Origin of the sequence: Stenotrophomonas maltophilia (assembly GCF_047782825.1) — a bacterium.
Classification (GTDB): Bacteria; Pseudomonadota; Gammaproteobacteria; order Xanthomonadales; family Xanthomonadaceae; genus Stenotrophomonas.
On sequence record NZ_CP180589.1, the window covers coordinates 956209 to 1013879 of the forward strand.

Below are 57671 nucleotides of genomic sequence, written 5' to 3' on the forward strand. Positions count from 1 at the left end.
CAGCTTGCGCTGCAGACCCAGGGCGGCACGATCACCCTGGACCCGAAGGCCGTGGGTGGCCAGATCGGCGGCCTTCTGGAATTCCGCGATACCGTGCTGACCCCGGCCCAGGCCGAACTGGGCAAGCTGGCCGTGGGCCTGGCCGAAACCTTCAACAGCACCCATCGCCAGGGCGTGGACCTGTATGGCCAGATGGGCGGTGATTTCTTCAACCTGGGCGACCCGCGGGTGACCGGCAATGCCAGCAACACCGGCAGCGCCACCCTCACCGCCACCTATGGCGATATCTCCAAGCTGGATGCGCAGAACATCGTGCTGAAGTACGACGGCACTAACTGGCTGGCCAGCCGTTCGGACACCGGCACCAGCGTGCCTCTGACCGGCACCGGCACCGCCGCCGACCCGCTGGTGATCAACGGCGTGCAGCTGGTGGTGGGCGGTACCCCGGCCACCAACGACCGCTTCCTGCTGCAGCCCACCGCCGGCGTGGCCGGCAGCCTGGAAGTGGCGATCACCGATCCGTCGCGCATCGCCGCCGCGGCTGCGGTGAAGGGCGCGGCCGCGCTGGCCAACACCGGTACCGGCAAGCTGAGCGGAGTGACCGTGACCAACGCCAACAACGCCAACCTGCGCAACCCGGCCGCGATCGTCTTCACCTCGGCCACCACCTACACCATCGATGGCGGTGCACCGCAGACCTACACGCCGGGCCAGACCATCAGTGCCAACGGCTGGAGCTTCGTGCTGGACGGTGCGCCCAAGACCGGCGACACCTTCAACATCACCCCCACCCCGGCCGGCTCGTCGGACAACAGCAACGCCACCAAGCTGTCCAAGGTGGAAGATGCCAAGTCCTTCAACGGTGGCACCGTCACCCTCAACGGCGCACTGGGCGGCTTGACCACCCAGGTCGGCGCGGCGGCCCGTTCGGCCGAATATTCGCTGGGCGCGCAGCAGGTCATCACCGACCAGGCGCAGACCGCCCGCGATGAAGTGTCCGGAGTGAACCTGGATGAGGAAGCGGCCGACATGCTGCGCCTGCAGCAGGCCTACCAGGCCGCGTCGCAGCTGATTTCCACTGCCGACAACATGTTCCAGACCATCCTGGGGGCCGTGCGCCGATGAGCAGCCGTATCTCCACCGGAATGATGTTCAGCCAGTCCGTGGCGCTGATGATGGCCAAGCAGGCCAAGCTGAGCCACCTGGAACAGCAGATCGCCACCGGCAGCAAGATCGTCACCGCCAAGGACGACCCGGTCAACGCCGGCGCCGCGGTGGGCCTGGACCGCAGCCTGGCCGCGCTGGAGCGCATGAAGCTCAATGCCGGCAACGTGCAGAACCGCCTGGGCGTGCAGGAAAACACCCTGGCGCAGGTGGGCGACATGATGGGCCGCATCAACGAGCTGACCATCTACGCCAACAACCCGGCGCTGGCACCAGCCGACAAGCAGTCGATGGTGACCGAAATCAAGGCGATCCGCGACAACCTGCTGTCGCTGGCCAATTCCAGCGACGGCACCGGCCGTTACCTGTTCGGCGGCACCAACGATGGTGACCCGCCGTTCGCACAGGTGGGTGGCAACGTGGTCTACACCGGCGACCAGACCCAGCGCCAGGTGGAAGTGGGCCCGGATACCTATGTGCGCGATGCCCTGCCCGGCAGCGAGATCTTCCTGCGCATCCCCACCGGCGATGGCTTCGTCGATGGTGGCCCGGCGGCCGGCAACACCGGCACCGGCGTGCTGACCAACATCACCCGCGACGGCACCGACAACTGGAACGGGCAGTCCTTCAGTGTGCGCTTCACCGCCGCCGACCAGTACGAAGTGCTGGACGCCGGTGGCACCGTGGTCAGCACCGGCACCATGAAGAGTGGCGATGACCTGGTGGTCAACGGCGTGCGCATGCACATCGATGGCAAGCCGGCGGCCGGTGACAGCTTCTCGGTCACCCCATCCAGCAGCCGCGATATCTTCGGCACGCTGGATTCGCTGATCGGTGCACTGGAAACCGATACGGGCACGCCGGCCAAGCTGGCCGTACAGCAGAATGCCCTGCAGAGCAGCCTGCGCGACGTGGCCCGCGCCGCTGAGCGGATGATCGATGCCCGTGCATCGGGTGGCGCGCAGTTGAAGGCGCTGGACAACGCCGCGGACATGCGTGAATCCAACGGGGTGACCCTGAAGACCACCCTGTCGCAGATGCGCGACCTGGACTATGCCGACGCGCTGAGCCAGTACCAGCTGGAGAACACCGCACTGCAGGCCGCACAGACGCTGTTTGCGCAGATGCAGCAGATGTCGCTGTTCAACAAGATCGGCTGACCCGGGCGGGGCCCCGCCCCCCTCAATCTGGCGTACCCGAAGGCCGCGATGCCCTGCATCGCGGCCTTTTTCGTGCGCCTCCGGCAGCTCTGCGCGGCCGAAGCAGATCGCCGTTCAGCTTCGCCAATAAGCGCCGATATCACTTATGGCGCTGGTCGGGCTCACCCCGGCCGCCCGTTCCGGGGTCCCACCCCGCCCTGCGGCGGACGCGGAAAACCCCTGAAAAACAGCCTCAAGCGAAGAATTACGGTCGTAACGAAATTCCCGCCTAAAGGTTGTTGACAAAGCGCCGTTATTCATTTGGCAACGGCGAAGCACACAGCCAAACAAAAAAATCAGGCGGCGCTTCGTTTCATTCACCAACGGGTTCCATATAAGAGGAGACGACCCCATGGCACAGGTAATCAACACCAATACGATGTCGCTCAACGCTCAGCGCAACCTGAGCACCAGCGGCAACTCGCTGGCCACCACCATCCAGCGCCTGTCGTCCGGTCTGCGCATCAACAGCGCGAAGGACGACGCCGCCGGCCTGGCGATCTCGGAGCGCTTCAGCACCCAGATCCGCGGCCTGGACGTGGCCATCCGCAACGCCAACGACGGCATCTCGCTGGCCCAGGTCGCCGAAGGCTCGCTGAGCGAAGTCGGCAACAACCTGCAGCGCATCCGCGAACTGGCCGTGCAGGCTTCCAACGCGACCAACTCCTCCAGCGACCGCAAGGCCCTGCAGGCCGAAGTGACCCAGCTGGTCTCGGAAGTGGACCGTGTCGCCAAGCAGTCCGACTTCAACGGCACCAAACTGCTGGACGGCAGCTTCACCAGCCAGCTGTTCCAGGTGGGCGCCAACGCCGGCCAGGCCATCGCCATCAGCAGCGTGGTCAACGCCAAGGCTGATGCGCTGGGCGCGGCCAACTTCGCCAACGCCTTCGTCGGCACCGCACTGGGCACCGACAAGGCCGCCGCAGACACCACCTTCTCGCAGCTGCAGGTCATCGTCACCCCGCCGGGCGGCAGCGCCACCACCGTCAACATCGGTGATATCTCGGTCAAGTCGGGTGAATCGATCAGCGCCGCCACCGCCGCCGCCATCAACAACAAGATCGGCGAAACCGGCGTGCTGGCCAAGGTCAACGCCGGGGTGATCAGCCTCAGCTCGGTCAAGGATGGCCAGACCTTCACCCTGGGCACCGCCGGCCCGGTCTCCACCGTCACCGGTGCGGTCCCGACCGACCTGGCCAACGTCGGCCTGACCCAGTCCAGCACCAACGGCGGCAACCTGACCGGCGTCACCAGCAGCTTCGTCAAGGATCTGGACGTCAGCAGCGCCGAAGGCGCGCAGAAGGCCCTGTCCATCGTCGACAAGGCATTGGAATCGGTCAACAGCGTCCGCGCCGACCTCGGCGCCATCCAGAACCGCTTCAGCTCGGTGGTCGCCAACCTGCAGACCTCCTCGGAAAACCTGTCCGCATCGCGCAGCCGCATCCGCGATACCGACTTCGCCAAGGAAACCGCCGAACTGACCCGCACCCAGATCCTGCAGCAGGCCGGTACGGCCATGCTGGCCCAGGCCAACCAGGTACCGCAGAACGTGCTCAGCCTGTTGCAGCGCTGACATGAGCCGCCTCCGAAGCACGTCGGAGGCGTCTAACCCAACTCACGTGCAACCGCTCAAGGACCTCTCCTCATGGCACAAGTCATCAACACCAACACGATGTCGTTGAATGCTCAGCGTAACCTGAGCACCAGCGGCTCCTCGCTGGCTACCACCATCCAGCGCCTGTCCTCCGGTTCGCGCATCAACAGCGCCAAGGACGACGCCGCCGGCCTGGCGATTTCGGAGCGCTTCGGCACCCAGATCCGTGGTACCGACGTGGCCATCCGCAATGCAAACGACGGCATCTCGCTGGCCCAGGTTGCCGAAGGTTCGCTGACCGAAATCGGCAACAACCTGCAGCGCGTCCGCGAACTGTCGGTGCAGGCTGCCAACGCCACCAACTCCGACAGCGACCGCAAGGCGCTGCAGGCCGAAGTGACCCAGCTGGTTTCGGAAATCGACCGCGTCGCCAAGCAGTCCGAGTTCAACGGCACCAAGCTGCTGGACGGTTCGTTCTCCAGCCAGCTGTTCCAGGTGGGCGCCAATGCCGGCCAGGCCATCGCCATCGACAAGACCGTTGACGCCAAGGCTGGCTCGCTGGGCACCACCAAGTTCGCTGCTGACGTCACCGGTGCGGTGATCACCGCGGCAGCCGCCGACGGCTCGGTTACTGGCCTGACCATCAACAGCATTGCCATTGACAAGGTCGAGTACAAGACCGGCGCCACCGGCGTGGAAATCGCAAAGTCGTTGACCACCGCAATCAACGCCAAGATCGGCGAAACCGGCGTCTACGCCTCGGTCGGCGGTGCCAACAAGGATCAGGTCGTGCTCAGCTCGGTGAAGGCCGAGAAGGATCTGGTCGTCGGCGGAACTGTGGCCGGCAGCGGCCTGACCGCAGCCACCACCACCGCCGCTGCGACGGCAACCAGCAGCGTCGTGCAGAGCTTGGACGTCACCTCGGTCAAGGGTGCTCAGCAGGCCCTGGAAATCGTCGACAAGGCCCTGGGCTCCATCAACAGCACCCGCGCCGACCTTGGTGCGATCCAGAACCGCTTCACCTCGGTCGTTGCGAACCTGCAGACCTCGACGGAGAACCTGTCGGCATCGCGTAGCCGCATCAAGGATACCGATTTCGCCAAGGAAACCGCCGAACTGACCCGTACCCAGATCCTGCAGCAGGCCGGTACGGCCATGCTGGCCCAGGCCAACCAGGTACCGCAGGGCGTGCTCAGCCTGCTGCGCTGATCCGCACCTTGATCGATCTCCGGGCGCTGGCTGAGCCGGCGCCCGGATTCTGAACCTGAATCACGCTCCACCTCCGCCAAAGGAACAGCACCATGGCACAAGTCATCAACACCAACACCATGTCCCTGAATGCTCAGCGCAACCTGAGCACCAGCGGCTCCTCGCTGGCTACCACCATCCAGCGTCTGTCCTCCGGTTCGCGCATCAACAGCGCCAAGGACGACGCCGCCGGCCTGGCGATCTCGGAGCGCTTCGGCACCCAGATCCGCGGTACCGACGTCGCCATCCGCAATGCCAACGACGGCATCTCGCTGGCCCAGGTTGCCGAAGGTTCGCTGACCGAAATCGGCAACAACCTGCAGCGCGTCCGCGAACTGTCGGTGCAGGCTGCCAACGCCACCAACTCCGACAGCGACCGCAAGGCGCTGCAGGCCGAAGTGACCCAGCTGGTTTCGGAAATCGACCGCGTCGCCAAGCAGTCGGAGTTCAACGGCACCAAGCTGCTGGACGGCACCTTCTCCAGCCAGCTGTTCCAGGTAGGCGCCAACGCCGGCCAAGCCATCGCCATCGATAAGGTGGTCGACGCCAAGACCGCCTCGCTGGGCAACTCCACCTTCGCCGTCGCGTACAAGGGCACGGCGCTGGATGATGCCGCCACCGCCGGAGTGAACGAAGATCTGGCGACCGCCGACACCAAGTTCACCGGCCTGCAGGTCTCGGTTACCCCGAAGGGTGGCACGGCAACCGCAATCAACATCGGTGACATCACAGTCAAGGCCGGCGAGTCCATTTCCAAGGCGACTGCAGCTGCCATCAACTCCAAGCTGGGCGAAACCGGCGTGATGGCAAGCGTGGACAAGGGCGTCATCAGCCTCTCGTCGGTGAAGGATGGACAGACCTTCGCACTGGCCGCTGGCGGCCCGGTCACCGCCGGCGCCACCGCCGTCGATGCCGATTTCGGCAACATCGGCCTGGAAGAATCCAGCACCAACGGCGGCACCATGACCGGCGTTACTGCCAGCGTCCTGTCTTCTGTCAACATTTCCACCGTAGAAGGCGCGCAGAAGGCTCTGGAGATCGTCGACAATTCGCTGAACTCGATCAACAGCACCCGCGCTGACCTCGGCGCCATCCAGAACCGCTTCACCTCGGTTGTCGCCAACCTGCAGACCTCGACGGAAAACCTGTCGGCATCGCGTAGCCGCATCAAGGATACCGATTTCGCCAAGGAAACCGCCGAACTGACCCGTACCCAGATCCTGCAGCAGGCCGGTACGGCCATGCTGGCCCAGGCCAACCAGGTACCGCAGGGCGTGCTCAGCCTGCTGCGCTGATCCACGGCAAGAAGGCGCCGCTACCGTCGGAACGAACCGACGGTAGCGGCACCGGAAGACCACGGCGCTCACAGGTGCGGGCCATGCCCGGCCCGGGAAATTCCCGAACCGGCTTGGCATCGCCCGCCCCTGCGGACCTCTCTTTCAGCGCTGTATTTTGACTGCACGTACCGGGCGGCTTCGTCTCCCCCCGATTGTCAGTAGCCTGATCCCTCCCCTGCCTTGGGGGAGGGTTTTTTGCAGACCCCTGGCAGCCTGCGGTGAACCCACCCGCACCCTGCCCCAACCCTCCTGCAACCTGCGTGCCAGAACCGGCCCCTGGCCCGTGGCACGGCACATGCATCAACGAAGTCCTCAAGACCCAGCGGCGCAGGCCGCTATTTTCGTTGACGACGGTCCGCCGCATGACGGCCTGGCCCGTAAACAGGAGAAACGACGTGGCAAGTTTTGGATACGGTGGCATCGGCTCGGGCCTGAACATCTCCGACATGGTGAGCCAGCTGGTCGCAGCCGACCGCAAGCCGGCCGACAATGCGCTGAACCTTCAGCAGTCCAAGGCGAAGATGCAGCTCTCGTCGGTGGGCACGGTCACCTCGGCGTTTGACAAGCTGAAGACCGCCCTGACCGCACTGAAGGCCTCCACCGCCTTCGATACCCGCACCGTGACCGCCACCAAGGGCGGCACCAACAATACCGACGACATCCTGACGGCCTCGGTGGCGCTGTACGACGTGGGCACCACCAAGGCGGCGGCATCCAATGGCACCCACGCCATCGAAGTGAAGAGCCTGGCGACCGCGCACAAGCTGATTGCCGACACCTCAGTGCCCAAGACCCAGACCTTTGCCGCCGGAACCTTGACGCTGACCGTCGGCGTGGGCGACAAGGCCAAGACGATGAACGTGGCGGTCGAGGAAGGTGACACCCTCACCACGGTCCGCAACAAGATCGATGCCGCCGGCCGCAAGGAAGGCGTGCAGGCCACGCTGATCAGCTCGGGCGACAACCAGTACCTGTCCATCGCCCAGGAAAAGACCGGCGCGGCCAATGCCATCAAGCTGGAATATGCAGGCAGCGATCCGGGCCTGACCTCGCTGGTGGGCAGCCTGAAGCAGAACACTGCCGCGGCCGACGCGACGCTGACCATCGACGGAGTGGAAGTGGTCAGCGCCAGCAACACGGTGGCTGACGCCGTGCCCGGCCTGACCCTGAACCTGAAGATGGTGGGCAAGAGCACCGTCACCATCAGCACCGATACCACGGCTGCGACCAAGGTGATGCAGGAGTTCGTCACCGCCTACAACGCAGCGCTGGCGGCGATCAACACCGAAACCGCCTACGACGCCAAGACCAAGGAAGCCTCGTCGCTGACCGGCGATGCGCAGATGCGCGGCGCCATGAGCCAGCTGCGTGCGCAGATGGGCAGCATCCTGAAGGACCTGTCGGCCGAAGGCCTGGACCCGAAGACGCTGGGCCTGCAGACGCGCGGCTTCCCCAATGCCGACGGCAGCCTGGTGCTGGACACCACCAAGTTCGCCGCCGCGCTGGCCAACCAGCCGGAAAAGATCCGCCAGGCCATCACCGGTGATACCGGCGGTGCCGGCAAGCTGTATTCGATGGTTGATGGCTACGTCAGCACCACCGTGGGCAAGGAAGGCGCCTTCGTGTCGCGCACCAACAGCCTGAACAAGACGCTGACCGACATCGACAAGCGCCGCAAGGACCTGGACACGCGCATGGAAGGCGTGGCCGAACGCTACAAGAAGCAGTTCCTGGCGCTGGACAGCCTGATGGGCAAGCTGCAGCAGAGCAGCAGCGCCCTGTCGCAGCAGCTTGCACAGCTGAGCGGCTGATCGCACGCGTACAAGGCTCAAGTTTGGCCGCGTACGCACCGATAACAGACGCAACAGCAATCACCGCAGTGCCGCCGGCACGGATCCTGACGATCCGTCGGCGGCACACAGCGCAAGGGAGAATCACGAATGTACGGTTCCAGCCGTCAATACGCCGAGCAGTACCGCCAGGTGGGTGTAAGCAGTGCGGTCGCCGATGCCGATCCGCACAAGCTGGTGGCGATGCTGCTGGCCGGCGCGCTGGAGCGCGTACGTCGTGCCCAGGCCAGCCTTGAGCGCGGCGACCAGGCCGGCAAGGGCAAGGCGATCGGCGAGGTCTGCGCCATCGTCGGCCACCTCAACGGCTCGCTCGACCACGAAGCCGGCGGCGAGATCGCCGGCAACCTGTCGGCTCTGTACGACTACGTGCTGCAGCGCCTGACCGAAGCCAACCTGCACAACGACCGCGTGGCCCTGGATGAATCGCTGCAGCTGCTGAGCGAGATCGACGGCGCCTGGAACGCGATTCCGCACGAACAGCGCCGCCCGGCCGCGGTGGCCCCGTGAGCCTGCATGAACTGCACGCCCAGCTGGATGCCTTCGAGAAAGCACTCGGCGAAGAGGCCTTCGAACAGGCCGACAGTCTGCTCGACGGCCACGACAGCACCCTGCACGCCCTGCTGAGCCAGCCGCTGACCAGCACCGACCACGCACCGCTGTCCGCGCTGCTGGAACGCCAGCAGAGCCTGCTGGGCCTGCTGCGCCAGCGCCGCGACGCGGTGGCCGTGCAGCTGCAGGACGGCCAGCGCTCTCTTCGCGCCGCGCATGCCTACCTGCAGGCAGAATCGCTGGCATGAACCTGCTGCCGACCACGTCGCTGCATCACCCGGCCGAAAGCGAGCTGTTCGACGAAACGCTCAGCTGCGAACTGGCCCTGCCCGCCGAATTCCAGGCAGGCAGCGCCGCCGGGCGAACCAGCAGTGCCGAAGGCCTGCTGCGCAGCCTGGCGCTGGTGGAAGACAGCCGCGTGGACGAGCACGACGAACGCAGTGAGGCCACCCTGCAGATCCAGCGCCTGGAAGCCAAGCTGGACCTGACCATGGTGCTGCTGGGCCGGCTGGTGCGCCAGCAGGGCCAGGAACTGACCCTGCGCCCGGTGCGCTGGTCGCGCCGCGGCATCCGCCTGCAGCTGGGCCCACGCAGCGGCGCCAGCCCCGGCCAGGCCGGTGTGGTGCGCCTGCAGCCCAGTGACTGGCTGCCCGACAACATCGACCTGCCGGTGGATGTGATTGCCGAGGCCGCCGATGGCGGTGGTGGCCACTACCTGTGGCTGCGCTTCAACCGGCTTGGCGATGGCCTGGAAATGGCCATGGAACGGCACTTGTTCCGTTTGCATCGTCGCCAGGTTGCCGAAGCGCGCCGGGCACGCTGAAACCTGCCACCCCGACGCAGGACGGACGGCCCTTGGCGCGCCCGTTCAGCTAAGTTAAGGTGGACTCCCCTCACGGACCTGTCACGTGCCTGTGCGAGTTCTCATCGTCGACGATCACACCCTGGTTCGCGCCGGCCTGGCGCGTCTGCTGCAGGGGTTTGCCGACGTGCAGCTGGTGGCCGAAGCAAGCAACGCCGAACAGGCGCTGCAGATGGCCCTGCAGCACGCACCGGACGTGGTGCTGATGGACCTCTCTCTGCCCGGCCGCACAGGCCTGGAAGCGCTGAGCGACATCCGCCTGCGTGCCCCCGGCACCCGCGTGGTGATGATGACCATGCACGATGACGCCGCGCACGTGCGCGACGCCTTGGACCGCGGCGCGGTCGGTTTCGTGGTCAAGGACGCCGCCCCGCAGGAGCTGGAACTGGCCCTGCGCGCCGCGCATGCCGGCCAGGTGTTCCTGAGCCCGCAGATCTCGGCCAAGATGCTGGCGCCGATGCTGGGCCGGGAAAAGCCCACCGGCATTGCCGCACTGTCGCCGCGCCAGCGCGAGATCCTGCGCCGCATCGGCAAGGGTGAAAGCAACAAGGAAATCGCCGCCGACCTCGGCATCAGCGTGAAGACGGTGGAGACCCACCGCGCCCGCATGATGGAGTCGCTGGGCTGCCGCCGCGCCAACGATCTGCTGCTGCTGGCCGCGCGCCACCAGCACGAGCTGGAATGACCGGGCCGACGGAATCCCGTCACCCCGACACGCCCTGACGGAATTCCGTACACCCTCCCCCCGTCACCCGGCGCCTCTGCCAACGAAGAATCAAGGACTTGGCGCCACGGTTCGTCAAACTATCGCGATGGCGTAGGGGATTCCCCTACATCCTGTCGGGAAAGGCACCAAGGCCCTCAGGAACCCCCCGATTCCGCCCGCCCCGGATCAAAAGCAAGATGTGTTCCACAAGGCGTCGGGGAGCGGCGCCGGGGAACCACGATGAAGGCTGCACTCTCGACCCAGCTGGGCCAAACACTTCACCTCACGCCGCAGTTGCTGCAGTCGATCCGGCTGCTGCAGCTCGATGGTCTGCACCTGGAACAGGAAATCCAGCGCCTGCTGGAGTCCAATCCGCTGCTGGAAATCGAAGACGCCGAGGCACCCGCCGCCGAGGCCAGCGACGCCGCCAGCACCCAGCTGGACACTGCGGCGTTCGACGAACTGCCCGAGTCGTCCATGTGGGACGTCGCCGGCAGCAGCTGGCAGGACGGCGACGACGACCGCATGGCGCGCATCGCCGCCGGCGAATCGACCGACCCGCAGCTGCGCGTACTGCAGCGCCTGTCGCTGGATCTGGACGAGCGCGGCCTGGCCGTGGCGGCGTTCTGGCTGGAACACTGCGACGAGGCCGGCTACCTGCAGGCGCCGCTGGACCAACTGCAGCTGCTGGCCAGTGCCCAGTTCGACATCGATGCCACCGGCGTGGAAGCCATCCGCCAGCAGCTGCTGCACGGCGAGCCGGCCGGCATGGCCGCGCAGGACCTGCGCGAAGGCCTTCTGGCCCAGCTGTACAGCCTGCACGGCGTGGTTCCGGCCCGGCACCTGGCCGCACGCATCCTGGAAGGTGCGCTGGACGCATTGGCCGCACATGACTACCCCGCCCTGGCCCGCCAGCACGACGCCGAGATCGACGACGTGCGCGAAGCCGTGCGCCTGATCCTGTCGCTGCAGCCGCGCCCGGGCGACAGCCTGCTGCCCGAGCGCAACGCAGTGGTTGTGCCCGACGTGGTGGCCTGGCACGCCGACGAACAGTGGAAGGTGGCGCTGAACCCGGCCACCAGCCGCCGCGTGTCGATCAACAGCCAGTACGAACAGGCGCTGTCGGAGACCAACGAAGCGGCGCCGGCCCTGCGCGAAATGCTGCAGGAAGCGCGCTGGTTCAGCCGCGGCCTGTCCATGCGCTATGACACCCTGCTGCGTACCGCGCGGGTGATCGTCGAACGCCAGGCGGCCTTCCTGGTGCGCGGCGAGGAAGCCATGGCCCCGCTGACCCTGAAGGAAGTGGCCGAGGAAATCGGCATGCACGAGTCCACGGTCTCGCGCATCACCACCGGCAAGTTCCTGCAGACCCCGCGCGGCACCTTCGAACTGAAGCACTTCTTCGCCGTGCGCCTGGAAGGCGCCAGTGTGTCGGGCCAGGCCGTGAAGGCCATGGTCCGGCGCCTGATCGATGCCGAACCGGCCGGCCGCCCGCTGGCCGACGAGGCCATCGCCGGCCTGCTGTCGCGCCAGGGAGTGAACATTGCCCGTCGAACCGTCGCAAAATACCGCGAACAACTGGATATCGCCCCGGCCCGCGAACGGCGCCGGCTCAGCGCCAGGCAACCCCAGCTGGCCCGGGTGGGCTGAAAAGGATGTTGGACATGAACAAGCTCACAGTCCTGCTGGTCGATGACCACGAGGGCTTCATCAACGCAGCGATGCGCCACTTCCGCAAGATCGACTGGCTGCAGATCGTCGGCAGCGCCGGCAACGGGCTGGAAGCGATCGAGCGTTCCGAATCGCTGCGCCCGCAGGTGGTGCTGATGGACCTGGCCATGCCCGAAATGGGCGGCCTGCAGGCCACGCGCCTGATCAAGTCGCAGGATGATGCACCGTACATCGTGATTGCCAGCCACTTCGACGACGTCGAGCACCGCGAGCACGCGCTGCGCGCCGGCGCCGACAATTTCGTCAGCAAGTTGTCGTACATCCAGGAAGTCATGCCGATCCTGGAAGGCCTCAGGGAGGATCGATCATGAGTGAATCGCGCATCCTGGTGCTGGACAACGACGCCGTGCGTGCCGAGCGCACCGTTGCCCTGCTGGAATTCATGGACTTCAACCCGCGCTGGGTGTCCGACGCAGCCGACTTCGACCTGGGCCGCCAGCGCCAGAACGACTGGATGGCGGTGATTGTCGGCAACCTGGAAGACAACGCCGCCAGCACCGCGCTGTACGCCTGGCTGGGCGGCAGCAGCCTGCCGCCGCCGGTGCTGCTGGCCGACGGCGAAGCCGCTGCCTTCGCGCAGCAGCATGGCCTGCACGAAGCCAACATCTGGCCGCTGGAAACCCCGCTGCGCCATGCGCAGATGGAAGCCCTGCTGCGCCGCGCCAGCCTCAAGCGCCTGGACGCCGAACACCAGGCCGGTGCCGTGCAGGACCAGGGCCCGACCGGCAATGGCCCGGCGGTGACCGAGCTGCGCACCATGATCGAACAGGTGGCCGCCTTCGACACCACCGTGCTGGTGCTGGGCGAATCGGGCACCGGCAAGGAAGTGGTCTCGCGCGCCATCCACCAGCGCTCGCCGCGCCGCGATGGCCCGTTCGTGGCGATCAACTGCGGCGCCATTCCGGCCGACCTGCTGGAAAGCGAACTGTTCGGCCACGAGAAGGGTGCGTTCACCGGCGCACTCACTGCCCGCAAGGGCCGTTTCGAAATGGCCGAGGGTGGCACGCTGCTGCTGGATGAAATCGGCGACATGAGCCTGCCGATGCAGGTCAAGCTGCTGCGCGTGCTGCAGGAACGCAGCTTCGAACGCGTGGGCGGCAACCAGACCATCCGCTGCAACGTGCGGGTGATCGCCGCGACCCACCGCGACCTGGAAACGCGCATTGCCGAAGGCAAGTTCCGCGAGGATCTGTTCTACCGCCTGAACGTGTTCCCGATCGACGTGCCGGCCCTGCGCGAACGCCGTGAGGACCTGCCGGCACTGGTGGAAACCATCGCCACCCAGCTGGCCCGCACCGGCCGCGGCGAAGTGCGCTTCACCGCCGAATCGCTGCAGGCCCTGGCCGGTTACGAATGGCCGGGCAACGTGCGCGAACTGACCAACCTGGTCGAGCGCCTGGCCGTGCTGCACCCGGGTGGTTCGGTGCGCGTGCAGGATCTGCCGGCCCGTTACCGTGGCGACGCCGCGCTGGCCCCGGTGGCGCCCCCCGCCCCGGCGCCCGTGGTCGCCAGCGAAGACCGTTTGGACCTGCGCAGCTTCTCCTTCCACACCCCCGGCAGCGGCGGCCAGCCGGCGCTGGAGCACGGCATTGCCGTGAGCCGCGCCAACGCCCCGGCGGCCCTGCCCGACGACGGCCTGGACCTGCGCAACCACATGGCCAACATCGAACTGGGCCTGATCAACGAAGCCCTGGAACGCACCCAGGGCGTGGTCGCCCACGCCGCCCAGCTGCTCGGCCTGCGCCGCACCACCCTGGTGGAAAAGCTGCGCAAGTACGGCATCGAACGCGAGCAGGCCGAACTGGCGAGCTGACACGCGTTGCCAGCATGAAGGGGGCACGAACGCCTGGGCTTGCCCGGGCGTTGGTGTTTGTGGGGCCGCTGCATGACGTCAGTAGATCCACGCCATGCGTGGATGAGGGATCCAGCCGCACGACTGAGTTTACAACTTCTCCTAAAGGCACCGGCGAACGATATCGGTAGCCTTGCCCAGATGGAGAACTCAATCAGACCGTCGACGCGTGATCTCAGGCCAATCAGCCAGGAAGAGATCGATAACTCTGATCTGCTGCTCGAAGCGCAGCGGCTATCTGACCATCTTGAGCCTTATCCTTACAACAACACGATGTTCCATTCGCGCTTGCAGCGATGTGAGGCTGACGATCGCACCCTGGCGATCTTTGGACATATGTTGGGCGGGCTCTTCTTCGTGGATCTCAAAGATGGATCAGTGGGACTACTTCCAATCGATTGCGGAATATCGCCCCAGTACTGCAATTCAGATCTGAGGAACTTCGCAGCCTTCCATAGCGCGCTCATGGCAGCAATCCGACCTGCACTGAACTCCAATGGCGGCATGGCGGAGTCGACCCTCATGGAACTTGAGACCGTGTTCCGCAACTGCGATGCCACCTCAATGGTGGACGAGAGCAACTTCTGGCCCACATGCCTTTACGAGCTATCAGAGGGGTTCTTTCCTCTTTCATCAGAGAAGGTGGAACTACACCGTTCGCTCGGGATCGATCTCAACTATCCCCGGTAGCATCCGGCTCAGCCAGGCGCTGGCCCGAATTGGGGTAGGATCCCGCTCCGCGCGAGGGATCCGAGCCCTTCTGCATTTGCAAGTTCTCCTAAAGACAGCGCGGCTGCATTGAGGAGCATGGGAGGGACCACTCCAGGAGACTCCACCATGCCTCGCCCCCTTCTGCTCACCGCCCTGCTCTGCCCCGCCCTGGCCACAGCCGCCGACTGCACCCTGCCCGCCACGCTGGACCAGCGCCAGTTCACCAACCTCAGCGATCCGCTGTACGCGCCCGACAACCCCAACGCCGGGCGCATGGTGCAGGTCAGCTTCGCCGGCAACCAGTACGTCTTGGACATCCTGGGAACCGACCTGCGCATCGGCGGTAGCTATCGCTACCAGCGCCTGGCCCCGCACGTGGCGGAAATCCGGATGAGCGAAAACCATCCGGCCGGACCCGCCCAATACGCCCTGCTGCTGACCTGCCAGACCGACCGCCAGGGCCGCTTCATCTACACCCAGCATGACGGCCCCATCGCACCACGCCAGCGCCAGAATTCCGGCCGTTGGACCCTGCAGCCGTAGGCCAGAAAACCGACGCCGGTTAAATGGCGCGAACAGCGTGCCGACCAACGGTCGGCACCCACCACAGCAGCGGCCAACGGTCGGCACCCACCATCAGCAGCAGCAGGTTCCGACAGATCGCGGAAATCTGTCGAAGGCGGGGTGGGTCCGGTTGCGGGGGTGTCCGCGGCATGGATGCCGCGGCCAAGCCCCCATGGATGGGTTTACGGCGTCCCCCGCAACCGGACCCACCCCGCCCCCCCCCCACGGAATGCAGGTTTTTGACGTTGACGTTGACGTTGACGTCGATTCGGCAGTTGCAGGGCGCAGCCCTGCCCAACACCCCCAACCCTCACGTCACTGAACCGATCAGCGATTTCGGCACGGCACTTGCACTAGCTCCAGCAGACACCCCCATCCCTGTTTCTGGAACCGTTGCAGATGTCCCACTCCGTCACTTCGATCCTCTCCCAGATCCGCTCCTACCAGACCCAGGTAGGACAGCCCGCGGCGAACCCGCTGGCCGAAGCGCCGCGTAGCAATGCCCTGCCGGGCACGGTGCTGGATGCGCCGCAGGTCCAGCCTGCCAGCTTCACCGAAACCCTGCGTGGCGCCATCGCCGGCGTCAACGACGCGCAGCAGAAATCCGGCGCCCTGGCCAAGGCCTTCGAAATGGGCGAACCCGGTGCCGACCTGGCCAAGGTGATGGTCGCCTCGCAGCAGTCCCAGATCGCCTTCCGCGCCACCGTGGAAGTCCGCAACCGTCTCGTCCAGGCCTACCAGGACGTGATGAACATGCCGCTGTAAGGAACTTTGACGCATGGCACTGACGCTCTCCAAGGAAACCCTGAACGCCGAAAAGGCCGGGCAGTGGTTCGACCGCCTGCAGAGTCTGCAGATCACCCGCCGGCTGGGCCTGATGGCGATGATCGCGGTGGCGGTGGCGGCAGGCCTGTCCGTGTTCTTCTGGTCGCAGAAGCCGGGCATGGTCCCGCTGTATACCGGCCTGGACCAGAAGGCCACCGCCGAAGCCACTGATCTGCTGCGCGCGGCGCAGATTCCGTTCGAGCTGGATCCGGCCACCGGTGGCATCACCGTGCCGGAGAAAAACCTGCACGATGCCCGCCTGAAGCTGGCCGGTTCCGGACTGACCGACAGCGGCAAGCTCGGCTTTGAACTGATGGAGCGCGACCCCGGGTTCGGCGTCAGCCAGTTCGTGGAAAGCGCGCGCTACCAGCACGCACTGGAAACCGAACTGTCGCGCACCATCAACACGCTGCGCCCGGTGCGCGATTCGCGCGTGCATCTGGCCATTCCCAAGCCCAGTGCCTTCACCCGCCAGCGTGACGTGGCCAGTGCCTCGGTCACCCTGGAGCTGCGCGGCGGCCAGCAGCTGGAACGCAGCCAGGTGGACGCCATCGTGCACATGGTCGCCGCCAGCATTCCCGACCTGGCCCCGGAACGGGTGACCGTGGTCGACCAGAGCGGCCGCATGCTCAGCGTCAGCGACCCCAACAGCGAAGCGGCCGTCAACGCCGCCCAGTTCGAACAGGTGCGCCGCCAGGAAACCTCGTTCAACCAGCGCATCCGCGAACTGCTGGAACCGATGACCGGCCCCGGCCGGGTCAATCCGGAAGTGAGCGTGGACATGGATTTCTCGGTGACCGAGGAAGCGCGCGAACTCTACAACGGTGAACCGCAGAAGCTGCGCAGCGAGCAGATGAGCGAGAACACCACCAGCACCCCGGGCCCGCAGGGCGTGCCGGGCGCGACCAGCAACAGCCCGCCGGGCCAGCAGGCCGCACCGCCCACGGCACAGACCCCGACCGAAAGCAGCAAGAACGCCACCCGCAACTACGAGCTGGACCGCACCCTGCAGCACACCCGCCAGCCGGCGGGCCGCATCAAGCGCGTGTCGGTGGCAGTGCTGGTGGACAACGTGCCGCGTGCCGGGGCCAACGGCAAGGTCAGCCCGCAGCCGCTGTCGGCCGCCGAACTGACCCGCGTCGAGGCATTGGTGAAGCAGGCGGTGGGCTTCAACGCCGAGCGTGGCGACACCGTGTCGGTGATGAACGCACCGTTCGTGCGTGACACCACCCCGGTGGAAGGCCCGGCCTGGTGGGAACTGCCCTGGGTGCACGATGCCGGCCGCATGCTGCTGGGTGCGCTGGTGGTGCTGGCCCTGCTGTTCGGCGTGCTGCGCCCTGCCCTGCGCGGCATCACCGGGCAGAGCAAGAAGAACGAGGACGCTGCACTGGAACCGCACACCGCGGACGTGCAGCTGGTCGATGACGATGGCACCCCGCTGCCGGCGCTGGGCGCCGACCGGGCAAGCCTGGGCGGGCCGGAAGCATTGGCCCTGCCGGTGGATTCATATGAGGAACGACTGCGGATGGCCCGTGAAGCCGTGAAGACCGACTCCAAGCGCGTGGCCCAGGTGGTCAAGGGCTGGGTGGCCAATGACTGATGTCGCGCAATTGACCGGCGTGCAGCGCGCCGCGGTGCTGCTGCTGTCGCTGGGTGAGCTGGACGCGGCCGAAGTGCTGCGCCACATGGAACCCAAGGAGGTGCAGAAGATCGGCATCGCCATGGCCACCATGACCGACATCACCCGCGACCAGGTGGAACGGGTGATGGACCAGTTCAGCCAGGAACTGGGCTCGAAGACCTCGCTGGGCGTGGGCTCGGACGACTACATCCGCAACATGCTGGTGCAGGCGCTGGGCAGTGAAAAGGCCGGCAACCTGATCGACCGCATCCTGCTGGGCCGCAACACCACCGGCCTGGATGCGCTGAAATGGATGGACCCGCGTGCGGTGGCCGACCTGGTGCGCAACGAGCACCCGCAGATCATCGCCATCGTCATGGCCCACCTGGAAACCGACCAGGCCGCCGATGCGCTGAAGCTGCTGCCCGAGCGCACGCGGGTGGACGTGCTGCTGCGCATCGCCACCCTGGACGGCATTCCGCCGAACGCGCTGAACGAGCTGAACGAGATCATGGAGCGCCAGTTCGCCGGCAACCAGAACCTGAAGTCGTCCAACATCGGCGGCGTGCAGTGTGCGGCCAACATCCTCAACTTCATGGACAGCGGCCAGGACCAGGCCATCCTGGGTGAGATCGCGCGCATCGATGCACCGCTGAGCGGCCGCATCCAGGACCTGATGTTCGTCTTCGACGACCTGGTGGACCTGGACGACCGCGAAATGCAGCTGGTGCTGCGCGAGGTCAGTGGCGAACGCCTGGGCCTGGCCCTGCGCGGCGCCGACATCAAGGTGCGCGACAAGATCACCCGCAACATGTCCCAGCGCGCGGCCGAAATCCTGCTGGAAGACATGGAAGCCCGCGGCCCGGTGCGCCTGTCCGACGTGGAAGGTGCCCAGCGCGAGATCCTGGCCATCGTCAAGCGCATGGCCGATGAAGGCACCGTCACCATCGGCGGCAGCGCGGAGGCCATGCTGTGAGCAATGTCGTGCGCTGGCTTGCCCCCGATCTGCTGGCCCAGCCACAACCGGAGCTGGAGGCGGAGGATCTGTTCGAGCTTACCGAGCCGGACCCGGACCACGAACCGGAGCCGGTGCTGCAGCTGCCCACCCTGGAAGAAATCCAGGCCATCCAGGACAGCGCGGAAAAGGAAGGCTTCGACCAGGGCCACGCCGATGGCTATGGCCAGGGCCAGGCCGAAGTGCGCCGCCTGGTCGCCCAGATCGAGGGCATCCTGGACAACTTCAGCCGGCCGCTGGTGCGGCTGGAAAACGAAGTGGTCGGCGCCTTGGGCGAACTGGCGGTGCGCATTGCCGGCGCCCTGGTCGGCCGCGCCTATGAAGCTGACCCGGCGCTGCTGGCGCAGCTGGTGGGCGAGGCCGTGGACGCCGTGGGTGGCAGCACACGCGAAGTGGAAGTGCGCCTGCACCCGGACGACATCGCCGCGCTGTCGCCGCTGCTGACCCTGTCGCCCACCCAGCGGCTGGTGCCCGACACCAGCCTGAGCCGCGGCGACCTGCGCGTGCACGCCGAAGCCGTACGTATCGATGGCACCCTGGAAGCGCGCCTGCGCGGCGCGCTGGACGCGGTGATCCGCCAGACCGGAACCAACGCATGAACACCGAACCGCAGCTGCCACCACCGCCGGCCGACTGGGCCATGGCCCGCAATCTCCGCCTTGCCCGCCGCCTGGATGGCCTGCGCGTGGATACCGCCCATGGCCGTGGCCTGATCCGCGAGGGCGTGCTGCGCCGCGCGGTTGGCCTGACCCTGGAAGCCGTGGGCTGCGAGGCCCCGCTGGGTGCCAGCTGCAAGGTGGAAGTGGTGGACGGTGGCTGGGTCGATGCCGAAGTGGTCGGCTTTGCCGGCGAACGCACCTACCTGATGCCCAGCGCCGAACTGCACGGCCTGCTGCCCAACGCCCGGGTGGTGCCGTCGGCACGCCGGGGTGGCGTGGAAGTGGGCGAAGGCCTGCTCGGCCGCGTGATCGACAGTGATGGCGTGCCGCTGGACGGCAAGGGCCCGATCCGCGCCGAAGGCCATGTCGGCATGGCCGGCGTGTCGATCAACCCGCTGGCGCGCGAGCCCATCACCCAGCCGCTGGACGTGGGCGTGCGCGCGATCAACGCGCTGCTGCCGATCGGCCGTGGCCAGCGTGTAGGCCTGTTCGCCGGTTCCGGTGTCGGCAAGTCGACCCTGCTGGGCATGATGACCCGCTACACCGCCGCCGACGTGATCGTGGTCGGCCTGATTGGTGAACGTGGCCGCGAAGTCCGTGATTTCGTCGAAACCACGCTGGGCGAAGAAGGCCTGCGCCGCGCCGTGGTGGTGGCCAGCCCGGCCGACCGCCCGCCGCTGGCGCGCCTGCATGGCGCCTACCGGGCCACGGCCATTGCCGAATGGTTCCGCGACCAGGGCCTGAATGTACTGCTGCTGATGGATTCGCTGACCCGCTTTGCCCAGGCACAGCGTGAAATCGGCCTGTCGGTGGGCGAGCCGCCGACCACCCGCGGCTATCCGCCATCGGTGTTCGCCAAGCTGCCGGCGCTGGTGGAACGTGCAGGCAATGGCGCCAAGGGGCGCGGCTCGATCACCGCGTTCTACACCGTGCTGACCGAAGGCGACGATCCGCAGGATCCGATTGCCGATGCAGCGCGCGCCATCCTCGACGGCCACATCCTGCTCTCGCGCCGGGTGGCCGACAGTGGCCTGTACCCGGCCATCGACGTTGAATCCTCGGTCAGCCGCGTGGTCACGGAAATCGCCGATGAACCGTGGCGCCTGCGCATCCGAAAGCTCAAGCGGCTGGTGTCGGCCTATTCGGCCAACCGCGACCTGATCGCCATTGGTGCGTACCAGCGCGGCAACGACGCCGCCACCGACGAAGCCCTGGAACGCTGGCCGGAAATCATGGAATTCCTCGGCCAGGACGTGGCCAAGGCCGCCGATCTTCCGCACAGCCAGGCGGCGCTGCAGCGCCTGGTGGAACAAGAGAGTTAAGCCATGACACAGTCCAAGCGCATCGACCCCCTGCTGAAGCGGGCCCAGGAACACGAGGACGCGGTGGCCCGCGACCTGGCCGAACGCCAACGCGTGCTCGACACCCATCTGTCGCGCCTGGACGAGCTTCGCCGCTACGCGGAGGAATATGCCTCGCAACAGATGGCAAACGCGCAGATGGCGGCCACCAGCCCGGCCCAGCTGTTGAACCGGCGTGCGTTCCTCGACCGCCTGGACAGCGCGGTGGAACAGCAGCAGGCCACCGTGGACGGCAACCGCGAGAAGGTGGAAGCCGAACGCGCTCGCCTGATCCTGGCCAGCCGCGACAAGGCCGTGCTGGAACAGCTGGCCGCCAGCTACCGCGCACAGGAAAAGGTGGTGACCGACCGCCGCGACCAGCGCGAAATGGACGATATCGGCGCGCGCCGTGCCCGCCTGGTGCAGGCCGAAGACCAGGAAGGCACTGAGCAGGGAGGCCGCTCGTGATGCCGTCCCCGCTTTCCAGCAATGCCAGCACGCCCACGCCGTCCAGCAGCACGGGCAGCGCATCGCGCAGCAGCAGCAACGGCGCCGGCAAGGACTTCGGGCAGATGCTGCAGGGCTCGCCCACGGCATCGGCCACGCCGGCACCGTCTGCGACCAGCAAGGCACCGACGCCGTCCGGTACCGGCGCACCGCAGGACGGCAACGCCGACAAGGGCGCCCGTCACCCGGCCGACGCCGACACGGGCAGCACCGACGCCGGCGCTGCCACCAGCACGCCGCCGACCGGACAGAGCGCGTCCACCGACAAGGACAAACCCAGCGACAGCGACGAAGCCCCCTGGCCGCCGCTGGGCCTGGCCGGCCTGGTACTGGCCGTGCCGGTGCCTGCCGAACCCACCGCACTCGTGCCGCCGCCTGGCACCGGGCTGGATGCGGACGCGGGCGCACTGCCCGCGGCAGCCCCCGCACTGCCGGGCCCTGCCCTGACTGCCAGTACGCAGGCCGGTAGCGCAGCCGCACCACTGGCCGGGACTACCGGCGCAGCCAGCAGCGCTGACGCAGAGATCAGCACGCAGCCGTTGCCGGAGATGGTGCTGGGCCACCAGGCGCTGGACGCCGCCGACGATGCCGACGGCCTGCTGATGGGCGATCGCGCGCCGCCGGTGCCGCTGCAGGCACCGCTTCCTGCGGCCCTGCAGGATCTGAAGGCGGCGCTGGCCAGCACGCCGGTGTTCAACGGCGAACCGACCCCGGCCCCGACCCTGGGCGACGATGGCTTCGACCAGGCCATCGGCGCGCGCGTCAGCTGGCTGGCCGACCAGAAGATCGGGCACGCCCACATCCGCCTGAACCCCGAAGACCTGGGGCCGGTGGACGTGCGCCTGCAGATGAACGGCGACAAGGTCCACGCCAGCTTCAGCAGCCCGCATGTGGACGTGCGCCAGGCCCTGGAAAGCAGTCTGCCGCGCCTGCGTGAACTGCTGGGCGAACAGGGCTTCCAGCTGGCCCACGCCGATGTCGGCCACCAGGGCGCAGGTGACGGCAGTCCGTCGGGCCAATCGGCTGGCGGCAGCGCTGGCGCGGGCGGTGACGGAGAACCGTCGCGCGGCGACACCACGGTGTCGGCGGCCCAGCTGATCCGCCAGCGTGGGCTGCTGGACGCCTACGCCTGACAGGCGCCGGGCATGGCCCGGCGCTACCGGCATTTTTCCGTCGCACCCCACGCCCCACACTACGGCACGCCCCTTGCATATCCCGGTGAAGCAACCCTCAGGAGCTTCACCTCGTGGCCGCAGCCGCTGATAAAACCAAGAAGACCGCCGACAAGGACAAGGCCGCAAAGCCGCGCAGTCCGCTGTTGATCACCGCCCTGGTGGCCGTACTGGCCGCAGGTGCCGCCGGTGGCGGCGTCTGGTTCTTCACCCAGTCCAAGCACGAAGAAAAGACCGCCGAAGCGCCGAAGAAGGGTGCCACCCCGGCCCCGGCCCAGTACTTCGCGCTGGAACCGGCCTTCGTGGTCAACCTCAACGGTTCGATGGACGGCCCGCGCTACCTGCAGGTGGAAGTGCAGCTGATGACCCGCGACCCGGCCGCGCTGGAAGCGATCAAGACCCACGCCCCGGCCATCCGTGCGCGCCTGCTGATGCTGTTCTCGCAGGTCAGCCCCGACCAGATCGCCGATGTCGCCGGCAAGCAGAAGCTGCAGGCCGATTCGCTGGCTGAAGTGCAGAAGGTGCTCAAGGCCGAGACCGGCAGCAACGGCGCCGACGATCTGCTGTTCACCAGCTTCGTGACCCAGTAAGAGCCCACCCTGATGAATGACCTGCTGTCCCAGGACGAGATCGATGCCCTGCTCCATGGCGTGGACAGTGGCGCGGTCGAAACCGAACCGGAAGCGCCCAGTGGCGAGGCCCGTTCCTACGATTTCGCCAGCCAGGACCGGATCATCCGCGGTCGCATGCCGACCCTGGAAATGGTCCACGAACGCTTCGCCCGCCTGTGGCGGATCGGCCTGTTCAACCTGATCCGGCGTTCGGCGGAACTGTCGGTGCGCGGCATCGAGCTGATCAAGTTCAACGACTACATGCACTCGCTGTATGTGCCGACCAACCTGAACCTGATCCGCTTCAAGCCGCTGCGTGGCACCGGCCTGATCGTGTTCGAGCCCACTCTGGTGTTCGCCATCGTCGACAACTTCTTCGGTGGTGACGGTCGTTACCCGACCCGCATCGAAGGCCGCGAATTCACCGCCACCGAAATGCGGGTGATCCACCTGCTGCTGAAGCAGACCTTCGCCGACCTGCGCGAAGCGTGGGCGCCGGTGATGGAAGTGGATTTCGAATACATCAACTCGGAAATCAACCCGCACTTCGCCAACATCGTGACTCCGCGCGAGTACGTGGTGGTGTGCCGCCTGCACGTCGAACTCGACGGCGGTGGCGGCGACATCCACGTGACCCTGCCGTACTCGATGCTCGAGCCGATCCGCGAACTGCTCGATGCCGGCATCCAGAGTGACCGCAACGACCGCGACGAAAGCTGGGGCCGCACCCTGCGCGAACAGCTCAACGTGGCCGAAGTCACCCTGTCCAGCGTGCTGGCCAGCAAGCGCATGACCCTGCGTGACCTGACCCAGCTGAAGGTGGGCGACATCCTGCCGATCGAGCTGAGCCCGCAGGTGCCGCTGTGCGTGGAGAACATTCCCGTGTTCACCGGCGAATTCGGCATCGCCAACGGCATGAACGCCGTGAAGATCACCGCTACCCATCCGCCGGGCACCCGCCCGCGCGTACCCGTCATCCAGGAAGACCCGCAATGAACGATATTGACGCCCTCGAACCGACCCCGGCCCAGTTCAGCAGCCTGCAGGCCGATGATTCGAACGGTCCGGACCTGAACCTGGACGTGATCCTCGACGTGCCGGTGACCCTGTCGCTGGAAGTCGGCCGCGCCCGCCTGCCGATCCGCAACCTGCTGCAGCTCAACCAGGGTTCGGTGGTGGAACTGGAACGCGGCGCCGGCGAATCGCTGGATGTGTTCGTCAACGGCACCCTGATCGCCCACGGCGAAGTGGTGGTGATCAACGACCGCTTCGGCGTGCGCCTGACCGACGTGGTCAGCCCGAGCGAGCGGATCCGGAGACTGCGTTGAGCCTGCTGCTCGCCACCGCCCAGGCTGCGGCGAAAGCCACGCCGCAGATCGGCCAGCACGCCGCCGCCGCACCGAGCCTGTTCGGTGCGGTGCTGGCACTGCTGGCAGTGCTGGCCCTGGTGGTCGGCCTGGGCTGGCTGCTCAAGCGCATGCCCGGCAGCGGCTTCCGCCCGCCGGAAGGCATGAAGCTGGTGGCCAGCCTGAGCGTGGGCGCCAAGGAGCGCGTGGTGGTGGTGGAGGTCAATGGCCAGCAGCTGCTGCTGGGCGTGACCACCGGCGGCATCAACGCCCTGCATACCCTTTCCGAACCGCTGCCGCCGCCCGCGCCGGTGCGCGTGCCGGACCTGAAGAACCTGCCGAATTTCGCCCAGCTGCTGCACCAGCGGCTGCGCAAGGACCCCTGACATGCGTGTCGCCCGTACCCGCCCTGCCACCGTGCTGTCGTGGCTGCTGTTGATCGCCCTGTGCCTGCTGCCCGCGCTGGCCTTCGCCGCGCCTGGCGCGCCGGCCTCGCTGCCGGATGTGAACGTCGGCAAGATCGGGGGCCAGGCCGTCAGCCTGCCGCTGCAGACCCTGCTGCTGATGACGGCGATCACCCTGATCCCGTCCATGCTGCTGGTGCTGACCTCCTTCACCCGCATCATCATCGTGCTGGGCCTGCTGCGCCAGGCACTGGGTACCGGGCAGACCCCGTCCAACCAGGTGCTGCTGGGCCTGGCCCTGTTCCTGACCGCGATGATCATGCTGCCGACCTGGGACAAGGCGTGGAGCACCGGCATGGCGCCCTACCTCAATGGCGACATCGATTCCCAGACGGCATGGACGCTGACCACCCAGCCGCTGCGCGCCTTCATGCTGGCGCAGATCCGCGAAACCGACCTGATGACCTTCGCCGGCATCGCCGGGCACGGCACCTACGCCAGCCCCGACGCGATCCCGTTCCCGGTGCTGGTGGCCTCGTTCGTCACCAGTGAACTGAAGACCGCCTTCGAGATCGGCTTCCTGATCTTCATCCCGTTCGTGATCATCGATCTGGTGGTGGCCAGCGTGCTGATGTCGATGGGCATGATGATGCTGTCGCCGATGCTGGTGTCGGCCCCGTTCAAGATTCTGCTGTTCGTGCTGGTCGATGGCTGGGTGCTGACCGTGGGCACGTTGGCGGCGAGCTTCAATCCGGCGTGATTGAAAGGCAGTCGAGCGTGGCTCGACTCTACAGAAGCGCAGTCGAGCATGGCTCGACTCTACATAGGCAGATGGAACCCGAATGTCTCCCGAACTTGCCCTGACCGAACTGCGTGGCGGCCTGATTACCGTGTTGTGGGTGGCTGGCCCGCTGCTGCTCACCGTGCTGGTGGTGGGCGTGGTGGTGGGCGTCGTGCAGGCGGCCACCCAGTTGAATGAACCGACCATCGCCTTCGTTGCCAAGGCGGCGGCCTTGACTGCGGTGCTGTTCGCCCTGGGCAGCCTGCTGATCGGCCACCTGGTCGAATTCACCACGCTGCTGTTCCAGCGCATTCCGCACCTGATCGGCTAGGGCCCACCGTTTCGATGGACGCCGCCACCCAGATGACCGCCGACGGCCTGCAGGCCTTCGGCATGATCGGCACCGTGCTGTGGACCATGCTGCGCATCGGCGCGGTGGCCATGGCCATGCCCATGGTCGGCACCCGTGCGGTGCCGGGCAGGATCCGCGTGGTGCTGGCCGGCACCCTGGCCATTGCCCTGGCCCCGCTGCTGCCGCCGGTACCGGAGTGGACCGGGTTTGATGCGGCCACCGTGCTGACCATCGCCCGCGAACTGGCCATCGGCGTGTCCATCGGGTTCCTGCTGCGGATGGTGTTCGAAGCCGGCGCGCTGGCCGGCGAACTGATCGCCCAGGGCACCGGCCTGGCCTTCGCGCAGATGAGCGACCCGCTGCGTGGCGGCACCTCGGGCGTCATCGGCCAGTGGTTCTACCTGCTGTTCGGCCTGCTGTTCTTCACCGCCAACGGCCATCTGGCCCTGATCTCGCTGGTGGTGGACAGCTACCGGGCTCTGCCGATCGGTGCGCCCCTGCCCGACCCGCATGCCTTCTTCAGCATCGCCCCGACCTTCCTGCTGACCGTGCTGCGCGGCGCGCTGACCCTGGCCATCCCGCTGACGGTGGCGATGCTGGCGGTGAACTTGGCCTTCGGCGTGCTGGCCCGCGCCGCGCCGGCGCTGAATCCCATCCAGCTGGGCCTGCCGGTTTCGCTGCTGCTGGGCCTGTTCCTGCTGGCCCTGCTGGTAGGCGAGATGGGCCCGCCGGTGCAGCGCCTGTTCGATGCTGCCTTCGAAGCCGCCGGCGCCGTCACCCAGTAACGCCATCATCACGCTTTGCCGCTTGCCGTCCCCCCGGGGGCCCGCGTTAGAGTGAATGGGCGGCGACCAGGGGGACGCCGCACTTGGCGGCCGCTGTGCGGGCCGCCTGCCGTATGCATGCCCCGCCGTAGTTTTTCCGTTGACAGGCAAGTCCGGGAGACTGACGAATGCTGGTAGGCACGTACAACCCGTGGCTGGTGGCCATCTCGCTGCTGGTCGCAGTCATGGCTTCCTATACCGCGCTGGCGATGGCCGGACGCACCGTTACCGCACCCGGCAGGGGCGCGGCGTGGTGGTGGCGATCCGGGGGCGGTTTCGCCATGGGCCTGGGCATCTGGTCCATGCACTTCATCGGCATGCTCGCCTTCGACCTGCCCATTCCGCTGGGCTACGACCTGCCCATCACCTTGCTGTCGCTGGCCCTGGCCATCGCCTCATCGGTGTTCGCCCTGTGGCTGGTCTCGCTGCGCACCCTGCCGCACCCGCGCCTGGCCGGCGGCGCCGTGCTGATGGGCATCGGCATTGCCGGCATGCACTACGTGGGCATGGCCGCCATGCGCATGGCGCCGGGCATCGACTACGATCCGGTGTGGCTGGTGCTGTCGCTGCTGGTGGCGGTGGCAGCGTCCTGGGTGGCGTTGTACGTGGCCTTCCGCCTGCGCGCCCAGCACACCCGCAGCGTCGACCGCTTGGCCGCAGCCGGTCTGCTGGGCCTGGCCATTGTCGGCATGCACTACACCGGCATGGCCGCCGCCCGCTTCCCCGAAGGCAGCGTCTGCGGCGCCGCGGTGGGTGATGGCCTGCAGAGCACCTGGCTGGCCATGCTGGTGGTGGTGCTGACCGTGGCCATCCTGGCGGTGGTGCTGGTGGTGTCCTGGCTGGACCAGCGTGTGGAAGCGCAGCTGCTGCGGTTGCGTAATTCAATGTTGAGTACCTCGCTTACCGATGCCCAGCAGGAACTGACCCAGGCCGCGCTGCACGATCCGCTCACCCGCCTGCCGAACCGGCTGCTGCTGCAGCGGGGCATCGTGCAGGCCCTGGCCGAGGCCGAACAGGGCGGCAGCCGCTTCGCGGTGATGTTCATGGACCTGGATGGCTTCAAGCAGGTCAACGATGCCTACGGCCACCAGGCCGGCGATGCATTGCTGGTGGCGGTGGCCGAGCGCACCCGCCAGCTGCTGCGGCCACACGATCTGCTGGCCCGGCTGGGGGGCGATGAATTCGTGCTGGTGGTACGCATCGAGCACGACGAGGACCTGCCCACCCTCGCCCGCCGCATCCTGCAGGCGGTGGGCAGCGGCCCCCTGCTGCCGGACAACGAACTGCAGGTGACCGCCAGCATCGGCGTGGCCATCTGCCCCGACCACGCCGCCAGCGAGCGGCAGCTGATGGCCTTCGCCGATGCGGCCATGTACCAGGCCAAGGAATCCGGTCGCAACGCCTTCGTGATGTTCGCCGACTGGATGAACGACAGCGCCGAGCAACAGTTCCGGCTGCTGGCCGACCTGCGCCGTGCCATCGGCAGCGAGCAGCTGTTCCTGCACTACCAGCCGAAGATCCGCGTGGCCACGCAGAAGGTGGCCGGCGCCGAAGCGTTGATTCGTTGGCGCCACCCCGAACACGGCCTGGTCCCGCCGGACCGCTTCATCCGCCTGGCCGAGCGCAGCGGCACCATCAACGATATCGGCCGCTGGGCCCTGGACCAGGCCTGCGCACAGCTGCGGCGCTGGCACGACGCCGGGCATGAAGGCTGGTCGATGTCGGTGAACCTGTCACCGGTGCAGTTCAGCTCGCCCCACCTGCTGCAGGATGTCACCCAGGTGATCGAACGCCATGGCATCGCCGCGCGCCAGCTGGTGCTGGAAATCACCGAAAGCACGGTGATGCGCGATACCGATACCAGCCTGCGCCTGCTGCAGGCGCTGTCGGCCCTGGGCGTGGGCATTTCCATCGACGACTTCGGCACCGGCTATTCCAGCCTGCTGTACCTGAAGCGGCTGCCGGCCACCGAGATCAAGATCGACCACGCCTTCGTGCGCGATCTGGAACACAGCGCCGAAGATGTGGTGATCGTGTCGGCCATCGTGGCCCTGGGCCACGCCCTGGACATGGATATCGTGGCCGAAGGCGTGGAAACCGCCGCCCAGCGCGCCTACCTGGAACGACTGGGCTGTGACTACCTGCAGGGCTACCTGCTGGGCCGGCCGGTGGACCCGGCCCGTTTCATGCAGCTGCACGACCTGCCGCGGCCGCGGGTGGAACTGGCCAACCCACCGCCGCGCTGAGGCGTGCGCCCGCCGGGCATGGCCCGGCGCTACCGCCCCGCTCTGGTAGGTGCCAACCTTGGTTGGCACTTCTCACCTCCGCCGGGCATGGCCCGGCGCTACCGTCCCGCTCTGGTAGGTGCCAACCGCCCCGCTCTGGTGGGTGCCAACCTTGGTTGGCACAGTCGCGCCCTTCCCTCGCTGGGATGCCAGCCGCGGCCAGCGCAGCTGGCAATTGCCCGGCATGCGCAATACGCTTTCCCGGAACATCGGTGAAGGGAGTATGCGTATGTCAGGGAAGAGTTCATTCGAAAGTCCGCGCTGGCACCGTGACCTGCTTCGCTTCCTGCCGCTGAAGAGCCAGTTCGTGCTGTCGGGCAATGTGCGTGATCTGCAGGCCGGCGAACTGCAGCCCGGCCTGGTCACCGCGCAGGGCTTCAACCATCACCTGTGCACCACCCTGCTCGACGAAGGCTTCAGCCACGTGCTCGGCTGGGACCCGCTGGCCGGCTTCCGCGTTCTGAGCCGCGCAGGCGCAGAGCCCACCGACGGAGACGCCGTGCTGCGCGAGCTGGGGCTGACCCCAGCCAACGGCGCCGCGCCGGCCGGCATCGACCTGCTTTCCGCCACCCTGCCACGCTTGGTCAGCCGAAGCGGCGATCCCATTGCGCTGATTGTCGATTTTGCCTCGCGCTTGACCGTACGCAGCGACAATCTCAGCGCCGCCGAACACCAGTTGTTCACCCAGGCCCTGGTGCTGGCCCACCAGGCCCGCAGCCGTCCGGCCACAGCGGCGCGCAGACCGTTCTTCAACAGCATTCTGTGGATCGTGGAGAAGGAAGGCGATCTGCCCGATTGGCTGGTGGTGGCCAACCCCCGCATTCGCGCAATTTCGGTCGCAAAGCCCGACCAGCAGGTGCGCCGCGCACTGGCGCCCGCCCTGCTGAAGGGTTTGGCCGGTGCGGCTACGGCCACGCCCGATGCCATGGCAAAAGCGGTCGATGCCTTTGTCACCGAAACCGAGGGCCTGCTGCTGCTGGACCTTACCGCCATCACGCAACTGGCCCGGGTCGAGAACGTGGGCATGGAACAGATCAGTGACGCGGTACGCCGCTACAAGATCGGCGTCACCGAAGACCCTTGGCTTCGCATCGACCGCCCGCGCATCCGTGCAGCGCAGGACTATGTGCAGCAGCGGGTAAAGGGCCAGGACCACGCCGTGACCCACATGCTGGACATCGTCAAGCGCGCGATGACCGGCGTCGGCGCGCGCCGCAAAGGCAACCGGCCACGTGGCGTGGCCTTCCTGGCCGGGCCCACCGGTGTCGGCAAGACCGAACTGGCCAAGACCGTCACCAGCCTCCTGTTTGGCGACGAGGGCGCGTACATCCGCTTCGACATGTCCGAGTTCAGCGCCGAGCACGCCGACCAGCGGCTGATCGGTGCCCCGCCCGGCTACGTGGGCTACGACGTTGGCGGCGAGCTGACCAATGCCATCCGCGAGAAGCCCTTCAGCGTGGTCCTGTTCGACGAAATCGAAAAGGCCCATCCGCGCATTCTCGACAAATTCCTGCAGATACTCGACGACGGTGTGCTCACCTCCGGTCGCGGCGACCGCGTGTATTTTTCCGAGGCGCTGATCGTCTTCACCTCCAATCTTGGCATCTATCGCCAGGGCGAACATGGCGAGCGGGTGGCCAATGTGCTGCCCGGCGAAGCGTTCGAACAGGTGCAGGAAAAGGTCCACGCCGAGATCGACCGCCACTTCAAGCTGGTGCTGAACCGGCCGGAGATCCTGAACCGCATCGGCGAGAACATCATTGTTTTCGATTTCATCCGCGATGAGGTCGCCGTGCAGATCTTCGAGCAGATGGTGGATGCCACCCTGCAGGACCTGCATGCCCAGCAGTTGACGGTGACCCTGGCTGCAGAAGCGCGCGCCACGCTGCAGGCGCAGTGCCTGCAGGACCTGTCCAACGGCGGCCGGGGTATCCGCAACCAACTGGAGGCGCGCCTGCTGAACCCGCTGGCACGCAGCCTGTTCGACCAGGACGCGCAACCCGGCGAGCACTTCGTCATCACCGCCGTGCAGCCTGGCGGGCTGGCCGTGGAACGGGCCTGAGCATGCAGGTCAGCCTGTCGCGCGTGCATTTCCCCATCACCACACTGGGGCCGGGCCACAGGCTGGGCATCTGGTTCCAGGGCTGCAGCATCCGCTGCCCCGGCTGCATATCGGCCGATACCTGGGGGCCGGGGCATCGCCGAATCGAGGTGGACGTGCTGCTTGAGCAGCTTGCACCGTGGTGGCAGCAGGCCGACGGGGTGACCATTTCCGGCGGCGAGCCGTTCGACCAGTTCGATGCACTCCTGGCCCTGTTGCGCGGCCTGCGCTCGCGCGGCCCGGGCGACATCCTGGTCTACAGCGGCCATGCGCTGGAAGCGTTGCAGGCGCCATTGCGCCGCGCAGCAGGCCTGATCGACGGCCTGATGAGTGACCCCTATCTGGCGGACGCCGGGCAGACCCGCGCGTTACGTGGAAGCGACAACCAGCGACTGAGCCTGCTGACCGACCTTGGCCGCGATCGGCTGTCCGGGCTTGAGCGCCCGATCCTGCCCTCCGACAAGGTGCTGGACATCATGTTCGACGAGGACGGCAGCCTGTGGATGGCCGGCATCCCCCGACACAACGACCTGCTGCGCCTGCGCGGAATGCTGCGCGCGCAGGGTCATCACCTGCAGACCAGCGCGCACGCCCCAAGCGGCGAAGACGTGGAGTAACCGCATGATCCGATTCTGCCCCAACTGCCACACCGAACGCGGCCTGCATGAACTGTTCTGCGACGGTGCAATCGGCTCGCAGCCCTGCGGCTGGGACCTGGCAGGCGAGCCCATCCATGCTGATGGTTGGCGCCCGCGCACCGTGCGCACCCAGGATGAGGTCGCCGAAGCGCCGCACGACACGCGGGTAGAGGCCCACTGCAGCAACGGCCACGCACTGGAACCCGGCGACCTGCTGTGCCTGCAGTGTGGTGCCGAGCCCGCCCCCGCAGACGCAGGCGGCGCACCGCCCGTGGTCGAAGATGCCAGCGGCGGCGAAGCCGATGCAGGCACCGGCGAAACGGTGATCGACCAGTGGCGGCTGCTGCGCCAGATCAGCAGCACCGATGGCATCCGCGAGCGTTACCACGCCGAGCATGCGCAGAGCGGACAGGTGGCGGTGCTCACCCTGTACCGCGCGGGCGCAGAGCCTGACCCTGCCGTCTATGATGTCATCCGACGGTTGCCGCGCGACCACGTGCCGGACATCATCGCGACCGGTCGTTGGGACGACCGTGCCTACGAGGTGGTGGAAATGCTGACCGGCGGCAGCCTGGCCGACCTCGGCAGCGTCATCGCCGATGGCGATGCCGTGCGCCATGTGGTGCGCGAGCTGGGCCAGGCCCTGCATGCGTTCAACGAGGCAGGCCTGCGCCACCGTGACCTGCGCCCGGCCAGCCTGCTGGTGCGCGCGCGCGCGCCGCTGGACATGGTCATCAGCGGCTTCGGCTCGGCGCGCTTGTCCGAATACGATCTGGACATCGTTTCGCCGCTTGAAACCAGCCGCTACATGGCACCCGAAGCCATCGCCGGGGGCGTCGCCGCCGCGTCGGACTGGTGGAGCCTGGGCATGATCCTGCTGGAGCAGCTGACCGAAGGCCGCTGCTTCGAAGGCACCCACGCCAACGCCTACCTGATCCACGTGCTGGCCAATGGTGTACCGATTCCGGCGGACATCGATCCTGACCTGCAGCTGCTGCTGCGCGGCCTGCTGGTGCGTGACCGCCACCAGCGCTGGCAGTGGCCGGAGGTTTCGGACTGGTTGGCCGGCATTGCCGTCGCCGCGCCACCCTCGGCCACGCTGGAGCGTGACGAGGGGGACGGCGCCAGCCTGCGCCTGGGCGAACGACGCTTCCAGCGGCCTGCGCTCTTCGCCCTGCAGGCCGCACAGGCCGAGCACTGGGACGAGGCACGTGACAGCCTGTTGCGCGGCGTCATCGTCACCTGGGCCGACCAGGCCGGGCTTCCTCCCTCCATGGTGTCGGCACTGCGCCAGGTGGTCCAGCACGAAGGCGTGGAGGAGGATTTCCGGCTGATGCTGGCACTGAAGATCCTCAATCCGGAAATGCCGCTCATCCACCGTGGCAGCATCGTCACCCCGGGCTGGCTGCTGGAGAACCCGCTGGAAGGCTACCGCCTGATCAGCGGTTCGGTACCGGACCTGCTCGAACAGCTGCAGACCGATGCCTGGCTGTCGCGGCTGAAGCTGCGCGCACAGAACGTGCGACAGCGCGCGCTGCACCAGCAGATCGACCTCATTGAAGAGGTCCTGCGTGTGTACCTGCTGTCCACCTCGCGGGCACGCCTTGCCAGTCAATGGCAGGAGCGCCAGCGGTTGCTGCCGGATACGGACCACCCGGGACTGGCGAGCCTGGCCGAACGCCGGCGGGTGACCGAGGAAGACCTGATCGTGCTGCTCAGTGCGGGCATCGGGCAGTTCCGCTCGGTCGAGGCCATCGTCGCCGATGCCACCGCACTGGCGGCCAAGGCGGGCGTTGCCGAATGGGATGCCGCCGCGGCCACCCTGCGGCTGCAGCACCCGCGCAGCGAGCTGTACCGGGCCATGGACGAACGCATCCTGGGCTTCGCCCGATGTGGCATGCCGGTCATCGACAGCTGGGCCGAGCAGTTCCGTCTGGAACGACGCATGCCGCTGGCGCGCGCCCTGGTGGTGCTGGCCGTTCCCGGCAGCCGCTGGCAGCAGCCGCAACGGCAGCAGTACGTTGCCCAGATCCTGGATTTCTTCGAGAAGAAGGTGGTCACCGCGGTCATGCGCGGACCGCTGGTGCGGATGAGCATCGGCAAGACCACTGCGCGGGTGGACCTGCGCGAGCTGGACAGCACGCGGCGACCTGCCGCCGCCCTGCTCGACCACCTGATGCAGCGCAACGCGCGCGCCGTAGCAGCCGATCCGGAAGCCTTCGAGCGCAGCCCAGCGGTGGAACAGCGGCTGCGTTCGCTGTTGCGGCAGAGCACCCTGTACAAGCGCGATACCGGCATCGACGGCCTGTACCTGGGCTTCCCCTTCCTGCTCAGCCGCGATCCACGCAGCACTGCACGCGCACGCATCATTCCCCTGCTGCTGTGGCCGGTGCGACTGGAAATGGAACTGGCCCAGCACGGGTTGGCCAACCTCGCCTTCGACGGCGAGCGCGAGGAAGTGCGGATCAATCCAGCGCTGGAAAGCATCGTGGGTCCGGACGCGTTCCGCCGATGGCAGACATCGGCCGATGAGCTGCTGGGCCGCTCGTCGCTGCGTGCTTCTGACGTGATGGATGCCTTCGGCATGCTGGCTCGTGTCCGCTCACGCAGCCTGACGGCACTGCCGGGCCCCGACGTGGTGGTCGATCCGGTGGGCGATGAGCTGGAATGTGCCGCCGTCCTGTTCCATGTCACCTTCATGGGCCAGGCCATTGGCGAGGACCTTCGCCAGTTGAAGGTGCTGCCACCCAACGGCACGGGCCTGGAAACGGCCCTGCGCCTGGCGCCGCCTGCTGGCGATGCGGCAGCGGCCACCGCTCCGGCCGAGCTGCAACGCTTCTTCACCGTGGCCAGCGACCCATCCCAGGAAGCGGCGGTCCTGCAGGCCCGGCAAGGTCCAGGCCTGTTGATCGAAGGGCCACCGGGCACCGGCAAGAGCCAGACGATCGTCAACATGGTGGCCGATGCCATTGGTCGTGGACGCAGCCTGTTGATCGTCTGCCAGAAACACGCCGCCCTGGAAGTCGTGCACAAGCGCCTGGTTGCCGAAGGCCTGGACCAGCGCGTGGTGATGCTCAACGACGTGAACCGCGACCGCGAACCGGTGATCCGTTCCATCCGTGAGCAGTTGGAGCGCTTGTTCGCCGAGGGCAGTGGTGACCCGGACGGGCGCGCAGCGCGCGAGCGCACCGCCGCCCGTATCGAGGCGCTTGAGGGCGACCTGGATCGCTTCCAGCACAGCCTGCACCGCATCGATCCGCTCAGCCACCTCAGTTATCGCCAACTGCTGGGCGAACTGATCGAACTGGAAAGCGGCACGCCGCCCCTGGAATTCCCCGCGCTGCGACAACGACTGGGCGCACTGGACATGGCCCAGCTCACCGCGCTGGAAGAGCAGTGCGCCCCGCTGGTGCGCTGGTGGCTTCCAGCGCGCTACGAAGACAGTCCGCTGGCGGACCTTCGCCCGTTTGCCGCCGACACCGCCACGCTGGACGCATTCGCCGAAAGCCTGCAGTCGTTCATGCAGGCCGAACAACAACGCCAGCAGACATTGGCTGAACACCCTGCCAGTTTCGAGATCGAGGACGCGGCGCCGTACCGGACCTGGATCGATGCGCATGTGACCACGTTGTTGGCCCTGCGCGACGAACAACGCCAGCGTCTGGCGCGTTGGCTGCCGCTGTTCCGCAGCGCCACCGCGGGCGAGCCGGTGGCGGGCGACCAACTTATCGTTCAGTTGCGGCGGGTCGAGCAACATCTCCGCGGCGCGCCCCACGGCAGTGCCCTGCCCGGCCTGTCGCCCGCGCTGGCCAGACGGGATGAAGCCGCCCTGCGCCAGCACGAACAGGACATTACCGAGGTGATGGGCCGTAGCCGCTGGTGGGCCCGGTTGAATCCACGCCACATCGTGCAGCGCGGCCGCCTCAACCGCCTGCTGCGCGACCATGGCAGCGCCACGTCTGGCGTGGGCCTGCCGGCCCTGCTGGGCGCCGTGCGCCTGGCGCTGCACATGAACCCGTTGCGCCACCAGTACAACAGCGCCCGTCTGGCGCTGGGACTGCCGGCGATGGGCGACGATGGCGATGCCGACCTGCTGCCACACCTGCAGCAGGACATCACCGGGCTGCTGGAGGTGCAGACACTGGCCCGCGCCGTGGCACAGTCGCCCCGCGCCCAGCAGACCGACACCGCCATGCTGACCGCCGACAAAGCCCAGTTGCAGGTGCTGCTGGATGATCTGGACGCCTCCCTGCTCAGGCACGCCGCACGCCAGGCCAGCCTGCGCCCCCTGGCGGTACTCGACGACTGGCTCGACGAGCGGCTGGCCCAACAGTTGCGGCACAACGTCCTGCGCAACCTGGACAACCAGCTCGCGCTGGACCGTCTGCACGGCGCGCTGCCCAGCCTGGCGGCCTATCAGCAGTTCCGCGGCCGCGCCGGCCTGCTTGATGAAGCGGCCTGCCAGTTGCTGTCGCTGCTGCGCCAGCGTGAGGCGCAGTTGGATGCCTTGCCCATCGACCAGCTGGAAGGCGCCGTGCGCCGGCTGCTGAACCGCGAAGCCCGGCTGGGTTGGAAGCATCGTATCGAGCATGCCCTGCCCGAACTGCAGTTCAGCCAGGACGAAGCCCGCGCGAAGATCACGGCCCTGGCCGAGGCCGACCGGCAGATGCGCCGCCTGAACAGGGAACTGCTGGGCAGCCACTTGGACACGGCCGCGCTGGGCACCCGCAAGCAGTGGGAAGACGTTACCCGGCTGACCGGCCGCCGGTCGCGGCGCCTGCGCGAGTTCATCGAACTGGGCAGCGCGCTGGGCCTGATGCACCTGCGCCCGGTCTGGCTGATGAATCCGGATGTGGCCAGTCGTGTGCTGCCGCTGCAGGCCGGCCTGTTCGATACCGTGATCTACGACGAAGCCTCTCAGATGCCGGTCGAGTACGCGCTTCCCACCTTGTTCCGGGGCAAGGTCACCATTGTCAGCGGTGACGAAAAACAGATGCCGCCCACGGCCTTCTTCTCCAGCCGCGTGGAAAGCGATGAGGCCGAGATGTTCGATGGAGATGAACCGGACGCCGAGGCCGACGACGCCCAACGCGAGGCCTTCGAGGACGATTGGAACCGCCGCGAGATCAAGGACTGCCCGGACCTGCTGCAGTTGGCGCGTACCGTCCTGCCAAGCACGACCCTGCAGATCCACTACCGCTCGGCGTATCGCGAGCTGATCAGCTTCTCCAACGCGTCCTTCTACGGCAACCGCCTCAACGTGCCGGTACGCCACCCGCTGGCGCGCATCCAGCAGATCAAGCCGTTGCAGCTGATCCAGGTCGATGGTCTGTACCAGAACCAGACCAATGCACTGGAAGCCGAACGCGTGGTGGCCTACCTGCAGGACCTGTGGCAGGCGCCCCCCGCACAGCGTCCTTCGGTGGGCGTGGTGACCTTCAACCGCAAGCAGGCCGAGCTGATCGAGGACCAGATGGAACAGCGGGCCAGCGAGGACGAGCCCTTCCGCCTGGCCCTGCAGCAGGAGCGCGAGCGCATCGTGCAAGGCGAGGACATGTCGGTGTTCATCAAGAACGTGGAGAACGTGCAGGGTGACGAGCGCGACGTGATCGTGTTTTCCACCACTTTCGGCCGCAATGGCCAGGGTACGTTCCGGCGCAACTTCGGCGTGCTCGGCCAGACCGGCGGCGAGCGGCGGCTGAACGTAGCCGTCACCCGTGCCCGGCAGAAGGTGGTGATGATCACCTCGATGCCGATCAACGATGTGTCGGACCTGTTCGCGACCCAGCGCGCCCCCGCCAGCCCGCGCGACTACCTGCAGGGCTACCTGGCCTATGCCCGCGCCCTGTGTGCAGGGGAATTCGAGGCAGGCACGCGCCTGCTCGGCCGCCTGCAGACCGACCGCAGCCATGTTCCCACCGCCGCGCGCGGCGCGCAGGACGGGTTCGTCGCCATCGTGGGCGACTATCTGCGATCGCTGGGCTGGGCGGCCAATCCAGCCAACGAGGGCGATGCGTTCGGTCTGGATTTCGCCATTGAAGACCCGAGTACCGGCCTGTACGCCATCGGCATCGAATGCGATGCACCCAGTCACGCCCTGCTGCAGCGCGCCCGCGCCCGGGAAATCTGGCGCCCGGCAGTACTGGGGCGCGCCATTCCCAGGCTGCACCGTGTGTCATCGCAGGGCTGGTACCACGACGGTGATGGCGAGCGTGCACGCTTGCGCCAGGCAGTGGAACAGGCCATGGGGCATGCCGACCCCTCCAGCAAACCCCTGCATGCGTCCACCCAGGAGGCGTCGGCATGAGTGGTCCGAAGGTGGTCCGCATCCAGTCCGAAGCCGAGCTGCGCGCCCTGCGCGAGGACATGCTGCGCCTGCTTGAACGCGACGTGGAGCGCTGGCTGGAACGCGCCCACACGCTGCAGCCCCTGCAACAGACGCAGCGCACCGCCGTGTTGGCGCGCCGTGAGCGCCTGCGTGTGGCACTGACCATCAGTGACAACGCAGGCTATGCCCGCCAGGTGGAGGCCGAGCGAGCCTGGCTGCGTGCCGACCTGGACGAGCGCGAGGCGCATGCGATCGAACAGCGCATCGCCCAGCGCCAACGCAGCCGACGCCAGCAGGAGAATGCGGCGACGGTGCTCAACGCACTGCGCAGCGGCGGTCTGGCAGTGGATGCAGCGCTGTTGCAGGCCCTGACCCGGTTGGCGGAAGGCGGCACCGAATCCGATGCAGAAGGCCTGTTGGCCCGCGCCACGCTGGCGCTTGCCGCAGACGTACCGGGCGAGGCACTCAGCCCATCACAGCGCAACCTTGCCCAGGCGCTGCGTGAGGAGGGCCAGGAACGCAACGCGACCTGGCAGGCGCCGGCCGCCGAGCGTGACCCACGACTGCAGCGCATTGACCGGCACATTGCCGAGCTGCAGCTGCTGCAGGGAGCGGCACCGGCCGCTTCATTCGAGGACGCCCTGCGTGCGGCGGAGGCCGAGCCCAACACGCAGCGGCGCAATCTGCTGCTGGACAGTCTGGTGCTGGATCTGGCCAACGCCGCTGCGACCTGCCGCCAGCAGCGCAGCCACCTCACCCATCTGCACGACCTGGCGCACCTGCTGGATACGCTGGACGGGGACAACCACCGCGAACTGCTGCGCCAGATTGCAGGCGCCGATGCCAGCGTGCCGGCTGCCCACCTGCAGGCCTTGGCCGCGTCATGCCAGCACGCCATCGATCACTACCACCAGGTGCGGGCCGCTGCGTCGCGTCGTGCCGTCCTGCTGGCCGGCCTGGCCGAACTGGGCTACGAGGTCCGCGAAGGCATGGCAACGGCCTGGTCCGACCAGGGGCGTGTGGTGCTGCGTCGACCGGCCAGCCCCGGCTACGGAGTGGAACTGGGCGGCAATGCCGGCAGCGGTCGGCTGCAGATCCGCGCCGTGGCGATGCACACCGAGCGCGACCGAAGCCGCGACCGCGACGTGGAAGCCATCTGGTGCGGCGATTTCTCGCGCCTCAAGGCACAGCTGCATGCGCAGGGCAGCGACCTGCAGATCGAGCGCGCGCTGGGCGTGGGCGAGGTACCGCTGAAGGAAGTGGAGGCCAGCCCCGAGCCCGCCCGCGTGCTGTCCGATTCCGCAAGCCGCCCCCGCCAGGCCTGATCCGCCGGGCATGGCCCGGCGCTACCGCCCTCCTCCCGTGGGTGCCAACCGCCCCCAACCTGGTGGGTGCCAACCTTGGTTGGCACCGCTCTACCGTCACGGAACAGTTCTTGCACGCACCCCGGCACTCCCCGCCGTAGTGCACCGCGATGTCCGAGAACGAAGACGCAGGCGAAAAAACCGAACAACCAACAGAAAAACGCCTGCGCGATGCCCGTGAACAGGGCAACATCCCGCGCTCGCGTGAACTGGCCACCGTGGCGGTGTTCGGCGCCGGCGTGATCGCCATCATGGCCGGCAGCGCCACCCTGGCGGCCAACGGCCAGGCCTGGATGCGCGCCGCGCTCAGCCCCGAACCGGCCCTGTGGCAGCACCCCCAGGCGCTGTTCGGCCACTTCGGCATGCTGTTCCTGCGCCTGATGCTGGCCTGCTGGCCGCTGCTGCTGGTCTGCGTGCTGGCCAGCTTCCTGGCGCCGCTGGCGATGGGCGGGCTGCGCTGGTCGAACAAGTCGCTGATGCCCGACCCCAAGCGTCTCAGCCCCATGGCCGGGCTCAAGCGCATGTGGGGGCCGGAAGCCGGTGCCGAGTTCATCAAATCCCTGCTGCGGGTAGGCTTCGTCGGCGGTGCGGCGGCGCTGGTGTTCACCAGCAGCTTCGACAGCCTGCGCGGGCTGATCCACCAGCCGCTGGAAACCGCCATCAGCCGCGGCTTCGGCTTCACGCTGAAACTGCTGCTGGCCACCGCCGGGGCCATGCTGGTGCTGGCCGCCATCGACGCCCCGTACCAGCGCTGGAACTGGATGCGCAAGCTGAAGATGACCCGCGAGGAGCTTCGCCGGGAAATGAAGGAAAGCGAAGGCAGCCCGGAAGTGAAGGGCCGCATCCGGCAGATGCAGCAGCAGCTGGCCAACCGCCGGATGATGGAAGCGGTGCCCACCGCCGACGTGGTGGTGGTCAACCCCACCCACTACGCGGTGGCCCTGAAGTACGAGGGCGGCAGCATGAACGCCCCCACCGTGGTCGCCCTGGGCGTGGACGAAACCGCCCTGCGCATCCGTGAAGTGGCCGACGGCAACAAGGTCGCCATCGTCTCTGCCCCGCCTTTGGCACGCGCCTTGTATCGGGAAGGCCAACTCGGCAAGGAAATCCCCGTGAGACTGTATTCAGCCGTCGCCCAGGTCCTCTCCTACGTCTACCAGCTGCGCAGCTGGCGGACCGGCCCGATGCCGTCCGCACCGCAGATCCAGGTTGATGAATTCACCAACGGGGGTCGTCCGTGAACGCACAGGCATCCGGGTTCAACACCCGCCGCGCCCTGGAAATGATCCGCCAGGGCCTTGGCGCACCGCTGATCGTGCTGGCCCTGCTGGCCATGGTGGTGGTGCCACTGGCCGCGCCGGTGCTCGATGCACTGTTCACCTTCAACATCGCCATCTCGCTGATGGTGCTGCTGGCGGTGGTCTACGTGAAGCGCCCGCTGGATTTCACCATCTTCCCGATCGTGCTGCTGATCACCACCATGCTGCGGCTGGCGCTGAACGTGGCCTCCACCCGCGTCATCCTGCTGAACGGCCAGAACGGCCACGAGGCGGCCGGCAAGGTCATCGCCGCCTTCGGCGAATTCGTGATCGGCGGCAACTACGCGGTCGGCATCGTGGTCTTCGCCATCCTGACCATCATCAACTTCGTGGTCATCACCAAGGGTGCCGGCCGCGTTTCGGAAGTGACCGCGCGCTTCATCCTGGATGCCATGCCCGGCAAGCAGATGGCCATCGATGCCGATCTGAACGCCGGTTTGCTGACGCGTGAAGAAGCCAAGCTGCGCCGCGAGGAAGTCCGCGAGGAAGCCGACTTCTACGGTGCGATGGACGGTGCCAGCAAGTTCATCCGCGGCGACGCCATCGCCGGCATCCTGATCCTGTTCATCAACATGCTGGGCGGCCTGGCCGTGGGCGTGCTGCAGCATGGCATGCCGTTCGGCGAAGCCGCGGCCACCTACACCCTGCTGTCCATCGGTGACGGCCTGGTGGCGCAGCTGCCGGCCCTGCTGGTGTCCAGCGCAGTGGCGATGCTGGTCACCCGCGCCTCGCGCTCGCAGGACATGGCCCAGGCCATGACCGGCCAGGTGTTCGGCCAGTACCGTGCACTGGCGATCACCGCCGGCATCATCGGCGTGGTCGGCCTGGTGCCGGGCATGCCCAACGTCGCTTTCCTGACGCTGGCGGCAATCCTCGGCTTCATCGCCTGGAAGGTCTACCGCAAGACCCAGGCGCCGGCCGCCGAGGCCGCCGCCGGCAGCGATGCCGCCGCGCTCAATGCCCTGGGCCGCCCCGCCGCGCCGGCGCCGACCGCTGAACTGAGCTGGGACGAACTGCGCCCGGTCGATCCGCTGGGCCTGGAAGTGGGCTACCGCCTGATTCCGCTGGTGGACAGCAACCAGGGCGGCGAGCTGATGGCGCGCATCAAGGGCGTGCGCCGCAAGCTGACCCAGGACGTGGGCTTCCTGATTCCGTCCGTGCATATCCGCGACAACCTGGAACTGCCGGCCAACGGCTACCGGGTGCTGGTACACGGGGTGCCGGTGGCCACCGCCGAGATCCATCCGGACCGCGAACTGGCGCTGGACCCGGGCAGCGCACTGGGCCCGCTGGAAGGCATTGCCGGCAAGGACCCCGCCTTCGGCCTGGACGCCACGTGGATCCAGCCGCACCAGCGCGCCCAGGCCGAAACCATGGGCTACACCGTGGTCGACCCGGCCACGGTGGTCGCCACCCATCTGTCCCACCTGATCCGCGAACACGCGCCGGAACTGCTGGGCCACGAGGAAGTGCAGCACCTGCTGGCCAACCTGGCCAAGAGCGCGCCCAAGCTCGTCGAAGATCTGACGCCCAAGGCGCTGCCGCTGTCGGCGGTGGTGCGCGTGCTGCAGAACCTGCTGGTCGAACGCATTCCGATCCGCCAGCTGCGCAAGATCGCCGAAGCACTGGTGGAACACGCGCCCAGCAGCCAGGACCCGGCCACGCTGACCGCCGCCGTGCGCAACGCGCTGGGCCGCTTCATCGTGCAGGAGATCGCCGGAATGTCGGCGGAGCTGCCGGTGTTCACCCTCAACCCGCAATTGGAACGTGTCTTGCAGGAGTCCACGCAGGGCAACGGCGCCGCGCTGGAACCCGGACTCGCAGAGCGACTGCACCAGAGCCTGGCCGAATGTGTCAGCAAGCAGGAAGCGCGAAACGAGCCGGCGGTAGTGCTGGTACCAGGCCCGGTGCGCGCCGCGCTGGCGCGCCTGGTCCGCCACAGCGTTCCGTCGCTGTCGGTCCTGGCCTACAGCGAGGTGCCGGAGGACAAGCGCCTGAAGCTGGTCGGAACGATCAGCTGACGCCGCCCCGCCAAGCGCCAGAAAACAGACACCACTTTCAAACCGCAATACACGACAGATTCCAAGGGGAACCCGAACCGTGCAGACCACCGACCACCCGCGTTCTCCGACCGCCACTCCGCCGACTTCGTCCCGTGACCACAGCATGAAAATCAAACGATTCGTCGCCGCCGACATGCGCTCGGCCATGAACCTGGTGCGCAAGGAACATGGTCCTGATGCCGTGATCCTGTCCAACCGCCGGATCGAGGAAGGCATCGAGATCGTCGCCGCCGCCAACTACGACGAGAGCGCCGTGCAGCGTGCGCTTGAAGCATCGCGCCGCGACGTCGCTCCGCCGCCGCCGCCGAAGCCGCGCACCGCCGCCGATGCAGTCATCGCCGCGGTGACCCGCCGCCGCAGCGCCGCCCCGGTTGCCGAGCCGGTCGCCGCCACCACCTCGGCCGTGGCCGCCCTGGCCCGCGCCGCCGTCGGCGCCACCGGCCGTACCCTGGACAGCGCCGACGAGATCGTACCGACCCGCGGCAGCACCGGTTTCGCCGCGACCCTGGCCCGCGCCGGCGTCAACGAATCGGCACTGCCGGACCAGATCTTCGCCCCGTTCGCCGAGGCGATCGTGGCCGCCCCGGCCAGCGCGCCGGTCGCCACCGCCACTGCCGCCCTGGTCAACCGCGCACGCTTCCAGATCGACCCGCCGCTGGAAGAAGAGGCCAACGCGCCACTGCCGCCGCCGCTGCCGGTCCCCGCCGACGCCGTGGCCGCCGAGACCGTCAGCGCACCGGCGGAGGGGGTTGTCGCCGCCCCGGCGCCGGTCGCGGCTACCGCGGTTGCCCAGGACGCAGGCCCGGCCCACGAGGCCCTGCCGGCCCCGGCACCGCAACTGGCGCCGGCACCGGCGCTGACCGTGGTCGCCCAGGATGATGCCGAGATCCGCCAGCTGCGCCAGGAAGTGGCCGGCATGCGCCAGGTGATCGAGCGCGAGATGAACCGCTTCACCGACGAGCGCCTGCGTGGCTGCCAGGTGCGCGCCACCGCGCTGGACCTGATGGACGAGTATGGCTTCGACGCCGGCCTGGCCCGTGACGTGGCGATGCAGATCCCGCTGGAAACCGAGGCCCACCGCGGCCGCGGCCTGATGCTGGGTCTGATCTCGCGCAAGCTGCCGATCGCCCCGGTCGATCCGCTGGAAGAAGGCGGCGTGATCGCCCTGGTCGGCCCCACCGGTGCCGGCAAGACCACCACCATCGCCAAGCTGGCCTCGCGCTTCGCTGAAAAGCACGCCCCGCGCGACGTCGCCCTGGTGACCACCGATACCATGCGCATCGGCGCCCGCGAGCAGCTGTACGGCTACGGCCGCCAGCTGGGCATCGCGGTGCACGAAGCCAACAGCGGCACCGACCTGGACCAGCTGCTGGAGCGCCTGAAGGACTACAAGCTGGTGCTGATCGACACCGCCGGCCTGGGCCCGCGCGACCGCGCCCTGGCCGCCCAGCTGCAGTGGCTGCGCGCCGCCCGCCAGGTGCGCACCCTGCTGGTGCTGCCGGCCAACACCAGCTTCGGCGACATGGACGAGGTCGTCCGCCGCTTCGGCGCGGCCAACCTGCAGGGCCTGGTGCTGAGCAAGCTGGACGAAACCGGCCGCTTCGGCAACGCCCTGTCGGTGGCGGTGGACCACAGCCTGCCGATCACCTGGGTGACCGATGGCCAGGACGTCCCGGAGGACCTGCACCGGGCCAGTGCAGCCAATCTTGTACTTCGCCTTGAAGATTTGCGCCGAGCGGCCGATATGCCCTGCAACCCGGAGTTGAACCATGCCGTCGCGTGAGTACGCCAAGCTGACCAATACCTTCCCGCTGTCGGCCACCCGCAGCGAGCCGCTCGGCCCTGTGCGCACCATTGCGGTGACCGGCGGCAAGGGCGGCGTGGGCAAGACGAATGTGTCCGCCAACCTGGCCGTGGCGCTGGCGGGCATGGGCAAGCGCACGCTGTTGCTGGACGCCGACCTGGGCCTGGCCAACATCGACGTGATCCTGGGCCTGAACCCCACCTTCACCCTGGCCGACCTGGTCGCCGGGCGCTGCTCGCTGGACGATGTGATCATCGAAGGCCCCAACGGCGTGCTGGTGGTCCCGGCCGCGTCGGGCCGCCGGCACATGGCCGAACTGGCGCCGGCCGAGCACGTGGGCCTGGTCAACGTGTTCTCCGAGCTCGAGCGCGAGCTGGACATCATGGTGGTGGACACCGCCGCCGGCATCAACGATGGCGTGCTGACCTTCTGCCAGGCCGCACAGGACACCGTGGTGGTGGTCTGCGACGAGCCGGCCTCGATCACCGACGCCTACGCACTGATCAAGGTGCTGTCGCGCGAACGTGGCGTGGACCGCATCCAGGTGGTGGCCAACATGGTGCGCGACCCCAACGAAGGCCGCGTGCTGTACGAAAAGCTGACCCGCGTCTGCGAGAAGTTCCTCGCCGATGTGTCGCTGAACTACCTGGGCTGCGTGCCGCAGGATGACTGGCTGCGCCTGTCGGTGCAGCGCCAGCAGCCGGTGGTGAAGGCCTACCCGTCCAGCCCGGCCGCGCTGGCGATCACCGAGATCGCCCGCCGCACCGCCCGCTGGCAGGCGCCGACCGAACCGCGTGGTGGCGTCGAATTCTTCCTGGAACGCATCCTCAAGCAGCGCGGGGTGACCGCATGAAAGGCGCAGCCCAGTACAGGGAAGTCCAGCGCTCGTCGGCGAACGATGTCATCGCCCAGCACTCGGACCTGGTACGCCGCATCGCCCACCATCTGGCCGCTCGCCTGCCGGCCAGCGTGGAAGTGGACGACCTGATCCAGGCCGGCATGATGGGCCTGATCGAAGCCTCGCGCAGTTATGACGCCGACCAGGGCGCCTCGTTCGAAACCTACGCCTCGATCCGCATCCGCGGTTCGATGATCGACGAGATCCGCCGGGGTGACTGGGTGCCGCGTTCAGTGCACCGCCGTGCCCGCGACGCCGCCGCCACCATCCGCCGCCTGGAACAGAGCAGCGGCCGCGCCGCCAGCGCCACAGAAGTGGCTGCCGCGATGGAAATGCCCCTGCCCGAATACCTGCGGCTGATGGAAGACGCCGCGCGCGGCCAGGTGTTGAGCCTGGAATCGCGCATCGAGGACCAGGGCGAGCTGGATACCGTCGCCCAGGGCGGCCCGACCCCGCAGCAGGTGCTGGAGCGCGGTGAATTCGGTCGCGAACTGGGCAAGGCCATCGGCCACCTGCCCGAGCGCGAACAGCTGGTGCTTTCGCTCTACTACGAGCAGGAGCTGAACCTGAAGGAGATCGGCGCAGTGCTCGGCGTGAGCGAATCGCGGGTCTGCCAGATCCACGGCCAGGCGGTCCTGCGCCTGCGTGGCCGATTGAAAATCTTCGAGGCCGCCGACGCGGGCCTGGAAGAATGAACATGCCCGAGGCGGCTGCCCCCGGCCTCTCGGAATGAACAACAAAGGAACTCTGCTTTGAACAAGAACATGCGCATCCTGATCGTCGACGACTTCTCGACCATGCGTCGTATCGTCAAGAACCTGCTGGGCGATCTGGGCTTCACCAATACCGCCGAAGCCGAGGACGGGCATGCCGCGCTGTCGCTGCTGCAGAGCCAGCCGTTCGATTTCGTGGTCACCGACTGGAACATGCCGGTCATGACCGGCATCGAACTGCTCAAGGCCATCCGTGCCGATGCCAAGCTGAAGACCCTGCCGGTGCTGATGGTGACCGCCGAAGCCAAGCGCGAGCAGATCATCGAGGCGGCCCAGAACGGCGTCAACGGCTACATCATCAAGCCGTTCACCGCACAGACCCTGGAAGAAAAGCTGGGCAAGATCTTCGAACGCCTGGCGGCCAGCGCCTGATGGATACCACGGTCGACAGGAACGCCCTGGCCCTGCGCCTGCAGGAAGCCCTGGATGCACTGGAATCGGGCGATGAAACCGCCTGGCGCCAGCGCATCGACGGCCTGGTGGCCGCGCGCACGCAGCCGATGATGAGCGGCCTTTCGCGGCTGGCCCGCGAACTGGGCCAGGCGCTGGGCGAACTGCCGACCGTGCCCGATGAAGCCGGCGAGCTGGACGACGCCTGCGCGCGCCTGGACCACGTGGTGGCGATGACCGAACAGGCCACCCACCGCACCCTGGACCTGGCCGAGGAATGCCGCGCCCTGACCGAACAGCTGCGCGCCGACGGCCTGCAGCCGGGCCAGGACGCGCAGCTGGAGCGCATCCGCCACAACCTGACCGAGATCGCCCTGACCCAGAGCTACCAGGACCTGACCGGCCAGATCATCCGTCGCGTGGTTGGCATCGTCCGCCGCGTGCACGAAGGCTTCGGCGCACTCGGCCTGCCGCCGGAACAGCATCGCACCGACCCGGAACTGGCCGGGCCGGCACTGAAGGGACTGGACCGCCACGCGGTTTCGCAGAACGACGCCGACGACCTGTTGTCGGACCTGGGGCTGTAAGCATGAGCGCTGTATCCGACGACATCACCGCCGATTTCATCATCGAGGCGCAGGAGATCCTGGATCGCCTGGGCGAACAGCTGGTGTCGCTGGAACAGGCACCGCAGGACAACGAACAGCTCAACGCGGTATTCCGCGGCTACCACACGCTGAAGGGCGGCGCCGGCTTCCTCGGCATCACCGCCATGGTCGAGCTCTGCCATGCCGCCGAAGAGGCGCTGGGCGCCGCCCGTGCCGGCCAGGCCGTGCTGCAGGCGCACCACTTCGATGCGGCCCAGCAGTCGCTGGACTACCTGCAGTCGATGCTCGACGCGGTGTCCTCGGGCACCGAGCCGGGCTACGCGCCGCCGGACCTGATCGCCCAGTTCGACGTGCATGGCGGCAACGCCCCCGCCGCGGCGGCTGCCGCAGCCGCCACGCCAGCGGCCGGGGGTGACCTGATCACCGATGACGAGTTCGAGGCACTGCTCGACCAGCTGCACGGCGGCGGTGCCCCCACTGCGGTGGCACCGGCGAAGAAGGCCGACGACGGCCTGATCAGCGAAGACGAATTCGAAGCCCTGCTGGACCAGCTGCATGGGGGCGGCGTTCCCGGCGCCAAGCCTGCTGCTGCCGCGCCGGTGGTGGCTGCATCGGTCCCGGCCCCGCGCCCTGCGCCGCCGCCAGCCGCCAAGCCGGCCGCCGGCAAGCCCATGGCCGAAGCCGAACACACCGTGCGCGTGGACACCAAGCGCCTGGACGCCATCGTCAACCTGATCGGCGAACTGGTGCTGTCACGCAATCGCCTGAAGACCCTGCGCACCCGCCTGCGCGACGAGGAACTGGACCGCGCCGTCTCCACCCTGGACATCGCCACCGCGCGCCTGCAATCGGCGGTGATGCGCACCCGCATGCAGCCGGTGGGCAAGGTGTTCTCGCGCTTCCCCAAGGTGGCCCGCGACGTTGCCCGTTCGCTGAAGAAAGAAGTGGACCTGGAGCTGATCGGCGCCGAGACCGAGCTGGACCGCAACCTGGTCGAAGCGCTGGCCGACCCGCTGGTCCACCTGGTCCGCAACGCCATCGACCACGGCGTGGAAATGCCCGACCTGCGTGAAGCCCAGGGCAAGCCGCGGATGGGCCATGTGCGCCTGTCCGCACAGCAGGAAGGCGACTACGTCAGCATTGAAGTGCAGGACGATGGTGCCGGCATCGATCCGGAAAAGCTGCGCGCCAAGGCGCGCGAGAAGGGCCTGATCGATCCGGAAGCCGCCGCCCGCCTGAGCAGCGAGGAATGCCTGCACCTGGTGTTCCTGCCTGGCTTCTCCACCAAGCAGCAGGTCACCGATATTTCCGGCCGCGGCGTGGGCATGGACGTGGTGCAGTCACGCATCCGCGAACTGAGCGGCCAGATCCAGATCCAATCGGAACTGGGCCGCGGCAGCCGTTTCCTGATCCGCGTGCCGCTCACCCTGGCCATCCTGCCAACCCTGCTGGTGCAGGCCGGCGAGGATGTCTACGCCCTGCCGCTGGCCCGCGTGATGGAGGTCCTGCACGCCCCGCGCACCTCGCTGGGCTGGTTCGATGGCCGCGCCGTGCTGGACCGCCGTTCGCACACCCTGCCCCTGATCGATCTGCGCCAGTGGCTGGATGTGACGCCGGCCGCGTCCCCCCTGCTGACCATCGTGGTGCTGCAGGCCGGTGAAGCCCGCTTCGGCCTGGTCGTGGACCAGGTGCGCGGCCGCGAGGAAGTGGTGATCAAGCCGCTGCCCAAGGCCCTGCGCGGCCTGCGTGGCTATGCCGGGGCAACGCTCATCGGCGATGGCCGCATGGCCCTGATCCTGGACGTGGACGGCCTGCGCTGAAACCCCGCCGGGCATGGCCCGGCGCTACCGGATCGGGCCCAGCGCGGCAGCGCCGGGCCCTGCCCGGCGACCCGAAAACTGTGACTACCGTCTGTACACGATCTACCGGTGTCTCAAGTCCCATTCACACAAGCCGATACCGGACCCATGGATAGACTCAGCCTCATTGGACTCTTTCTCGCCCTGGCCTCGCTGGTCGGTGGCAGCATCCTCAAGGGCGCCGGCCTGGCCTCGCTGTGGTCGCCGGCCGCCTTCGTGATCGTGATCGTCGGCACCGTTGCCGCCATCCTGCTGCACACCGCCCCGGCGGTGTTCAAGCACGCCTTCAAGATCGTGCGCTGGGTCGTTCGCCCGCCGCACAGCGACCGCCGTGAACTGATCCAGCAGATCGTCGAGTGGAGCAACATCGCCCGCCGCCAGGGCCTGCTGGGCCTGGAATCGCAGGTGGACGCACAGCGCGACCCGTTCCTGCGCAAGGGCCTGCAGCTGCTGGTGGACGGCGTGGAACCCGAATCGATCCGGCACATGATGGAAATCGAGCTGGGCAGCCAGGAACACCAGGACCAGGCCGGCGCCAAGGTCTTCGAAGCGATGGGCATCTACGCACCCACCCTGGGCATCATCGGCGCCGTGCTGGGCCTGATCGCAGTGATGAAGAACCTGGCCGACCCCAGCAAGCTGGGCCACGGCATCGCCGCCGCGTTCACCGCCACCATCTATGGCATCGCCTCGGCCAACCTGCTGTTCCTGCCCATCGCCGCCAAGCTCAAGGGCGTGATCGCGCACAACTCGCGTGACCGCGAGATGGTCATCGAAGGCCTGATCTCCATCGCCCAGGGCGAGAACCCGCGCAACATCGAAACCAACCTTTCCGGCTTCCTGCACTGACATGGCCCGCCGCAAGCACCACGAAGAGCACGCCAATCACGAGGCATGGGCCATTCCCTATGCCGACCTGATGACGTTGCTGCTCGCCTTCTTCGTGGTCATGTACGCGATTTCCTCGGTGAACGAGGGCAAGTACCGGATCATGGCCGACGCCCTCACCGATGCCTTCGGTGGTGCGCCGCGCACCATCAACCCCGTGCAGGTGGGCAACAAGCAGGTGCAGGGTGGCGGCTGGGACAGTCCGTCGGTCATCAAGTCCGGCACCAAGATCGGCCCGTCCGCGCCCGCACCGTCGCACGACCCCACCCTGCTGCCATCGATGGCTTCGCAGATGCGCATGCCGGTGTCGGTGCACAACCAGGAACAGATCGCCCGTGCCGAGCGCCAGCTCAACAGCATCGCCGACCGCCTGACCGCCGCGCTGGCGCCGCTGATCGACCGCGGCATGATCAGCGTGCGCCGCACCGAGCTTTGGATCGAAGTGGAGATCAACAGCGACATCCTGTTCCCGACCGGCTCGGCCGCGCTGGACGTGCATGCCCGACAGACCCTGGCCAGCTTGGCCGAGGTGCTGCGCGACGTGCCCAACAGCGTGCGCGTGGAAGGCCACACCGACAACGTGCCGATCGCCACCGCTACCTTCCCGTCCAACTGGGAACTGTCGGCCGGCCGCGCGGCCAGCGTGGTGCATCTGTTCGCCGACCAGGGCGTACAGCCCTCGCGTCTGGCCATGGTCGGCTACGGCCAGTTCCGCCCGCGCGAAGAGAACGACAGCGCGCAGGGCCGCAACCGCAACCGCAGGGTGATGGTCATCATCCTGGCCGACACCAGCCATGCCGTCGATCCGCTGGGCGAGCGCCTGAATGCCGCCACCGGTGCCACCCGCACCGACCAGGCCGTGGCCAGCGGTGCAGCCTACAGCAGACCCGTTCCCTCCATCGCACCGGTGAAGTTGCCACCGGTGCCGGCTGGCAGCCGTGTCGGCGCCGCCGTTCCCCCGGCAATGAAGGAGTAAACCGATGCGCATCTGGGCAGTCGCCAACCAGAAGGGTGGAGTCGGCAAGACCACCACCACCCTCGCCCTCGGTCGCGGCTTGGCCGCACAGGGCCACCGCGTGCTGTTGATCGATCTGGATCCGCACGCTTCGCTCACCCGCGCCTTCGGCGTGCCGGTGGAGCCCCCGCCGGCCGGCGTGCTGGAACTGTTCGGCGCCCCTCCGGCCGAGCTGTCCGCGCTGAGCCACCCCAGCAGCATCGCCGGGCTGGACTATGTGTGCGCGCAGGCGTCGCTGGCCACGCTGGAACGGCGCAGCGCCAACCAACCCGGCCTGGGCCTGGCCCTTCAGAACGCACTGGCCCGCCACCAGGGCCAGCACGACTACATCCTGCTGGACTGCGCGCCCACCCTGGGCCTGCTGATGATCAACGCGCTGGCCGCGGCCGACCGCCTTATCATCCCCACCCAGGCCGAACCGCTGGCCCTGCACGGCCTGGACGGCATGGTCCGCACCGGCGAAATGGTCGAGCGTTCGCGCCGCCGCCCGCTGCCGATCTCGATCCTGCCGACCCTGTTCGACCGCCGTACCCGCGCCGGCAACGAATCGCTGCGCACCATGCAGGACCGCCACGGCGCCCGCGTGTGGGAAGACGCGATTCCAATCGATACGCGCATCAGCAATGCCGCCGGCCTGACCCTGCCCAGCGTGGGCGAGGACTACCCGGGCCGCGGCCTGGCCGCCTACCGTCGCGCCCTGAACTGGATCGTGGGCGAAGACGCGCGTGCACTGGAGCAGGCGGCATGAGCACCCCCGGCGTGCTGGACGACTATCTGGACGAACTGCTGGGCGAAGCCATCGCCCTGGCACCGCCGCCGGCACCGGTGGCCGCCGCACCGGCAGCGCCGGAGCGCGAGCCAACCTGGGATGACCTGCCCGCCGAGGTCATCTACGAAACAGGCGATGCCGCTGCGGTTAGCGCTACGGACGACGCCGCGTTGGAGGCTGCCTTCGACGCTGCCGTCACCCCGGTTGCTGCCGCCGAGCGCGAGCCGACCTGGGATGACCTGCCTGCCGAGGTCGTCTACGAAACCGGCGATGCCGTCGCGGTCACCGCTACGGACGACGCCGCGCTGGAGGCTGCCTTCGACGCTGCCGTCGCCCCAGTTGCCGCCGCCGAGCGCGAGCCGACCTGGGATGACCTGCCTGCCGAAGTCGTCTACGAAACCGGCGATGCCAGCCGCGCCGCGGCGCCCGAACCCGAACCCGCAATCGATCCGGCCGCAGCCAAGCCCACCTGGGATGACCTGCCGGACGAAGTGATTTACGAAACCGACAGCGCGGACAGTCAGCGCCTGGCCCACACCGACAGTCCGGCCCTGCAGGCCGCGTTCGAGGCCGCCGCCGTTGGCGAGAGCGTCCCCACCGCGCCGCCTGCCGCAGCCCCGGTTGCGCCGCGTCCGGCGCCTGCGCCTGCGCCCGCCCCCATCGCCCGCGCCGCCGTGGCGCCGCCGCCGCGCGTGACCGTCGATGCGCCCAGCGACAACCGGCCTGGCAGCTGGCAGGAACTGCAGGCCCAGGCCTACCAGCCCGCCAATGGCCGCAACCCGCAGAACCGCCGCGCCGGCGAACGCACCTCGCGCTGGCTGCGCCTGCGCTGCGGCACGCAGGCCTACGCACTGGAGCTGCTGAAGGTGCAGGAAGTGGTATTGCCGGTGCCGCTGCTGCCCCTGCGCGGCACCTCGGCGGCCATGCTGGGCATCATGAACCTGCGTGGCCAAGTGGTGCCGGTGATGGACCTGGGCATCCACCTGGGCGCCCCCACCGGTGAGGACGACGCACAGACCCGCATCGTGGTGCTGGAAGAAGATGGCGAAACCCTGGGCCTGCGCGTCTCGGCCGTGGAAGACGTGGCCAACCTGACCGACTCGCAGATCGAGCCGCCGGACACCGCCCGCATCTGCCAGATTTCCAACGAATTGTTCCGTGGCGTGGCCCGCATCAGCCAGCGGCCGATGATCCTGCTGGACGCGACCCGTTTGTTGGGGTGAGTCCCATCCACGCATGGCGTGGATCTACTGGACACGCGCACGCATGGCGTGGATCTACTGCCCTGATCGATTCAACCCTAAAGAACCCCCGCCGGGTGCCGTTATGGATCTCGGAACCGTTTGTCCGGAGCAACGATGAGCACTGTCGAACTGGGTGTGGATCTCGGCATTGAGAGCAGCACCGAGCTCAAGAACCGCCTTTCGCCCCTCGTGGCGGAAGCAGGCGAACTGACCCTGGATGCAAGCCAGGTCGGTCGCATCCACACGGCCAGCGTCCAGGTGCTGTGTGCGTTCGTGCAGGCACGCCGCGAGGCGGGCCTGGGCACCGGCTTCCACGGTTGCACCGCAACCTTCCGTGACGCCGCCCGCCTGTTGGGCGTCACCCAGGCACTGGGCCTGGACGTACCCCATGACAACCTGAAATCTGTGGAGAACGCTGCATGAGCGCACGTATCTTGGTGGTGGACGATTCGGCGTCGATGCGCCAGATGGTTTCCTTCGCCCTCACCTCGGCCGGTTTTGCCGTCGAAGAAGCTGAAGACGGCGCGGTCGCGCTCGGTCGCGCCAAGGGCCAGCGCTTCAACGCGGTGGTAACCGACGTCAACATGCCGAACATGGATGGCATCAGCCTGATCCGCGAGCTGCGCCAGCTGCCGGATTACAAGTTCACCCCCATGCTGATGCTGACCACCGAATCGGCCGCGGACAAGAAGTCCGAAGGCAAGGCCGCCGGTGCCACCGGCTGGCTGGTCAAGCCGTTCAACCCCGAACAGCTGGTCGCCACCGTACAGAAGGTGCTGGGCTGATCGCCCTGCACCCCTGAACCGCCCCTTCCCCACGTTTCCGGATTGCCTCTGCCATGAGCATGGACCTGCAACGCTTCCACGCCACCTTCTTCGAGGAGAGCCGCGAAGGCCTCGACGCGATGGAGGCCGGCCTGCTGGCCCTGGAATCGGGGCAACAGGATCCGGAAATCATCAACTCGGTGTTCCGCGCCGCCCACTCCATCAAGGGCGGTGCCGGCACCTTCGGCTTCGATACGATCGCCGGCCTGACCCACGTGCTGGAAACGCTGCTCGATGAGCTGCGCGCCGGCAAGCGGGCCCTGGAAGCAACCGCCGTGGACGCCATGCTGTCCTCGGTGGACGTGCTGCGCGCCCTGCTGCGCGAAGCCGAACACGGTCAGGCAGCCGATCCGGCCGCCGTGGCTGCGGTGAAGGCGCGCCTGGAAGCGGTGCTGTCCGGCCAGGCGGCCGCCAGCGCTCCGGCCGCGGCTGCGGCCAAGGTCGACGACACGCCTGAAGCCTGGCAGATCGGCTTCACCCCGGCGCCGTCGCTGTTCATGAGCGGCAACGATCCGCTGCGCATCATCCGCGAACTGGAACACCTGGGTTCGCTGCAGGTGGCCGCGCGCATGGAGCGCCTGCCGGGCTTCGCCCAGCTGGATCCGCTGGAAGCACACCTGGCCTGGGATCTGGGCCTGGTCGGCAAGGTGCCGCGCAGCAAGATCGAAGACACCTTCGCCTGGGTGCTGGACGACTGCGAACTGGACATCCGTCCGGCCGCACCGCCAAGCCTGGCCACCCAGGCTCCGGCGGCACCCGCCGCTTCCACGCCTGCTGCCGCTGCTGCGCCCGCCGCAGCAGCTGCCAGCGGCGGCACCAGCCAGGAAGCGGAAACCTCCATCCGCGTCAGCGTCGACAAGGTCGACGCGCTGATCAACCTGGTCGGCGAACTGGTCATCACCCAGGCCATGCTCAAGCAGGTCTCGCACGCACTGGACCCGGTCCACGCCGAAAGCCTGTTCGCCGGCTTGGACCTGCTTGAACGCAATACCCGCGATCTGCAGGAAGCGGTGATCGGCGTGCGCATGCTGCCGGTGGACGCGGTGTTCCGCCGCTTCCCGCGTCTGGTCCGCGATCTGTCCAGCCGCCTCGGCAAGCAGGTCCGCCTGCGCACCGTGGGCGAAGGCACCGAACTGGACAAGGGCCTGATCGAGAAGATCGCCGATCCGCTGGTCCACCTGGTCCGCAACTCGATCGACCACGGCCTGGAAATGCCCGACATCCGTCGCGATGCCGGCAAGGACGAAACCGGCACGATCACCCTGGCCGCGTCGCACCAGGGCGGCCACATCGTCATCGAAGTCAGCGACGATGGCCGCGGCCTGAACCGCGAAAAGATCCTGGCCAAGGCCCACGAGCGCGGTCTGAGCGTACCGGACAACCCGACCGACTCGCAGGTCTGGGACCTGATCTTCCAGCCCGGCTTCTCCACCGCCGATGCGGTCACCGACCTGTCCGGCCGTGGCGTGGGCATGGACGTGGTCCGCCGCAACATCCAGGCGCTGGGCGGCGAAGTACAGATTGAAAGCAGCCTGGGCGCGGGCACCCGCACCCTCATTCGCCTGCCGCTCACCCTGGCCATCCTGGATGGCATGACCGTGGCGGTAGCCGGCGAAACCCTGATCCTGCCGCTGGCCTACGTGCTGGAGGCGCTGCAGCCGCAGGCCGAGGACATCCGCAGCATGGCCGGCGAAGGCCGCGTGCTGCGCGTGCGCGGCGAATACCTGCCCATCCTGTCGTTGAGTGAGTACTACGGCTACGGCGCCCGCGAAGCCAACAGCGAATCGCTGGTGGTGGTGGTTGAAGGTGATGGCCAGAAGATCGCCCTGGAAGTGGACGAGCTGGTCGGCCAGCAGCAGGTCGTGGTGAAGAACATCGAGAACAACTACCGGCGTATCGGTGGTGTGTCCGGTGCCACCATCCTGGGCGATGGCCGCGTCGCCCTCATCGTCGACATCGGCGGCCTGGTGCGCTCGCTGCGCGTGCCGCAGGCCGCCTAATTCTCCACGCCGGGTTGCACCCCCGACCGCCGCCCTCCGGGGCGGCGGTCTTCGTTTGCGCGCAACTGCGCCTACGGGGTCAGATCGCTTTGCGGTGCAAAGGGATCCGACCCCGACACGACCAGCCTCCCCTCCGGGGTCAGATCCCTTTGCCCGGGAAAGGGCTCTGACCCCATCGCTGAACCCACCGCCCGATCACGCACTGTGATCCCGGTCGTGAAGGCAGTTTCCGGCGCAACCACCGCAGCCAGCGAAAGCGCTCGCACTGCAACGCTTTCGCCGATTCAGCCCTACGCCTGCGAATGTGACATCCGTCCATAAAGTCCGCGCGAACCACGCCGCTATCTGGCTTTGACGGCAGTCACCGAACCCCCACCGGCACGACCGTTCCCCTCTGCAACCCGCACAGCCCGCGCCCGCGCGCCGGCCCTCTGCCCACCTGGAGCACCCTGCATGAAGTGGTTCCACGATCTGCCCATCGCCCGCAAGCTGGCCGTGGGGTTCACCCTGACAACCCTGATGACCGTCGTCCTGGGCGTGTTCGCCCTGGTCCGCCTGTCTGAATCCAACGCCCAACTGGGTGCCATGGCGACCAACGACATTCCCTCGGTGCAGTACCTGGGCGAGGTGCGCTCGCAGCTGGGTGAATTCCGCACCTACGAACTGGCCCAGATCAGCATGCTGGACCAGCCGGAAAAGGTGGCCGACTACAACAAGCGCATGAACGACACCGCTGCGGTCGTGCGCGAACAGCTGGCGGCCTATGCGAAGCTGCCCGCCGGCGACAAGGAACGCGAGCTCTACAAGGCTGTACAGGCCGACGTGGACGGCTACTTCGTTGCCAACGGCAAACTGCGCGAAGCAGCCACGGCCGGCGACGGCGCGCTGGCCCGGCAGATCTCCGATGAGCAGTCGCGCCCGCTGCGCCGCAAGGCCTTCGAGGACCTCAAGGCCCTCGGTGCCTACAGCAACTCGCTGATGCAGGCCAAGATCGACGCCGCCAATGCGACCCACCGCACCAGCGTCATCGCCATCATCAGCTGCATCGTGCTGCTGTCGCTGCTGGCAGCCGCGCTGGCCATCGTCATCTCGCGCGCCGTCACCGGTCCGCTGGGCAAGGCCCTGAACGCCATCCAGGCCGTCGCCCGCGGCGACCTGAGCGTGTCCACCCAGGCCACCAGCAAGGACGAAGCCGGCCGCATGCTGACCGCCACCAGCGACATGACCAGCATGCTGCGCCGCTTCTCCGACCAGACCCAGCTGATGGCGCAGATGCATGCCGGCCCGGACATCAGCCACCGCATCCCCGAAGATTTCCCAGGCGTCTACGGCCAGCTGGCCGGCGGCATCAACACCGTCATCTTCGAACATCTCGATTCGATCCGCGATGCCATCGACGTGCTGAACCAGTACGCGGTCGGCAACCTGGCCCCGGACGCACGCCGCCTGCCGGGCAGCCGCGCGATCCTGCATGAATCGATGGATGCGGCCAAGGCCAGCCTGCTGGCCATCAACACGCAGATCCAGCAGCTGGCCAGCGCTGCCGCTGCCGGCGACTTCAGCCAGCGCGGCGATGCCGGCCGCTTCCAGCATGACTTCAAGGTCATGATCGAACAGCTGAACTCGATGATGCAGGTGGCCGACGGCAACCTGGGCCAGCTCTCCAAGCTGTTGCAG

At 67.6% G+C, this 57671-nt stretch carries 50 protein-coding genes (2 of these 50 only partly in view); all 50 read left to right on the forward strand.

Annotated elements, in window-relative coordinates; all coding sequences use genetic code 11:
- A protein-coding gene (gene flgK, locus ACM2ZB_RS04435; RefSeq protein ID WP_416057605.1) for a flagellar hook-associated protein FlgK crosses the window boundary here: on the forward strand, positions 1–1125 show its 3' portion. 756 nt of this gene lie to the left of the window's left edge; the window shows 1125 of its 1881 coding nt (coding positions 757–1881); the start codon falls outside the window, past its left edge; the stop codon is at positions 1123–1125.
- Positions 1122–2324 carry a flagellar hook-associated protein FlgL gene (gene flgL / locus ACM2ZB_RS04440; RefSeq protein WP_313440350.1) on the forward strand — a complete coding sequence of 401 codons (1203 nt, stop codon included), beginning with the start codon at positions 1122–1124 and terminating at the stop codon, positions 2322–2324. Before flgK ends, flgL begins: the two co-directional genes overlap by 4 nt.
- Positions 2325–2715: 391 nt before the next feature.
- Positions 2716–3936, forward strand: coding sequence for a flagellin (locus ACM2ZB_RS04445; RefSeq protein ID WP_416057606.1), 1221 nt, complete (start codon positions 2716–2718; stop codon positions 3934–3936).
- 72 nt (positions 3937–4008) lie between these two features.
- Positions 4009–5166: a flagellin gene (locus ACM2ZB_RS04450; protein ID WP_416057607.1), complete on the forward strand. Its 1158-nt coding sequence runs from the start codon at positions 4009–4011 to the stop codon at positions 5164–5166.
- Between the two features lie 92 nt (positions 5167–5258).
- The gene (locus ACM2ZB_RS04455; protein WP_416057608.1) at positions 5259–6500 is read left to right on the forward strand and encodes a flagellin; all 1242 of its coding nucleotides are present in this window, start codon (positions 5259–5261) and stop codon (positions 6498–6500) included.
- 437 nt (positions 6501–6937) lie between these two features.
- Positions 6938–8353 carry a flagellar filament capping protein FliD gene (gene fliD, locus ACM2ZB_RS04460; RefSeq protein ID WP_416057609.1) on the forward strand — a complete coding sequence of 472 codons (1416 nt, stop codon included), beginning with the start codon at positions 6938–6940 and terminating at the stop codon, positions 8351–8353.
- A gap of 129 nt (positions 8354–8482) precedes the next feature.
- The gene (gene fliS / locus ACM2ZB_RS04465) at positions 8483–8899 is read left to right on the forward strand and encodes a flagellar export chaperone FliS (RefSeq protein WP_416057610.1); all 417 of its coding nucleotides are present in this window, start codon (positions 8483–8485) and stop codon (positions 8897–8899) included.
- Positions 8896–9189, forward strand: a complete 294-nt coding sequence (locus tag ACM2ZB_RS04470) for a hypothetical protein (protein WP_416057611.1) — start codon at positions 8896–8898, stop codon at positions 9187–9189. Before fliS ends, ACM2ZB_RS04470 begins: the two co-directional genes overlap by 4 nt.
- Positions 9186–9764, forward strand: a complete 579-nt coding sequence (locus ACM2ZB_RS04475; protein ID WP_313440336.1) for a PilZ domain-containing protein — start codon at positions 9186–9188, stop codon at positions 9762–9764. The genes ACM2ZB_RS04470 and ACM2ZB_RS04475 overlap by 4 nt, the downstream gene beginning before the upstream one ends.
- A gap of 91 nt (positions 9765–9855) precedes the next feature.
- Positions 9856–10488, forward strand: coding sequence for a response regulator (locus ACM2ZB_RS04480; protein WP_303639171.1), 633 nt, complete (start codon positions 9856–9858; stop codon positions 10486–10488).
- 261 nt (positions 10489–10749) lie between these two features.
- Positions 10750–12159, forward strand: a complete 1410-nt coding sequence (gene rpoN, locus ACM2ZB_RS04485) for an RNA polymerase factor sigma-54 (RefSeq protein ID WP_416057612.1) — start codon at positions 10750–10752, stop codon at positions 12157–12159.
- Positions 12160–12173: 14 nt separating this feature from the next.
- Positions 12174–12551: a response regulator transcription factor gene (locus tag ACM2ZB_RS04490; RefSeq protein ID WP_049460600.1), complete on the forward strand. Its 378-nt coding sequence runs from the start codon at positions 12174–12176 to the stop codon at positions 12549–12551.
- Positions 12548–14053, forward strand: coding sequence for a sigma-54 dependent transcriptional regulator (locus ACM2ZB_RS04495; protein WP_416057613.1), 1506 nt, complete (start codon positions 12548–12550; stop codon positions 14051–14053). The genes ACM2ZB_RS04490 and ACM2ZB_RS04495 overlap by 4 nt, the downstream gene beginning before the upstream one ends.
- Before the next feature lie 72 nt (positions 14054–14125).
- Positions 14126–14782 (forward strand): SUKH-4 family immunity protein, encoded by a 657-nt coding sequence (locus ACM2ZB_RS04500; RefSeq protein ID WP_416057614.1) that lies wholly within the window; start codon positions 14126–14128, stop codon positions 14780–14782.
- Between the two features lie 147 nt (positions 14783–14929).
- The gene (locus ACM2ZB_RS04505; RefSeq protein ID WP_416057615.1) at positions 14930–15346 is read left to right on the forward strand and encodes a hypothetical protein; all 417 of its coding nucleotides are present in this window, start codon (positions 14930–14932) and stop codon (positions 15344–15346) included.
- Positions 15347–15766: 420 nt separating this feature from the next.
- A complete protein-coding gene (fliE, locus tag ACM2ZB_RS04510) occupies positions 15767–16132 on the forward strand; it encodes a flagellar hook-basal body complex protein FliE (RefSeq protein WP_313440326.1) in 366 nt (121 codons plus the stop codon).
- A gap of 13 nt (positions 16133–16145) precedes the next feature.
- Positions 16146–17792 (forward strand): flagellar basal-body MS-ring/collar protein FliF, encoded by a 1647-nt coding sequence (gene fliF / locus ACM2ZB_RS04515; RefSeq protein WP_416057616.1) that lies wholly within the window; start codon positions 16146–16148, stop codon positions 17790–17792.
- A gap of 10 nt (positions 17793–17802) precedes the next feature.
- Positions 17803–18789, forward strand: coding sequence for a flagellar motor switch protein FliG (gene fliG, locus ACM2ZB_RS04520; RefSeq protein ID WP_313440492.1), 987 nt, complete (start codon positions 17803–17805; stop codon positions 18787–18789).
- A complete protein-coding gene (locus ACM2ZB_RS04525) occupies positions 18786–19427 on the forward strand; it encodes a FliH/SctL family protein (protein ID WP_416057617.1) in 642 nt (213 codons plus the stop codon). Before fliG ends, ACM2ZB_RS04525 begins: the two co-directional genes overlap by 4 nt.
- Positions 19424–20809 carry a FliI/YscN family ATPase gene (locus ACM2ZB_RS04530; protein WP_313440323.1) on the forward strand — a complete coding sequence of 462 codons (1386 nt, stop codon included), beginning with the start codon at positions 19424–19426 and terminating at the stop codon, positions 20807–20809. Before ACM2ZB_RS04525 ends, ACM2ZB_RS04530 begins: the two co-directional genes overlap by 4 nt.
- 3 nt (positions 20810–20812) lie before the next feature.
- A complete protein-coding gene (gene fliJ, locus ACM2ZB_RS04535) occupies positions 20813–21295 on the forward strand; it encodes a flagellar export protein FliJ (RefSeq protein WP_416057618.1) in 483 nt (160 codons plus the stop codon).
- Positions 21295–22467 (forward strand): flagellar hook-length control protein FliK, encoded by a 1173-nt coding sequence (locus tag ACM2ZB_RS04540; RefSeq protein WP_416057619.1) that lies wholly within the window; start codon positions 21295–21297, stop codon positions 22465–22467. Before fliJ ends, ACM2ZB_RS04540 begins: the two co-directional genes overlap by 1 nt.
- A gap of 113 nt (positions 22468–22580) precedes the next feature.
- Positions 22581–23096 carry a flagellar basal body-associated protein FliL gene (fliL, locus tag ACM2ZB_RS04545; protein WP_313440319.1) on the forward strand — a complete coding sequence of 172 codons (516 nt, stop codon included), beginning with the start codon at positions 22581–22583 and terminating at the stop codon, positions 23094–23096.
- A 12-nt stretch (positions 23097–23108) separates the two neighbouring features.
- Complete coding sequence (gene fliM / locus ACM2ZB_RS04550; protein ID WP_313440317.1) at positions 23109–24113, forward strand: flagellar motor switch protein FliM; 1005 nt, start codon at positions 23109–23111, stop codon at positions 24111–24113.
- On the forward strand, positions 24110–24445 hold the full coding sequence (gene fliN, locus ACM2ZB_RS04555) for a flagellar motor switch protein FliN (RefSeq protein ID WP_416057620.1): 336 nt from the start codon (positions 24110–24112) through the stop codon (positions 24443–24445). The genes fliM and fliN overlap by 4 nt, the downstream gene beginning before the upstream one ends.
- Positions 24442–24849 carry a flagellar biosynthetic protein FliO gene (gene fliO, locus ACM2ZB_RS04560; RefSeq protein WP_416057621.1) on the forward strand — a complete coding sequence of 136 codons (408 nt, stop codon included), beginning with the start codon at positions 24442–24444 and terminating at the stop codon, positions 24847–24849. The genes fliN and fliO overlap by 4 nt, the downstream gene beginning before the upstream one ends.
- A 1-nt stretch (position 24850) precedes the next feature.
- The gene (gene fliP, locus ACM2ZB_RS04565) at positions 24851–25627 is read left to right on the forward strand and encodes a flagellar type III secretion system pore protein FliP (protein WP_416057622.1); all 777 of its coding nucleotides are present in this window, start codon (positions 24851–24853) and stop codon (positions 25625–25627) included.
- Between the two features lie 82 nt (positions 25628–25709).
- Positions 25710–25979: a flagellar biosynthetic protein FliQ gene (locus tag ACM2ZB_RS04570; RefSeq protein ID WP_005413254.1), complete on the forward strand. Its 270-nt coding sequence runs from the start codon at positions 25710–25712 to the stop codon at positions 25977–25979.
- A 14-nt stretch (positions 25980–25993) separates the two neighbouring features.
- Positions 25994–26785, forward strand: coding sequence for a flagellar biosynthetic protein FliR (fliR, locus tag ACM2ZB_RS04575; RefSeq protein WP_416057623.1), 792 nt, complete (start codon positions 25994–25996; stop codon positions 26783–26785).
- Positions 26786–26952: 167 nt separating this feature from the next.
- The gene (locus ACM2ZB_RS04580; protein WP_416057624.1) at positions 26953–29070 is read left to right on the forward strand and encodes a putative bifunctional diguanylate cyclase/phosphodiesterase; all 2118 of its coding nucleotides are present in this window, start codon (positions 26953–26955) and stop codon (positions 29068–29070) included.
- Between the two features lie 268 nt (positions 29071–29338).
- On the forward strand, positions 29339–31171 hold the full coding sequence (locus ACM2ZB_RS04585; protein WP_416057625.1) for an AAA family ATPase: 1833 nt from the start codon (positions 29339–29341) through the stop codon (positions 31169–31171).
- A gap of 2 nt (positions 31172–31173) precedes the next feature.
- A complete protein-coding gene (locus ACM2ZB_RS04590; protein ID WP_416057626.1) occupies positions 31174–31827 on the forward strand; it encodes a 4Fe-4S cluster-binding domain-containing protein in 654 nt (217 codons plus the stop codon).
- Between the two features lie 4 nt (positions 31828–31831).
- Complete coding sequence (locus ACM2ZB_RS04595; RefSeq protein WP_416057627.1) at positions 31832–38155, forward strand: AAA domain-containing protein; 6324 nt, start codon at positions 31832–31834, stop codon at positions 38153–38155.
- Positions 38152–39501 carry a hypothetical protein gene (locus tag ACM2ZB_RS04600; protein WP_416057628.1) on the forward strand — a complete coding sequence of 450 codons (1350 nt, stop codon included), beginning with the start codon at positions 38152–38154 and terminating at the stop codon, positions 39499–39501. Before ACM2ZB_RS04595 ends, ACM2ZB_RS04600 begins: the two co-directional genes overlap by 4 nt.
- A gap of 149 nt (positions 39502–39650) precedes the next feature.
- Positions 39651–40781 carry a flagellar biosynthesis protein FlhB gene (gene flhB, locus ACM2ZB_RS04605; RefSeq protein ID WP_416057629.1) on the forward strand — a complete coding sequence of 377 codons (1131 nt, stop codon included), beginning with the start codon at positions 39651–39653 and terminating at the stop codon, positions 40779–40781.
- A 41-nt stretch (positions 40782–40822) separates the two neighbouring features.
- Positions 40823–42880: a flagellar biosynthesis protein FlhA gene (flhA, locus tag ACM2ZB_RS04610; protein ID WP_313440488.1), complete on the forward strand. Its 2058-nt coding sequence runs from the start codon at positions 40823–40825 to the stop codon at positions 42878–42880.
- 145 nt (positions 42881–43025) lie between these two features.
- Positions 43026–44705: a flagellar biosynthesis protein FlhF gene (gene flhF, locus ACM2ZB_RS04615; protein WP_416057630.1), complete on the forward strand. Its 1680-nt coding sequence runs from the start codon at positions 43026–43028 to the stop codon at positions 44703–44705.
- Positions 44692–45579 (forward strand): MinD/ParA family protein, encoded by an 888-nt coding sequence (locus ACM2ZB_RS04620; protein ID WP_313440298.1) that lies wholly within the window; start codon positions 44692–44694, stop codon positions 45577–45579. The genes flhF and ACM2ZB_RS04620 overlap by 14 nt, the downstream gene beginning before the upstream one ends.
- Positions 45576–46319 carry an RNA polymerase sigma factor FliA gene (locus tag ACM2ZB_RS04625; protein WP_416057631.1) on the forward strand — a complete coding sequence of 248 codons (744 nt, stop codon included), beginning with the start codon at positions 45576–45578 and terminating at the stop codon, positions 46317–46319. Before ACM2ZB_RS04620 ends, ACM2ZB_RS04625 begins: the two co-directional genes overlap by 4 nt.
- Before the next feature lie 57 nt (positions 46320–46376).
- Positions 46377–46769, forward strand: a complete 393-nt coding sequence (cheY, locus tag ACM2ZB_RS04630; protein ID WP_005413247.1) for a chemotaxis response regulator CheY — start codon at positions 46377–46379, stop codon at positions 46767–46769.
- Positions 46769–47374, forward strand: coding sequence for a protein phosphatase CheZ (locus tag ACM2ZB_RS04635; protein WP_416057632.1), 606 nt, complete (start codon positions 46769–46771; stop codon positions 47372–47374). The genes cheY and ACM2ZB_RS04635 overlap by 1 nt, the downstream gene beginning before the upstream one ends.
- A 2-nt stretch (positions 47375–47376) precedes the next feature.
- Positions 47377–49215: a chemotaxis protein CheA gene (locus tag ACM2ZB_RS04640; RefSeq protein WP_416057633.1), complete on the forward strand. Its 1839-nt coding sequence runs from the start codon at positions 47377–47379 to the stop codon at positions 49213–49215.
- Between the two features lie 147 nt (positions 49216–49362).
- A complete protein-coding gene (locus tag ACM2ZB_RS04645; protein WP_313440290.1) occupies positions 49363–50103 on the forward strand; it encodes a flagellar motor protein in 741 nt (246 codons plus the stop codon).
- A gap of 1 nt (position 50104) precedes the next feature.
- Positions 50105–51118: a flagellar motor protein MotD gene (gene motD, locus ACM2ZB_RS04650; RefSeq protein ID WP_416057634.1), complete on the forward strand. Its 1014-nt coding sequence runs from the start codon at positions 50105–50107 to the stop codon at positions 51116–51118.
- A 4-nt stretch (positions 51119–51122) separates the two neighbouring features.
- The gene (locus ACM2ZB_RS04655) at positions 51123–51905 is read left to right on the forward strand and encodes a ParA family protein (RefSeq protein WP_313440288.1); all 783 of its coding nucleotides are present in this window, start codon (positions 51123–51125) and stop codon (positions 51903–51905) included.
- Complete coding sequence (locus tag ACM2ZB_RS04660; protein ID WP_416057635.1) at positions 51902–53149, forward strand: chemotaxis protein CheW; 1248 nt, start codon at positions 51902–51904, stop codon at positions 53147–53149. The genes ACM2ZB_RS04655 and ACM2ZB_RS04660 overlap by 4 nt, the downstream gene beginning before the upstream one ends.
- Before the next feature lie 135 nt (positions 53150–53284).
- Positions 53285–53593: an STAS domain-containing protein gene (locus tag ACM2ZB_RS04665; protein WP_313440284.1), complete on the forward strand. Its 309-nt coding sequence runs from the start codon at positions 53285–53287 to the stop codon at positions 53591–53593.
- Positions 53590–53955 carry a response regulator gene (locus ACM2ZB_RS04670; RefSeq protein WP_070207889.1) on the forward strand — a complete coding sequence of 122 codons (366 nt, stop codon included), beginning with the start codon at positions 53590–53592 and terminating at the stop codon, positions 53953–53955. The genes ACM2ZB_RS04665 and ACM2ZB_RS04670 overlap by 4 nt, the downstream gene beginning before the upstream one ends.
- A 53-nt stretch (positions 53956–54008) precedes the next feature.
- A complete protein-coding gene (locus tag ACM2ZB_RS04675; RefSeq protein ID WP_416057636.1) occupies positions 54009–55994 on the forward strand; it encodes a chemotaxis protein CheA in 1986 nt (661 codons plus the stop codon).
- Positions 55995–56447: 453 nt separating this feature from the next.
- A protein-coding gene (locus ACM2ZB_RS04680) for a methyl-accepting chemotaxis protein (protein WP_416057637.1) crosses the window boundary here: on the forward strand, positions 56448–57671 show its 5' portion. The gene runs 1017 nt beyond the window's last position; the window shows 1224 of its 2241 coding nt (coding positions 1–1224); it begins with the start codon at positions 56448–56450; its stop codon lies off the right edge, out of view.

Coding starts and splice junctions, on each gene's coding strand:
- flgL (WP_313440350.1), top strand. CDS start 1,122: ATGAGCAGCCGTATCTCCACCGGAATGATGTTCAGCCAGTCCGTGGCG.
- ACM2ZB_RS04445 (WP_416057606.1), top strand. CDS start 2,716: ATGGCACAGGTAATCAACACCAATACGATGTCGCTCAACGCTCAGCGC.
- ACM2ZB_RS04450 (WP_416057607.1), top strand. CDS start 4,009: ATGGCACAAGTCATCAACACCAACACGATGTCGTTGAATGCTCAGCGT.
- ACM2ZB_RS04455 (WP_416057608.1), top strand. CDS start 5,259: ATGGCACAAGTCATCAACACCAACACCATGTCCCTGAATGCTCAGCGC.
- fliS (WP_416057610.1), top strand. CDS start 8,483: ATGTACGGTTCCAGCCGTCAATACGCCGAGCAGTACCGCCAGGTGGGT.
- ACM2ZB_RS04475 (WP_313440336.1), top strand. CDS start 9,186: ATGAACCTGCTGCCGACCACGTCGCTGCATCACCCGGCCGAAAGCGAG.
- rpoN (WP_416057612.1), top strand. CDS start 10,750: ATGAAGGCTGCACTCTCGACCCAGCTGGGCCAAACACTTCACCTCACG.
- ACM2ZB_RS04490 (WP_049460600.1), top strand. CDS start 12,174: ATGAACAAGCTCACAGTCCTGCTGGTCGATGACCACGAGGGCTTCATC.
- ACM2ZB_RS04495 (WP_416057613.1), top strand. CDS start 12,548: ATGAGTGAATCGCGCATCCTGGTGCTGGACAACGACGCCGTGCGTGCC.
- ACM2ZB_RS04500 (WP_416057614.1), top strand. CDS start 14,126: ATGACGTCAGTAGATCCACGCCATGCGTGGATGAGGGATCCAGCCGCA.
- ACM2ZB_RS04505 (WP_416057615.1), top strand. CDS start 14,930: ATGCCTCGCCCCCTTCTGCTCACCGCCCTGCTCTGCCCCGCCCTGGCC.
- fliE (WP_313440326.1), top strand. CDS start 15,767: ATGTCCCACTCCGTCACTTCGATCCTCTCCCAGATCCGCTCCTACCAG.
- fliF (WP_416057616.1), top strand. CDS start 16,146: ATGGCACTGACGCTCTCCAAGGAAACCCTGAACGCCGAAAAGGCCGGG.
- ACM2ZB_RS04530 (WP_313440323.1), top strand. CDS start 19,424: ATGAACACCGAACCGCAGCTGCCACCACCGCCGGCCGACTGGGCCATG.
- fliJ (WP_416057618.1), top strand. CDS start 20,813: ATGACACAGTCCAAGCGCATCGACCCCCTGCTGAAGCGGGCCCAGGAA.
- ACM2ZB_RS04540 (WP_416057619.1), top strand. CDS start 21,295: ATGCCGTCCCCGCTTTCCAGCAATGCCAGCACGCCCACGCCGTCCAGC.
- fliM (WP_313440317.1), top strand. CDS start 23,109: ATGAATGACCTGCTGTCCCAGGACGAGATCGATGCCCTGCTCCATGGC.
- fliN (WP_416057620.1), top strand. CDS start 24,110: ATGAACGATATTGACGCCCTCGAACCGACCCCGGCCCAGTTCAGCAGC.
- fliP (WP_416057622.1), top strand. CDS start 24,851: ATGCGTGTCGCCCGTACCCGCCCTGCCACCGTGCTGTCGTGGCTGCTG.
- ACM2ZB_RS04570 (WP_005413254.1), top strand. CDS start 25,710: ATGTCTCCCGAACTTGCCCTGACCGAACTGCGTGGCGGCCTGATTACC.
- fliR (WP_416057623.1), top strand. CDS start 25,994: ATGGACGCCGCCACCCAGATGACCGCCGACGGCCTGCAGGCCTTCGGC.
- ACM2ZB_RS04580 (WP_416057624.1), top strand. CDS start 26,953: ATGCTGGTAGGCACGTACAACCCGTGGCTGGTGGCCATCTCGCTGCTG.
- ACM2ZB_RS04585 (WP_416057625.1), top strand. CDS start 29,339: ATGTCAGGGAAGAGTTCATTCGAAAGTCCGCGCTGGCACCGTGACCTG.
- ACM2ZB_RS04590 (WP_416057626.1), top strand. CDS start 31,174: ATGCAGGTCAGCCTGTCGCGCGTGCATTTCCCCATCACCACACTGGGG.
- ACM2ZB_RS04595 (WP_416057627.1), top strand. CDS start 31,832: ATGATCCGATTCTGCCCCAACTGCCACACCGAACGCGGCCTGCATGAA.
- ACM2ZB_RS04600 (WP_416057628.1), top strand. CDS start 38,152: ATGAGTGGTCCGAAGGTGGTCCGCATCCAGTCCGAAGCCGAGCTGCGC.
- flhB (WP_416057629.1), top strand. CDS start 39,651: ATGTCCGAGAACGAAGACGCAGGCGAAAAAACCGAACAACCAACAGAA.
- flhA (WP_313440488.1), top strand. CDS start 40,823: ATGATCCGCCAGGGCCTTGGCGCACCGCTGATCGTGCTGGCCCTGCTG.
- flhF (WP_416057630.1), top strand. CDS start 43,026: ATGAAAATCAAACGATTCGTCGCCGCCGACATGCGCTCGGCCATGAAC.
- ACM2ZB_RS04620 (WP_313440298.1), top strand. CDS start 44,692: ATGCCGTCGCGTGAGTACGCCAAGCTGACCAATACCTTCCCGCTGTCG.
- ACM2ZB_RS04625 (WP_416057631.1), top strand. CDS start 45,576: ATGAAAGGCGCAGCCCAGTACAGGGAAGTCCAGCGCTCGTCGGCGAAC.
- ACM2ZB_RS04635 (WP_416057632.1), top strand. CDS start 46,769: ATGGATACCACGGTCGACAGGAACGCCCTGGCCCTGCGCCTGCAGGAA.
- ACM2ZB_RS04640 (WP_416057633.1), top strand. CDS start 47,377: ATGAGCGCTGTATCCGACGACATCACCGCCGATTTCATCATCGAGGCG.
- ACM2ZB_RS04645 (WP_313440290.1), top strand. CDS start 49,363: ATGGATAGACTCAGCCTCATTGGACTCTTTCTCGCCCTGGCCTCGCTG.
- motD (WP_416057634.1), top strand. CDS start 50,105: ATGGCCCGCCGCAAGCACCACGAAGAGCACGCCAATCACGAGGCATGG.
- ACM2ZB_RS04655 (WP_313440288.1), top strand. CDS start 51,123: ATGCGCATCTGGGCAGTCGCCAACCAGAAGGGTGGAGTCGGCAAGACC.
- ACM2ZB_RS04660 (WP_416057635.1), top strand. CDS start 51,902: ATGAGCACCCCCGGCGTGCTGGACGACTATCTGGACGAACTGCTGGGC.
- ACM2ZB_RS04665 (WP_313440284.1), top strand. CDS start 53,285: ATGAGCACTGTCGAACTGGGTGTGGATCTCGGCATTGAGAGCAGCACC.
- ACM2ZB_RS04670 (WP_070207889.1), top strand. CDS start 53,590: ATGAGCGCACGTATCTTGGTGGTGGACGATTCGGCGTCGATGCGCCAG.
- ACM2ZB_RS04675 (WP_416057636.1), top strand. CDS start 54,009: ATGAGCATGGACCTGCAACGCTTCCACGCCACCTTCTTCGAGGAGAGC.